General features: G+C 41.2%; 41 protein-coding genes, 1 rRNA gene and 1 pseudogene. 37 read left to right on the top strand and 6 right to left on the bottom strand.

All coding sequences use genetic code 11. The features are described from left to right. Together C6Y39_RS05540 and C6Y39_RS05535 are read left to right on the top strand one after the other, a co-directional pair. The coding region (locus C6Y39_RS05540) for an FG-GAP-like repeat-containing protein (protein ID WP_105930313.1) at positions 1-2,768 on the top strand (2,768 nt) is incomplete at its 5' end. A 57-nt stretch (positions 2,769-2,825) separates the two neighbouring features. Continuing rightward, a complete protein-coding gene (locus C6Y39_RS05535) occupies positions 2,826-3,302 on the top strand; it encodes a hypothetical protein (RefSeq protein ID WP_105930312.1) in 477 nt (158 codons plus the stop codon). A gap of 31 nt (positions 3,303-3,333) precedes the next feature. Here the strand turns inward: C6Y39_RS05535 and C6Y39_RS05530 are convergent, their stop codons facing one another. Together C6Y39_RS05530 and C6Y39_RS05525 are read right to left on the bottom strand one after the other, a co-directional pair. Beyond that, positions 3,334-4,149, bottom strand: coding sequence for a CatB-related O-acetyltransferase (locus C6Y39_RS05530; RefSeq protein ID WP_105930311.1), 816 nt, complete (start codon positions 4,147-4,149; stop codon positions 3,334-3,336). A 26-nt stretch (positions 4,150-4,175) separates the two neighbouring features. Next, on the bottom strand, positions 4,176-4,889 hold the full coding sequence (locus C6Y39_RS05525; RefSeq protein ID WP_105930310.1) for a hypothetical protein: 714 nt from the start codon (positions 4,887-4,889) through the stop codon (positions 4,176-4,178). A gap of 220 nt (positions 4,890-5,109) precedes the next feature. Between C6Y39_RS05525 and C6Y39_RS05520 the strand changes: the two genes are divergently transcribed. From C6Y39_RS05520 to gmd, 8 genes are read left to right on the top strand one after another with little or no spacing between them, the layout of a single operon-like run. Beyond that, positions 5,110-8,151 carry a coiled-coil domain-containing protein gene (locus C6Y39_RS05520; RefSeq protein WP_105930309.1) on the top strand — a complete coding sequence of 1,014 codons (3,042 nt, stop codon included), beginning with the start codon at positions 5,110-5,112 and terminating at the stop codon, positions 8,149-8,151. Positions 8,152-8,157: 6 nt separating this feature from the next. Then, the gene (locus tag C6Y39_RS05515; RefSeq protein ID WP_105930308.1) at positions 8,158-9,339 is read left to right on the top strand and encodes a hypothetical protein; all 1,182 of its coding nucleotides are present in this window, start codon (positions 8,158-8,160) and stop codon (positions 9,337-9,339) included. 15 nt (positions 9,340-9,354) lie between these two features. Beyond that, positions 9,355-10,647 carry a coiled-coil domain-containing protein gene (locus C6Y39_RS05510; protein WP_105930307.1) on the top strand — a complete coding sequence of 431 codons (1,293 nt, stop codon included), beginning with the start codon at positions 9,355-9,357 and terminating at the stop codon, positions 10,645-10,647. Position 10,648: 1 nt separating this feature from the next. Continuing rightward, positions 10,649-11,578, top strand: coding sequence for a sulfotransferase family protein (locus C6Y39_RS05505; protein ID WP_105930306.1), 930 nt, complete (start codon positions 10,649-10,651; stop codon positions 11,576-11,578). Positions 11,579-11,592: 14 nt separating this feature from the next. Then, positions 11,593-13,623 carry an exostosin domain-containing protein gene (locus C6Y39_RS05500; protein ID WP_105930305.1) on the top strand — a complete coding sequence of 677 codons (2,031 nt, stop codon included), beginning with the start codon at positions 11,593-11,595 and terminating at the stop codon, positions 13,621-13,623. Beyond that, positions 13,610-14,548, top strand: a complete 939-nt coding sequence (locus C6Y39_RS05495; protein ID WP_105930304.1) for an SGNH/GDSL hydrolase family protein — start codon at positions 13,610-13,612, stop codon at positions 14,546-14,548. The genes C6Y39_RS05500 and C6Y39_RS05495 overlap by 14 nt, the downstream gene beginning before the upstream one ends. 59 nt (positions 14,549-14,607) lie before the next feature. After that, on the top strand, positions 14,608-15,570 hold the full coding sequence (locus C6Y39_RS05490; RefSeq protein WP_105930303.1) for a glycosyltransferase: 963 nt from the start codon (positions 14,608-14,610) through the stop codon (positions 15,568-15,570). 14 nt (positions 15,571-15,584) lie between these two features. Next, on the top strand, positions 15,585-16,700 hold the full coding sequence (gene gmd / locus C6Y39_RS05485) for a GDP-mannose 4,6-dehydratase (protein WP_105930302.1): 1,116 nt from the start codon (positions 15,585-15,587) through the stop codon (positions 16,698-16,700). Between the two features lie 72 nt (positions 16,701-16,772). Here the strand turns inward: gmd and C6Y39_RS05480 are convergent, their stop codons facing one another. Both C6Y39_RS05480 and C6Y39_RS05475 read right to left on the bottom strand, forming a co-directional pair. Continuing rightward, positions 16,773-17,501: a glycosyltransferase family protein gene (locus C6Y39_RS05480; protein WP_146128594.1), complete on the bottom strand. Its 729-nt coding sequence runs from the start codon at positions 17,499-17,501 to the stop codon at positions 16,773-16,775. Between the two features lie 11 nt (positions 17,502-17,512). Then, positions 17,513-19,120 carry an aminoglycoside phosphotransferase family protein gene (locus tag C6Y39_RS05475; protein WP_105930300.1) on the bottom strand — a complete coding sequence of 536 codons (1,608 nt, stop codon included), beginning with the start codon at positions 19,118-19,120 and terminating at the stop codon, positions 17,513-17,515. Positions 19,121-19,317: 197 nt separating this feature from the next. Between C6Y39_RS05475 and C6Y39_RS05470 the strand changes: the two genes are divergently transcribed. From C6Y39_RS05470 to C6Y39_RS05365, 23 genes and pseudogenes are all read left to right on the top strand, one after another. Then, positions 19,318-20,358 carry a hypothetical protein gene (locus tag C6Y39_RS05470; protein WP_105930299.1) on the top strand — a complete coding sequence of 347 codons (1,041 nt, stop codon included), beginning with the start codon at positions 19,318-19,320 and terminating at the stop codon, positions 20,356-20,358. Positions 20,359-20,427: 69 nt separating this feature from the next. Further along, positions 20,428-23,238, top strand: coding sequence for an AMP-binding protein (locus C6Y39_RS05465; protein ID WP_105930298.1), 2,811 nt, complete (start codon positions 20,428-20,430; stop codon positions 23,236-23,238). Positions 23,239-23,308: 70 nt separating this feature from the next. Further along, entirely contained in the window at positions 23,309-24,361 is a 1,053-nt protein-coding gene (locus C6Y39_RS05460) for a GSCFA domain-containing protein (RefSeq protein WP_105930297.1), read from the top strand. 212 nt (positions 24,362-24,573) lie between these two features. Continuing rightward, positions 24,574-25,545, top strand: a complete 972-nt coding sequence (gene fcl, locus C6Y39_RS05455; protein ID WP_476692344.1) for a GDP-L-fucose synthase — start codon at positions 24,574-24,576, stop codon at positions 25,543-25,545. 60 nt (positions 25,546-25,605) lie between these two features. Then, positions 25,606-26,058 carry a GDP-mannose mannosyl hydrolase gene (locus C6Y39_RS05450; protein ID WP_105930295.1) on the top strand — a complete coding sequence of 151 codons (453 nt, stop codon included), beginning with the start codon at positions 25,606-25,608 and terminating at the stop codon, positions 26,056-26,058. Between the two features lie 67 nt (positions 26,059-26,125). Next, on the top strand, positions 26,126-26,596 hold the full coding sequence (locus C6Y39_RS05445) for a hypothetical protein (protein WP_105930294.1): 471 nt from the start codon (positions 26,126-26,128) through the stop codon (positions 26,594-26,596). Beyond that, on the top strand, positions 26,596-28,482 hold the full coding sequence (locus tag C6Y39_RS05440) for a glycosyltransferase family 4 protein (RefSeq protein ID WP_105930293.1): 1,887 nt from the start codon (positions 26,596-26,598) through the stop codon (positions 28,480-28,482). The genes C6Y39_RS05445 and C6Y39_RS05440 overlap by 1 nt, the downstream gene beginning before the upstream one ends. After that, the gene (locus C6Y39_RS05435) at positions 28,475-29,641 is read left to right on the top strand and encodes a hypothetical protein (RefSeq protein ID WP_105930292.1); all 1,167 of its coding nucleotides are present in this window, start codon (positions 28,475-28,477) and stop codon (positions 29,639-29,641) included. Before C6Y39_RS05440 ends, C6Y39_RS05435 begins: the two co-directional genes overlap by 8 nt. Further along, entirely contained in the window at positions 29,638-30,768 is a 1,131-nt protein-coding gene (locus C6Y39_RS05430; protein WP_105930291.1) for a glycosyltransferase, read from the top strand. The genes C6Y39_RS05435 and C6Y39_RS05430 overlap by 4 nt, the downstream gene beginning before the upstream one ends. Further along, positions 30,747-31,694, top strand: coding sequence for a sulfotransferase family protein (locus C6Y39_RS05425; RefSeq protein WP_105930290.1), 948 nt, complete (start codon positions 30,747-30,749; stop codon positions 31,692-31,694). Before C6Y39_RS05430 ends, C6Y39_RS05425 begins: the two co-directional genes overlap by 22 nt. 16 nt (positions 31,695-31,710) lie before the next feature. Then, a complete protein-coding gene (locus C6Y39_RS05420) occupies positions 31,711-32,724 on the top strand; it encodes a WcbI family polysaccharide biosynthesis putative acetyltransferase (protein WP_105930289.1) in 1,014 nt (337 codons plus the stop codon). 77 nt (positions 32,725-32,801) lie between these two features. Further along, positions 32,802-33,101 (top strand): annotated as a pseudogene (locus C6Y39_RS18945) (LicD family protein); the annotation flags it as partial. 444 nt (positions 33,102-33,545) lie between these two features. Next, a complete protein-coding gene (gene tagD, locus C6Y39_RS18900; protein ID WP_240618818.1) occupies positions 33,546-34,061 on the top strand; it encodes a glycerol-3-phosphate cytidylyltransferase in 516 nt (171 codons plus the stop codon). Between the two features lie 129 nt (positions 34,062-34,190). After that, positions 34,191-35,258 carry a hypothetical protein gene (locus tag C6Y39_RS05410; RefSeq protein WP_105930287.1) on the top strand — a complete coding sequence of 356 codons (1,068 nt, stop codon included), beginning with the start codon at positions 34,191-34,193 and terminating at the stop codon, positions 35,256-35,258. 15 nt (positions 35,259-35,273) lie between these two features. After that, on the top strand, positions 35,274-36,641 hold the full coding sequence (locus C6Y39_RS05405; RefSeq protein ID WP_105930286.1) for a glycosyltransferase: 1,368 nt from the start codon (positions 35,274-35,276) through the stop codon (positions 36,639-36,641). Beyond that, positions 36,638-37,519, top strand: a complete 882-nt coding sequence (gene rfbA, locus C6Y39_RS05400) for a glucose-1-phosphate thymidylyltransferase RfbA (protein ID WP_105930285.1) — start codon at positions 36,638-36,640, stop codon at positions 37,517-37,519. The genes C6Y39_RS05405 and rfbA overlap by 4 nt, the downstream gene beginning before the upstream one ends. 69 nt (positions 37,520-37,588) lie before the next feature. Further along, a complete protein-coding gene (gene rfbC, locus C6Y39_RS05395) occupies positions 37,589-38,134 on the top strand; it encodes a dTDP-4-dehydrorhamnose 3,5-epimerase (protein ID WP_105930284.1) in 546 nt (181 codons plus the stop codon). Positions 38,135-38,157: 23 nt separating this feature from the next. Continuing rightward, positions 38,158-39,027: a dTDP-4-dehydrorhamnose reductase gene (gene rfbD, locus C6Y39_RS05390; protein ID WP_105930283.1), complete on the top strand. Its 870-nt coding sequence runs from the start codon at positions 38,158-38,160 to the stop codon at positions 39,025-39,027. Positions 39,028-39,064: 37 nt separating this feature from the next. Then, positions 39,065-40,147 (top strand): dTDP-glucose 4,6-dehydratase, encoded by a 1,083-nt coding sequence (gene rfbB / locus C6Y39_RS05385; RefSeq protein WP_105930282.1) that lies wholly within the window; start codon positions 39,065-39,067, stop codon positions 40,145-40,147. Positions 40,148-40,245: 98 nt separating this feature from the next. Then, positions 40,246-41,964, top strand: a complete 1,719-nt coding sequence (locus C6Y39_RS05380; protein WP_105930281.1) for a glycosyltransferase family 2 protein — start codon at positions 40,246-40,248, stop codon at positions 41,962-41,964. Positions 41,965-42,006: 42 nt separating this feature from the next. Beyond that, positions 42,007-43,194, top strand: coding sequence for a nucleotide sugar dehydrogenase (locus C6Y39_RS05375; protein WP_105930280.1), 1,188 nt, complete (start codon positions 42,007-42,009; stop codon positions 43,192-43,194). Between the two features lie 308 nt (positions 43,195-43,502). After that, a complete protein-coding gene (locus C6Y39_RS05370; protein WP_105930279.1) occupies positions 43,503-44,177 on the top strand; it encodes a YkgJ family cysteine cluster protein in 675 nt (224 codons plus the stop codon). Between the two features lie 171 nt (positions 44,178-44,348). After that, positions 44,349-44,528, top strand: a complete 180-nt coding sequence (locus tag C6Y39_RS05365) for a hypothetical protein (protein ID WP_105930278.1) — start codon at positions 44,349-44,351, stop codon at positions 44,526-44,528. Position 44,529: 1 nt separating this feature from the next. On the opposite strand, the gene C6Y39_RS05360 is transcribed toward C6Y39_RS05365, so the two are convergent. Next, on the bottom strand, positions 44,530-45,423 hold the full coding sequence (locus C6Y39_RS05360) for a LysR family transcriptional regulator (protein ID WP_105930277.1): 894 nt from the start codon (positions 45,421-45,423) through the stop codon (positions 44,530-44,532). Positions 45,424-45,637: 214 nt separating this feature from the next. Here C6Y39_RS05360 and C6Y39_RS05355 point away from each other — a divergent pair, with 214 nt between their 5' ends. Genes C6Y39_RS05355 through C6Y39_RS05345 form a run of 3 tightly spaced genes read left to right on the top strand, consistent with a single transcriptional unit; the run spans position 45,638 to position 49,842 of the window. After that, positions 45,638-47,365 (top strand): ABC transporter transmembrane domain-containing protein, encoded by a 1,728-nt coding sequence (locus C6Y39_RS05355; protein WP_105930276.1) that lies wholly within the window; start codon positions 45,638-45,640, stop codon positions 47,363-47,365. Beyond that, entirely contained in the window at positions 47,366-48,418 is a 1,053-nt protein-coding gene (locus C6Y39_RS05350; protein ID WP_105930275.1) for an HlyD family secretion protein, read from the top strand. Then, entirely contained in the window at positions 48,412-49,842 is a 1,431-nt protein-coding gene (locus C6Y39_RS05345; RefSeq protein ID WP_240618817.1) for a TolC family protein, read from the top strand. The genes C6Y39_RS05350 and C6Y39_RS05345 overlap by 7 nt, the downstream gene beginning before the upstream one ends. 149 nt (positions 49,843-49,991) lie before the next feature. Here the strand turns inward: C6Y39_RS05345 and C6Y39_RS05340 are convergent, their stop codons facing one another. Continuing rightward, positions 49,992-50,804 carry a hypothetical protein gene (locus C6Y39_RS05340; RefSeq protein ID WP_105930274.1) on the bottom strand — a complete coding sequence of 271 codons (813 nt, stop codon included), beginning with the start codon at positions 50,802-50,804 and terminating at the stop codon, positions 49,992-49,994. A gap of 648 nt (positions 50,805-51,452) precedes the next feature. On the opposite strand from C6Y39_RS05340, the gene C6Y39_RS05335 reads away from it, so the two are divergent. Beyond that, positions 51,453-52,985: ribosomal RNA gene (locus C6Y39_RS05335) — 16S ribosomal RNA — on the top strand. Positions 52,986-53,028: the final 43 nt, after the last annotated feature.

The raw sequence follows: 53,028 nt of genomic DNA, 5'->3' as shown, positions 1-53,028 counted from the left end.
TGCCAGCTGCTGGGAAGAATAACGTTGGTGATGGCACATTGCGCATTGTGGGCACAGGCTACGATACGCTAACGGAAGCGTGGACCGTCACGGCGGTCAACTCATATTCATTTATCGTCACGGGTAGTGAGTCGGGCTTACAAAGTAGGCAATATGATATCTATGCAAACGATAAAGCCTATGTGACCGACAACAGCGAAGTACGCTTTAAGATAGACGCAGGCACAATTGGGTTTAACACGGGTGATAGTTTCACGTTCTCAACTACCGCGGGTACGATTGTAGGTGAAACCGTTACGCTTACCGAAACGGATGTGGATAGCGGCGTATTTACCGGTAGCATTGCGGTCAATGAAGCGGCGACAGCGGTAGAAGGCGATGGTCTGCTTGATATCCAAACGGGCGACTTGATCACGGCGGTTTATAATGATGCAGCAGGTGATTGGGGTGATGCAGAGCAAGTGCGTACCACGGCGCTGTATGCGGCCACGGTGCTGCCAGGCGCAACGTTAATCAAAGACACGGTGTGGACAAAAGAGAATAGCCCTTACCTTATTACGGGCGATATTACCGTTTCATCAGATGTCACGTTAACCATTATGGCAGGCGTAGAAGTGTTGTTCTTAGCGAATAGTGACGACACATCTGATGGCCAAAACCCTTATGACAGTGAGTTATTGATAGACGGTAACGTGGTTGTCGCGGGCAGCGAAGATGAAAAGGTGATATTGACCAGCAGCAACCGTAACGGCGAAATGGGTGACTGGGGCGGTATTCGTATTAATAGCGGTTCGTTAAGTGCTACGCATATGCGAATGGAATATAGCGACTACGGCATAGAAACGTATAGCATCTACAACGATGACGTATTTAGCGTTACCCATAGTGAATTGGCGAACAACCGCCAAGCACTCAATATTTTTGACACGTACAATGACAGTACGGTGACGGTGTCACACAACCATATTCACGACAACGCCGGTTATGCACTAACGGCTAACTACGGCAACGCAACGTGGGCAATTAACAACAACACCATTGAGAATAATGGTTCAAGTATTTATCTTTACAGTCTTGATGACGTTACGTTGCATGGCAACACCATTACTTACAATGGCAATGGTGGTATACAGCTAGAGTATTTAGATGGTGACGTGGCGATAACGGATAACGTTATCAGTCACAACCAAGGTGAAGGTATTTATGGCTACAGTTATTCGTGGGGTAATAACGCGAATGATTATACGGCGACGGTCACGGGTAATACGGTAAGCGATAACAGTGGCAACGGTATAAGCCTCACGCTAAGTAATCATAACACTATTGATGTAAGTGATAACGTTGTCGATGCCAACAGTGGTTCAGGCATACGTCTTTATAGCGAATCCAATACGACGCGGGCGACGGTGCACAACAATACCATTACGAATAATGGCCAAGATGACTACTACAGCAGTGTTGGTTTGTATATCAGTGGTTACATTGTGCCTTCTATTGTAGGTAACCAAATAGAAGGTAATGGTGCAGGTGTGTTTATCAGCTACTACGAAAACAACGGTAGCGAGGCGTTCGAGATAAGCGGAAATAGCATCATCAATAATGATGATTACGGTATAAGTCTTCACAACTACGCAAACCCAGTCATTAACGGCAACGACATCTACGGTAACGGCGGTTACGCGCTAGAGAACCACACGAGTTACGGGATCAATGCGAAGAACAACTGGTGGGGTGAAGAAGACACGGCCGAGATGAATGAAGGGGATAACCCTAAAGCGTTAAGCTTCATTTATGATGGCAACACAGACTCATCAGTTGGTAAGGTTAATTATTCGAACTGGGCTACTAGATCTGTAAATGCCAAGCATGTTCGACATGATGTAGACGGCGACGGTAAAGCAGATATCCTGTGGCGTAATGTCGATGATGGCCGTAATTGGATGTGGAAGATGAACGGCCTTAATATTGAAGAGAGTTCGGGAATAAATGTTATTTACAATCAAGCTTGGAAAATTGTTGGCCGTGGTGACTTCAATGGAGATGGTAAGTCAGATATTTTATGGCGTAACCATGAGACAGGTCGAAACTATATTTACTTGATGGATGGCTTTACAATCAAGAAACAAGGCGAACTAAACTATGTTTACGATAGCGGTTGGAAAATTAAAGAAGTACTCGATTTAAACGGCGACGGTAAAGACGATATTATCTGGCGTCATACATCACGAGGTGATACATGGATTTACCTCATGGACGGAATAAAGGCCACTACGTCTACAGCAAGCTTGTCAGTGAGTGACCTAGGCTGGCAGATAGTTGCAAGTGGCGATGTGAATGGCGATGGTTATGATGATGTTATATGGCGCCATAAAACCAGGGGCAGTAACTATATTTGGCTAATGGAAGGTACAAACATCAAGAAGCGCTATGTACTAAATACCGTTAACACCAATTGGGATATTGCAGGTGTAGGTGACATAAATGGCGACGGTATAGATGACATTATTTGGCGCAACCAAGTAGATGGCCGTAACTGGGCATATTTGATGAAAGATGGTCAAATCCAGACAAGCGCTCTCGTTAATTCAGTCGCGAACATAGATTGGGAGATTGCTGACATTGCAGATTTAAACGGTGACGGTAAAGACGATATCTTTTGGCGACAAACACAAAGCGGTCAGTCGTATATTTATCTTATGAACGGCTTAGGTATTGGTGATAGAGGCTATGGCAATACTGTCGGTACGCAATGGAAAGTAATGCACTAAAAAGAAGGGAGGGGCATATGCCCTTCCCTTCTTTTATTTAAATAAAGAAGGAATCTCATGCAGCGGCTAATCATTTTTGTTTCAGTAGTAGTGAGTTTGACGGTTGCTTATCTTTTCACTAACAGTGCAAAGCAGACTGAAGTTGAGTTAACTGAGTTTTCAAAACAGTTAAAAGCAGGCCAAAAGGCTGAAGACTCTGTTATTAAATCTAGTGGTAACAACCATATATCACTTCATTCGGAAGGAGCACTGGGAGTAAAAGACGAACATGACACTCTTCACCAGACCTCATCACAAGAACAAACCAGTATGGTAAGCAAATCAGAAAACACCTTAGAAGAAACCTATGATGCCTTTGCTTTGTCACCAGAAGCAGAAACTGTTCAAAACACAGATGATGCGGAAATGGTAGTAAGTGTATCACTCACAGAAGCACCCGAAGGCGATTTTAATGGGTACAGTTCAACAATGGACGTGCCTATCAGCTCAGCATCAAAAGTTGAAACAGATGATATGGAAAGCAAACAACCTTAGTAGCTAGTTTCGCTAATGGGGCTAGAGCGTGTTAGCCAAAGATATCAGGCAATATCAGCGTGTTAGGGTTGAACACTTCTAAATCGTCTTTTATTTCTTTCCACTGTCTCAAGAAATGAAAAACCGATTTTGTATCGAGGTGTGCAAAGCCTTTTAAATCGTATTTCCACCATTCAGTTTTTAGCAATTCTTCGCGTTGATAATCCGAGAAGCGATATTTAATGACTTTAGCTGGATTGCCACCAACAATAGCATAATCAGGTACCGATTTAGTAACTACTGAGTTAGCCGCTACAATGGCACCGTTTCCAATAGTGATGCCAGTAGATAAAGTGACGTTCTGACCAATCCAAACATCGTTTTTAATGACAGGGAAGGGCTTTACCCCATTAACATCGAAAAAGGGTTTTTCCAGAGAAGGTAAGCCGTTATCTTTAAAGTAAGCGTCGACAAATACAGACTGTGGCTTCCACGTAAAATGGCTAGAGCTTAATTGAGTAACCGGGTGTTGACTGTCTAACACTTTCAGGCCTTCACCGATACTACAGTAACGGCCTACCACCATTTTTTCAGGTAGCGCAGAATGGGAATACGAATTAAACCCGATAGAGCAGAGCCCAGAGGTTGGCATTGTGCCTTTGCCACCAATATAAGGTGACCCGTAAATGGCGGCGTACGGTTCTATTTCTATTGAGTTATAAAAAGTAACCTGCGACCCCACACTTAACCAGCCAATACTGTTTTGATTATCTAGGTATGCGTTGAAGCTCGGTACCCACGCACAAAACAATCGGTGCTTTTTCAGCATATCGATATGTTGCTTTGTTATTTTTACTGTTAGTCCCATTTTACAAACCTAATTCCGTTTTGTTTTTATAGAAAGTCAGCAACAATTTCATATTCAGAAGCAAAATAACTCTCTAAATAGCGCAAAGTGCTAGGGAATGATGACGAACTATTCCTTACATTCTCTTTTGCTTCTATTAATGGCTTGCCAAGTAACTTTTGTAGTCGCTTCAAATCTGCACTGTTTCTTGTGGTACTACCCACAAAGTCAAAGTCGTTAAGACCGATGCTTTCAAAATAGTGCGCGTAAACGAAAATATTCTTAGCCAACGCGTTTTCTTTGATCATGCGCTCAAATATATCTTCTTTCTTAATTATGCCTTTATCTAAATAATGCTGTTTTACGAACGCATATTGCGCATTTTCATCTTTTGTAGCTAAGTAGTGGCCGAGTAACGACCACGCGCGCTCGAGAGGATCTCTCACCCATGTTACTTTTTGTGCATTTGGGAACATTGCCATTTGATTTACATGAGAAGGAAAATGGCCAAAAACCACTTTTGCACTTCGCGGAACCCAAATGGCCTTCCCTGAGCCAAGTTCCGCAGCGCCGGTATTTCTATAAACACCAAACACCTTGCCCTGCCCCAAAGCATCAACAAAACTTTGCCGCAACGAACTCCCGGCTGTTTTCGGTACGTGGTACACAACCCAATCTACGCTGCTATTAGGTGCTTGGGGACTTACTTCTTTTGGAGACAGCTTCCGTTCTATTTTTTGAGAAAACGATAATTGATACATCTTTTAAGCAATTACTTTATAGATATCGGCAAACATCCTTAGTTTGCGCAATATTGAGAAATTAGTACGTAGTATATCAGCACACAAGCAATAATCGAATAGTAAGCAAGCCAATGAAGACGTACTATTGTTGTTTTATTACAGTTTTAATCGTTACTTAAAGTAGGTACACTTGCAAAAAGTTAAGGACGCATAAGTTTAAGTCGTTTTAGGAGTTATCATGCCACGTGCAGTTGTTATTTCTGTTGGAAACCTTTCGCTTGACCCAATAGAAGAGTTGGTAAGAGAGCATGCAATAGCGAATGCGACCGTTAATGCCGTCCCCAATTCTAAAATCAATTCAATAAATACGTTATTTGAACAGATAATTGAAGACAGTCAGCGAGCAGGCTGCATTTTTGTTAATGCCCCACAATGCACAATTACCGAATGGCAAGCGCTTCAAAATGGTCAAATACTGTTGGTTTACAGTTCACCAGAATTGTATCTGCAACAAGCTCTATTGAAAGATAACAACGTTAACAAAACAGAAGCTATAGTGCGTTGGAGGCAAGAAGTCGAAAATGTAATTAAGCTTTCTGAACAAAATGCGCAGATAAACATTGTTTCCATTGATGACATTTTGGCAAACCCTTCTTCCTTTATAGCTCAGGTGTTCGATAAAAAAGTTGAAACGGATTACAACCTGCAAAACAAATCTACACAACAGCAGCTTATGCTACTAGCATCCGCATCGTTCTTAATTGACCAAGATGAACTTTATGAATTGTACGATGATGCTTTGTCAGTAAGCATCATGTTTAGTGAATTCTCAGTTCATTTAAGCCCTGATTCAGACTTTTTCAAAAAACAAAGTAATACATTTCAGCAGTGTGCCATTGAATTGATGGCTAAGGGCAATGAACTTGTTGCGTTGAATGAGACGCTTTTTACAGCAAATGAAAGATTGGCTCATAGTGAAAAAAAACTTGACGCTAGTAGTAGTGAATTGCAAGAGCAAATGTCAGCGCTCAAACTGGCCAAAGATAAATTAGAGCAAAAAGAGGCTGAGACACAGGCTCTTAATGAAAATGTTTTTCAATTAAATAAAGAGTTAGAAATTGCTAATAAAAGTATTAGTGAAAAGACTGCTGCTTATGAGGATATCGTCGTACAAAAAGCAAAAGTCGATGACAAGATTAAAGTACTAAACGATGAACTTTTAACACAAAAAGACGTGCTTTCGAAGAAACAAGAGCTTGTAGACAGTTCAAAAGCTGAAGTGAAAACATTGGGTGTTCAAGTCGCGCAGTTACAAGAAGAGCTTGAAGGTGCGGTTGCGAAAGTCATAAAACTAGAAGAAACCGAAAAAACGCTTAACCATACAAAGACTGCGCTGTCTGAAGCAAAAGAGAAATTGGGTAAAGCCGAAGACGAGGGTAAGTTGTCTTTGTTACAAGTAGCGCAACTACAAGAAGAGCTTGAAGGTGCGGTTGCGACAGCCATAAAACTAGAAGAAACCGAAAAAGCGCTTGAGCATACAAAGGCTACGCTTTCTGAAGCAAATGAGAAATTGGGTAAAGCCGACGACGAGAGTAAGTTAACTTTGTTGCAAGTAGAGATGTTGCAAGAAGAGTTAGAAGGACATTTGTCTGAATCGGATGAGTTAAAAGTTGAAAAGCAGCAGCTACAACAAGCGTTAAAAAATCTGCAAGAGGAACAGGAAGTCAACAATAAAAGCGAGCAGCTTGCAGCTAAGCGCATTAGAGAACTAGAGTTAGAACTAGAGGTAGCATCGCTACAGATATCACAAGTACAAGAAGAATTAGAGCATTATTATCTAGCGTTACAAAATAGTGACCATTTAGCTCGTACAGGATTAGTAAGTACCCCAATGGCAACGAATAAAATTCAATCTAAAATTTTCGATAAAGTTTTTGCAGAAAAGATCAGTATTACAGGGCAATATGAAGCAGGTGACTACCGCGATGTTCACATTAATCTTCATAATGTGGTTTTTCCATCAGATGCCCAGTTCGCGAACATAAAAACCAAGCTCGTAATCGTGTCAGGTCATGTGGGTATAGAGTTCCGAGCTCAAGACACCGAGTCGCCATTGTTTCGGGTGAGGGAGGATGCTACTGATGAGTATGGCCCGTATCTTCGTTATTTCCTTACGGCTCCCGATAACTTAAAAGAGCAACAACAAAAAACGATTGAACGCTTAAATGCTTCTGAAAGGTTACTAATATACGGCGTAATTAACGTAATTGCTGAGAGGCTACAAGATCCAGATATCGAAACAACTACGAATATTTCTACAGAGGCTTGGCGAACTTGGCGAAGAGTCTCCGTTGAGTTTGCAAGTTATGTTGATAATTTACCAAACTGGTTGAGCTTCGACGAAGTTAAATTGCGTGAAGAGTATGTGACAGATGGTTACGAACACTTGTGGTTAACATTTAGTAACTTGTTGCTCGGAAGTGTATGGAGAGAAACGCTAGCGTTTAAAGTAACAGCTAATACCGTGGGTGAAGCGGAAAATGGTGAATTTAGTGATAACTTAAGTCTTGAATTTAGAGAGTTAGGCGATGGAAGTGCTCCTCTTTTGACTTGGCCGCCTGAAAATATTGACGAGTATGGGCCGATATTAACAGTTTCATTAAATGATAAAGAAGCTTTAGTTGAGCTTGCACAACAAGATAGTGCTCTAATTTCACATTTGGTTTCAAACCTTCCAAGTATATTAGATAAGCTCAATGCTGAAGGTAAAGTATTGCAACGGAGTGTCAATGAATGGAAGGGGGCCATATCTGCAGTTGGCTTTAAAGCGCCAAATACACCCGCTACGCAAGCACAAGAAAATCTGCACATTTCAAGTCTTGAAGATTATGTAAAATCGCTTTCTTTCGAAGAATTGGCAAGCGAGGGAAATTACCAGCACATTGTGTTTACACAAAAAGGCAATAATACAAAAGTAAAACTCCGGGCAGAGAATATCAATCCAGAAACGTTTGATGCCGAGGTATATATAGAATTCAGAGACGGAACTGCAAATGTTATCTATCACGATACCGAATTTTACGGCGAGGACAGCTTCGGTCCGTTTGTTAAGATTCCTGCTGAGACCCTAATGGCGAGTTCTTCTCAAATAAAACAAGAGCTTGAACTTGCTGTTCTATTTTATGAAATTGCAATAGATAAGATTAATTCAAGTGAAAATGTCGATGAACTGGTGAAATCACTTTGGGCTAATATCATCACCCAAAAAAATACTAAGTAATTTTTAATGAAACAAGTTTTTGTGCTCGACCCTGGGCTGATGGAAGCCGGAGGTCATCATGCAGCTTTTCTAAGTACACTTTTGTGTTACGAGGGCAGTAATGCATTAAAGATATTCGCTCATAAGGAGCTTGATGCAACATTATTGGCTGAAGCTGAGGACAAAGGGCTTAAAATATTTCGGCACTTCGAGTCAAATTTTTATGCGCATTATACAAGTGACTACCGTCGGGATAGTGAATTAATCCAGTGTTATATCCGTGAGTTGGCTGTTGAATACTTTAGAGCAATTAACCAAGCAGTGGATAGCTCACCGAAGAATGAACTTGTTTTTTTTCTTCCATGTGTAAACTGGGAACATGCTTCTGCATTAAGCCTAGCTTTGGACTTGTTGAGCAAAGAGAAGAATGTTGGTGCCGCAAGATGTGTTTTCAAGATTTGTTGTATGTTCTTACCAAGAGAAGCGAGCCATCTTTCTAATCGAGCTCGTTATGCGTTTGCTTTTTTACGACTCGCTAAATTTACGCAGGTAAAGTTATTTGCTTCAGATTTCGAAACGCGAAACTTCTATGAATCACTAGGCATCGACATATCTGGGATACATCCATGTTATCTTTTGCCTTGGGAACAATTACACAGTCAAATTAAAATGCCAAGAGACACTCCCAGAATCTTACTTTATCTGGGGGATGCAAAAGAAAACAAAGGTTTTAATCGGCTACCTTCCCTAGTCGAAGAGCTTCTTCAAAAATTTAACTACCAAGTTACTCTTGTCATTCAATACACGCTAGCTTGGGAATATCCAGAGTTAACTAGCGCAAGAGAAAAACTTACTTACCTCTATCAAAAATATGAACAGGTTGAGCTTTCTAACGAGTACTGGAGCACGCCAACGCTTGTTAATGTACTCAGCGATTTGGATTTAATCTATTGCACCTACACGCCAAGTGCTTACGAAAACAAAAGTTCGGGGTTAGCTTGGTTAGCCGTTTTCTTCAATGTTCCAGTAATTATGCTTGATAAGTGTTGGCTAACTAGAGAATTTGAAAGGTTAGAGCATACTTATTACATCAGAGGCGAAGATGAGTTGGCTATTTCTGAAAACATAAAAGGCAAAATTTCACGGCACTCTCATAATGAATATGGTAGTAGTTTATACACCAATTTATTGACGTGGTTAGCTAACTAATTAGGAGCTTGTTGAATGAAAGATTACCTTGAAAGGTTAATGCATTTCTGCGCTAAAAAACTAGGAAAAGTAGTTTACGTCGGAGCGGGTGCAGGTACGAAAGTGGTGGGCCTATGTGACTTAAGGCCAAGGGAATTAGTTGCAATTGAAGGCAGCGATGAACTGTTCAAAGCTCTACATAGAAAGCTCAAAAAGCATGAAAATGTGACGTTAATAAACAAATGGTTGTTTCCCGGGGAGGATTCTTCTGGGGAGGTATATTTTTATAATAATCCTCGTTTCAATTCTTTAGAGAAACTACACGATCTCTTACAAGGTAATGTAAAGCTCACAGAACAGCGTCAGGTTGAGGGAATCTCAATAAAAAGTATGTTGTCTGAATTAAATGCATCAAAGGATGAACTAAATGTACTTTTTCTCGATACCAGAGCTGATTTTCTTTTCCTGGAAAGCGCTGAAGGCGTGGAGACACTCTCAATTTTTGATTTTATTATTTGTGTAAGCACCTACAAGGCTGAAGGTTGCGAGAAGGTGACTGATATTAAGAGTAAGGGTTTTTTTCAAATACCGTGCTCGGAGAATTCTGAATTTACTGTATTTCAGCGACAAGATGATATTATCGAACTCGGATTACAATATGACTTCTTAATACAAGAAAATTCGGCATTGAAGGCTAATTTAACTTCGGCTGTAGAATCAACTGCGGATAAAGAAGCCGAACTAGTGTCTCTAAGAGACCAGCTGCAAAAGTTTGAAGAAGAGTTCATGTCGTCTAGAAATAGGTTTTCAGAAACAGAGCAGAACTTGAGAGGGCAGTTAAAAGAATCTCAAGATGAAAATACTAAGTTGCTCACTGCGAACGAACAGCTTCTTAAAGAGAAAGATGAGTTAATTGAACAGCGTGATAATCATCAACGTCATCATATGGAGAATAAGCAGTGGGCAGAGTCGTTAAACAACAACAATAAAGAAACAAAAGCGGAGAATCGTGAACTTAAAACATCTCTAGAAAATGAGAAAAGTAACGTATTAAAATTAGAGAAAGATTACGCATCGCTTTTACGTGAAAAGCAAGTTGCCGAAGAGCGCTTGAGCAAAACTGAAAGAATTTCAGAGATGAACTTAAAGCTACTTACAAAATCACAAGCAGACGTGGATGAATTAAGGTCACAGTTGAGGGAAAAAAGCCAAAGGGTTGATGAATTAATACTGCTCATTGCTAATCTCCATCAAAAACTAGAAAGAGCTTCACTGTTTTATGAAGACTTAAAGAAAACCAATCCGGAACTCTTGCAGGAGTCGCTTTAATATGAGTGAACCTGAAGGGTTAAACGAATTGATGAGTGAGCTGGGTAATGTGATAAGTGAGATAGAGAGTAACTCAGAAATTAGTTCATCACTTAAAACGGAATCAAAGGTACAAGATTCCAAGAGTCTTCTGTCGCAATGTTCATCTATTTTGCAAAGAGCAGAGCAAAAACCCAAGCTTCGTATTATCCATCATTTAGCATGCAGTGGTGGTACGTTAATTTCAAAGTGTGTTGCTGCTCAACCAAATACATTTTTACTCAGTGAATTACACCCTACAACACATCTTCATATGGGGGGCGGGAAACCGAAGTTTTTACCTGCGGATGTTACGACACAAGCTCGTTACGCAAATGTACCAAATGTTGATGAGCTCGCGTGGCGTATATTTCAAAGTAATATTAAAATAACAAGTACGCACATAAATAACCTTGGTGGTTACCTCGTGATTAGAGATCACTCTCATTCCGACTTTTGTGTTGGCAAGAAGCCTGAATCCACATCCTCAATAGTCCACCATTTAAATTCACAGTTTGAAATTCTTAGCGTAGCTACGATAAGAAATCCTATAGACTCGTATCTGTCCCTAGTTTCAAATAATTGGGAACATTTTGAGCCGAAAGGTTTTGATGAATACTGTAAAAGGGTAGAATGCTTTATAAGCGGATTTCAGCGAAGTCAAATAATAAAATACGAAGATATCGTTGCAAAACCACTTATATACATAAAAAAACTAGTAAATAAACTAGAGTTACCCTACTCAGATAGTTTTATGGATACTTTTAGCGCTTTTAACGTAACCGGTGACAGTGGTCGTTCCGGTGAAGTTATATCGCCAAGAAAACGAAGAGAGCTATCAGAGACTTTTCTGCGAGAAATTCAAAGCTCGAAATCATTTAAAAAAATATCAGAAAAATTTGGATATGAGTAGTATTAGGAGTTGTTGTGATTAACGTATTTTTTCCTTATTACCAGTGTGGTGATAAAGATAGGCAAAAGGAAATTGACTTGTGTTTAGGCAAAAATGCAGAGAACAAGTTAATCAAGAAGCTCTTTGTCGTAATTGATGATGGTTGTGAATGCCCTGTTGAAAGTGACAATATTGAAATTATTCATATTAGCAAACGGTTGACATATAAATATTGGATTGAACTAACTCAACAGTACTGTCAGGCAGGCGTTACGGTATTGTGTAATTCTGATATTTATTTCAACGATACACTTTCAGTTATTGAAGACGTACTGTCTTCTGAAAAGAGTTTCATTGCGCTGTCTCGTTGGGAGTTACTTGGGAAAAGTCTATCTAAACACCCAAATCCACACTGGTCGCAAGATACTTGGGCGATGAGAGTGGGAGAAGAGTTATCACCATCCTTCATGCATCAATTGGATTTTCCAATGGGCGTACCACGGTGTGACAACAAAATTGCTTATCTATTTGCTACACAAGGTTGGAAAATATTCAATCCTGTTGATTTTCTTGTAAGCATCCATGTTCATGAAACTGAAATGCGCACGTACCACAAAAAGCTTGATGACAGAATATTAGGCGGCGCAGGGTACGTTTATCCAGGAAAGAAACTTACTGATGAAGCTACGTTAGATTTTGATATTTGGACTAAACGTACTGCTCGAATCAATAAAGTTACAATTAATAAAGCAATGGAAAAGTGGATAAAGGAAGCAGAGCAAGAAAAGTCAAGTAATGGCGCTCTGGAAACGACTGACCCAAACTTTCAGTTCAAAAAGGCATCCACTTCAGAATTATTAAATGCGTTAAATAGCGCTGAACTGCTTTTCAGTGCGGGATCAAATTTTGACGTTCGCGCCAACGGAAGCACTATAGTTTTCAAAAATGCCTATAATTTTAAACAGCCTTTGAAACTAGAAAGAGACGAATACGAAAAAAATGATAAGCTTGCGCATGTTGCAGGACTAATCCCTCCTGTACTAGAAACATATGTAGATCAAATAGGCATTAAAGCCAGCTCACCAGATGACTTAAATTTCTGGCAGTACCCTTGTGCAACTGAGAAGCAAGCGTATGAAAACCACCTTGGTATCAAACATGGTGAACATGTTGACGTTGCTAATAAAGAAGTAAATATTTATGTTCCGTTACCTTGGGCAACTTACGTGGATAAAAAAGGTTTTCCAGAGCGCTATCTAGAGAGAGTAAAAGCACTAATCTCTATGTATAAAGAACTAGCAAAAGCGGAAGGCTTCAACCTTAAAGTTCATTCAGTATGCCAACATATCCACTGGGTAAGAATGTTAGAAAAAGCTGAGTGGCTTGGAGTAACAGATTTTCACCTTTCACACAAAGATTCTACTAGCGAAAGCAAGCAAGAAGAGATCGGAACCTCTCTCGCTTTACATGGTTGGCCATTAATAGCAGTAAACTATGTAACGCCAGATAGAAGTGAGGGCATGGAGCGTAAGCCAATGAATGAACGAAAGCTACTTGCTTCGTTTATTGGTGCCCACATGCCACACTACCGAGATGACAGTCGAATTAAACTATTTGAAGCTGCCAAGGCTTGCGGCCGTGATGACGTATTCGTTGATCTGGGTAATGAGTGGCATTTTAATAAGGTGGTTTATGAGGAACAAGTGCTAAATCGAGAGGTGGAAGCACACCATATCGATGAACACCATAAAAAGACCTTCCGGTACAACAGTATTTTGTCTGACTCTAAATTTTCGCTTTGTCCAGAGGGCGCTGGTCCTAATACATTAAGGTTTTGGGAATCGATTGCGGTTGGGAGTATTCCGGTTATTTTTTCAGATGACTTGGCTGCTTTTAATGAACTCGAGCATAGTGAATTTTTAATGAAGAATGTAATAATTGTGGATGAGATAACTGAAAACGTTTTCGAGATGTTGGCAAACTACAGCAATTTACAGTCGACGAGCGACAACCTAATGAAGCTATACGAAACTATCGGAAAATCTATTTGTTATGGAAAAAGCTAAGCTTAAGATTCTGTGCTATGGAGCAAGCGTCACAGCCCAGAAGGGGGACTCTGGTTACGTGCAAAGGCTAACGGAATTGCTGCCTAAAGACGACTATGAAGTTATAAAAATTGGAAGAGGAGCCAGTCATTTTGAATATGCGGGATATGGATTCTCAAGAGAAATTGCAGACTACGCGCCAAACATATTGATAGTTGATTGGTTATCGCCCAGCATGAAAGAGTTTAGCGTGCGTAAATTAACAACTTTTAATAAGTGTTTTACAGAGCAGGGGGTTCGTGTAATTTGGGTAAATTTTCCGCGAAAAGATGACTTAAATAATCAGAGGAAATGTTTTTCTCAAGTTCGTCAAAGTTGTAAAGATTTCAACTTGGAATTTATAGACCTTAATAAATATCTTGTAAAAGAACCAGACAAATATCTCCGTGATGTAGTCCACACCACTGAAGTAGGAGCTCGGCTATATGCTGAGGTGTTGTTTGATTTGATTACTTCTAAGCAAAACCCACGTACAGACAATTCGATTGATGTGACGAACTTGCCGGTGATAGTTGAAACTCCTGCTACAGTAGATCAATCAACCCCGTTTAAGCTGGCGATGAAAGTCCAGAAGCGGAAAGTTGACATCCTTCTAGAGTGCTTTATTGGGCCAAATACTCCATTTTTGAAGTTTAGAGCTGAAAGCGGTGGCTACGAAACTATTGAAAAGGTAGTGAACCCACTTGATCCTTGGTGCTACTACACAAGGAAGATGGTACTTCCTACAGTTTCACTTGAATCTACAAAACCCATCACTCATTTGAGCATTCATGCTGAAACCGGCGAGCCTCTCGATTTGATAACTTTAAATAAAGCGTTGGCCGAAGAAGCTTTAGATCACAAGTTTATCGAGCTATCAAAAATCGTACTTGAATACGGGGATTGATGACCAAAATTGTCGCCATGTACACAAAAACTATTTATTAAAAATTTTTCGAGAGAGCTATGAGTTATAAACCGACATACGTATGGCCGAACCCCGCATTTCCTTTTCGTGTATATTTTGAACATGAAAATTTACGCATTTTTATTATCGAAAACATTCAACACAATTGGGAATGGATGAGTCAATATAGTAAATTTTTTAAGCCTACAGACTTTTTTTTCGTTTACTGCGGATGGTATCACAGCGAATTCTTTGCTAAACAGGCAGAAGAGATTTTTGACGAACTTCAACTCGATAGAAAGCGCTTTTTCTTTCTTTATAACGAGCAAGCTGAAAAGGTTAACTTCGAAAAAAAGGGCTTTTGCGGTGAAATCATAAATCAGAACTCTTGGCTTGACGAAAATAAAGTGATGAGAGTATTGCCAAATATAGAAAAGCATTTTGACGCAATTTATGTAGGTCGACTAAGTGCTTTCAAACGGCACTTTTTAGCAAAAGGCGTCGACAATATTGCCTTAGTCGCAGGTAACAACCATGGAAATGTTGCAGTAAGTGACATCCCTACTGCCTCATTCAAAAATGAGTCCCCTTTAACTCCTGATGAGGTCTGTTTAAAAATAAATGAGTCTAGTTGTGGCTTGATTTTGTCTGCTGAGGAAGGTGCCTGTTTCGCTTCTAGTGAGTATCTGCTGTGCGGAGTTCCAGTGGTTTCCACAAAATCTCTTGGAGGGAGAGCTGTTTGGTACAATTCTTATAACTCTATAGTTTGTGAGGATAGTCAAGAAGCGGTAGCAGCTGCAGTGTCCGAGTTAAAGAATAGCCCTCGAGACCCATTTGAGATAAGAAACGCGCATATTGGTTTGGCAAGGCACTTTAGAGCTAAGTTTATAGCCGTCCTAGCAAAGCTTTTTTACGAACACGGAATATACGATGTAGATGCCCACGAGTATTTTTATGATAATTTCATGCATAAGTTGAGAAAGTCTTATGCTCCAGACTTTGAAAAAATTTTTAGAACTTAATATTAAGAGATTTTATGAAAAAAGCACTTATTACCGGTGTAACCGGCCAGGACGGCTCATATTTAGCCGAGTTTTTATTAGAAAAGGGATATGAAGTTCACGGTATTAAGCGTCGTGCTTCATTGTTTAATACAGAACGTGTTGATCATATTTATGAAGATCCACATGTAGAAAATGCTAACTTTATTTTGCATTACGGTGATTTAACGGATTCTTCAAACCTTATCCGTATAATGCAAGAAGTACAGCCAGATGAAGTGTACAACCTTGGTGCCCAGTCTCACGTAGCGGTTTCTTTTGAGGCGCCTGAATATACCGCTGATGTGGATGCTATGGGCACGCTTCGCTTATTAGAAGCCATTCGCTTTTTAGGCCTTGAAAAGAAAACTAAGTTCTACCAAGCGTCTACGTCTGAGTTGTATGGAGAAGTACAAGAAATTCCGCAAAAAGAGACTACGCCGTTTCATCCGCGTTCGCCTTATGCTGTAGCTAAGATGTACGCGTATTGGATTGCGGTTAACTATCGCGAGTCTTACGGTATTTATGCATGTAACGGTATTTTGTTTAACCATGAATCTCCACGCCGTGGCGAAACGTTTGTTACTCGTAAAATTACTCGCGGTATCGCTAATATTGCTCAAGGTTTAGAGTCTAAGCTTTACCTAGGCAACATGGATGCACTTCGCGATTGGGGGCATGCAAAAGACTATGTGCGTATGCAGTGGATGATGTTGCAACAAGATAAGCCTGAAGACTTCGTTATTGCTACAGGCAAGCAAATCTCAGTTCGCGAATTCGTACGCATGTCAGCAGAGAATGCAGGTATTACGGTTGAATTTTCGGGAGAAGGCGTAAAAGAGGTAGCAACAGTAACGGCAGTAGATAATGAAACTGCACCAGGTGTGAAAGTGGGCGACGTTATTGTAGAAGTTGACCCACGTTATTTCCGCCCAGCAGAAGTTGAAACGCTACTAGGCGACCCGACAAAAGCCAAAGAAAAGCTAGGTTGGGTTCCAGAAATTACTGTTGAGGAAATGTGCGCTGAAATGGTTGCACACGACCTTGGTAAAGCGAAGCAGCATGCACTATTGAAGAAGCATGGCTACTCGGTCGCGGTTGCTAAAGAGTAATTTGCTGCTTTTTTTGAATTTAAGGGTGACTGAAAAGTCGCCCTTAATGTCACTCATTCTAGTAATAATGCTTTAGTCCCACATAGCTTCTTTCTTCAAAACCGCTTCATATTCTTGTGGCACGCCACAAAAAATAACATCATTAACATCTATGATTGTGAACGCTACATATTTATTTTTATCTATGAAATAGTTGTACATCGGCGCCACATACAGTTCTTCATTAGTCACTTCATTAAGTAGACTTTCAAAGTAATATTCAAAAGCTTCTTTGAAATATGAGTACTTATCCCAAAAATATAATCCAGTACAGCAATATTGAGACAGCTCTTTTTTTTCAGCAGTTAGCTTAACTCTATTTTGGTCTTTATCATCAGGAACTACATTACTCCAGTTTTTACCAGAGCCAATAAACGTCTCTAAATGTCCAATCCTATCATTTTGCGATAACTTCTCTAAATTAACCGAACGGCGAAAAGTATCGATATTGAAAATAGCCAGCCGCTCGCTTTCATCTATCATCGCGTGGTTGATACCTTGATAAACCGTATCCGCTTGCCCTTTAGTTTCATTTTCTAGGCAAACAATTTTTATATTCGCAATACCTAGCTCTTTGCATTTTTTTTGGATGAACTCGAAAGCATTATGCTTTTTTAACGTTATAAAGACGAATAATTCGGTTTTAAAGTATTTATTAAAGCCTAATAATGACCACTCAAAAACGGTTCTTCCATGAGCTAGTAACTCATATTTGGGTTTCGAGTAACCTTCTTTTGCAAACCGAGTAGACAGTCCGGCCATGGGGATACATATCATGAAAGTTCTTGCTCCATTTGAACAAACCAGTTGAATAGTCGATAAACGTTAAAAACAAACGCCTTTTGTTTTTCTTCACTATCATAGTGGAGTGGAAGCATCGAAATAAATAAATGGATTGTTATCGCTAATATTTCAATTTCAGAATACCCGAACTTAGCAATAACTTCTTTTACAAAAAGTTCTCGCAACTCGGAGAGCGGTAAATCGGAATAAATTTCAATTTTGGGAGCATCTTCTGCTGAGAGAGAAATACTGTAACGACCGGCAATGATAAAATCGTATCCCCCTACGAACGATTGGTAAAGCTTTGCAACATCGTAACGCTGATCACCATATACAGATGACTTACCTTTCTCATCAATGCCTCTAGGGTCAATTAGCTTTAGATTATGGCTTCGAAAGTCAAAAAATATGTTACTAAAGCACAAATCTCCATGAATAAAGCAAAACCTTTCTTCGTTCACCTTACCGATAAAATTTGCAGTATGTTTTGCTATTTCTTCTAAGCTTACTTTTTTTCCTAAAGTAGCCACGTAATAACGGTCTTTTATGACGGGGGGATGTTGTCCGCTAAAAGCGTTGAGTCTACGTAATGTCTTGTCAAGATACAAACTTTCAGCTGTCGCTTTATCATATTCAGTAAACGTCTTCTTTATCTTACTGAACTTTCTCAGCATTAAGTTCAAAGTAGAAAATATAAACTTCCATTCCGCAATCGTAAGTTTACTGAACACATAAAGGTCGTTCAAAGTTAGCAGGTATAAGTATTCGAGAGAATATCCTCTTTTATTGTCTGAAGAATAAATTTTTGGATTGATCAAGTTGGGAGTATAGCTTTTTATTGAGTATGGAATGGAGCAAAACCAGTTACTCTCCGCTTCTATTTTTTTGTGCTGGTCACTATACTTTTCAACTGAAAACTCTGAGATGTGCAGTTGATTAAAAGCCCTTTGCGTTGTCATTTGAGCTCTAGATCTAAAGTAGCTATTAAGATGACCAAAGTCATACCAAACCCCATTAGTTAGAATCTCAATCTTTTGCTTATCAGTGTATGTTTTAACAGCACTTTCAAAATTATGATTACTGTCTAAGATGTTTTTTATAAACGTAGCGGGTTGCGAAAAACTGAAGTATCCAGAAGCTACAAGGTCGTCTTTTGAAGCCCATAGACGTTCACCAACAATAAAAGTATCTAAAGATATTGTTGCTCTCGGGTAGAAACCATCGTTCTTGTGGACGGATATGCAATCTTTGATGCTAAGGTTTATATCTGTAAAAAGCGTATCGCCGTGAAGTATTTTAAGTTCTTTATAAAATTTTCCTGTTGAGTTCCAGCAATATAATATTGACTCTGCAAGTGAAATATTACTTGGAACCCATAACACCTTAACTCCTAATTTGTGCAACTCTCGTTCATCAAACGCGTTTAGCTTAAAACTCTTGGGTAGTGATAAAAACTTATCACCTTTATAATCTTTTAATAAATCGAATTGAAGTTGATATAGGCGCTTATTAGCAATGGGCAACATAGACGGTGGAAGCAAACCAACTTCAGACGCAAACTCTTGGGATATATATTCGGCTGAGGTTATTAAAAGCATTGAAGATTCATGATATTTATAGGTATTTAAATGTAGTTTAATCTTTGTTCGTCGTCCGAGAAACCCTTAACATTAACTAATGTTCGTATCTTTAGTTTTGTTTGACGTGGTTTAGCTTTTTGTTCGGATATTATTGAGAAAATAAAGATTGTTGTTATTGAGATGTTGAGAGTGAATATACCTTTGGAGAGGTTACATTGAAAGAGAACGCTATACTACTAGTAGGTGAACTAAGGTTAGCCAAAGAAAACAGTGAGCAATTAAAAAAATTGTCTGATAACTTTGATGTCTTTGTAGTTACTAACTCAAGATATTCTGACAGCGTCAAGTTCCTAGGAAATGTAAAAGACATACTTTTTGTAGAAAATGTTTTTGGCAATGACAGTCACGATATATTTTACGAGGAAGAGTTGGGGATACCCCATGCCCTACAGATGCATAAAGCGTATTTAGCGTATGAACTTCTCAAACGCTCTGAGGAGCGAATTGGATTAAGGTATAAAACTGTATTTAAGATAAGAACAGATTGGGATATAGGCTATAACCTCGACATCAACATATTTAAACAAGCAGACGAAAATAATCAGTTCCTCTTTATTCAATCAGATATGTTTTATGGTGGGGGGAGAGAGACCGCAGAAATTTGGAGCAAGTTCTATTTCCAAATATTACCTTTCTATTATGACCGTTTAGATGAATATTGGCCGTTGGACTGCCCTGATTTAAGCGACTGCGACCTTGAGTTCGCAGGTCTTAATCGATTTCCTTTTCCCTCCGAACTTGTAGGTTGTCCAACTTCTCGAGAAGACCTAGAGCACATTTTAAAGGAGCGTTGGCACGAGATTAAAAATTATAAAAAGCGTGATGTTCCCTTTTTTCGTCTACAAAATATTGAGCCTAAGTTCCCTTGCGAGGCCGCATTCCTTCATTATATTTTAAAAAATGGATTGAAATTTAAAAAGCTTGATGACCAGCGCATTCCTCTAGACGAAGCTCGTTTTTACGGCGATATAGATGCGCTGTGCATTAAAATGAATAACAGTGAATTTGAAGAGGTCGCTAGATTTATAGCTAGAATGTCTCCTGCATATAAGCTAGGAATACCACAAGCATTTATTATCAAACTTAAAAGTAGAAACCTTATAGATCAGCATCAATTCATATCACTGTGTTATCATGCTATACCTTTGTTAGTAGCGTCAGGTTTCAATGTTGATAGGCTTGAGACTATGTGCTGATAAGAAAACGCTTAAAAATAAGAAGAGAATTCGGCTTTAGAAAAGCTAGCTAGTAAAGGACTAGAAATTGTGTTGTATGAATCGCTTAATCATATTTTGACGCGTTTATCTTCAGAAAAACCTGATATACCCGCTTATATCTTCCTAAACGAGCAAGGCCTTGAACAAGAAATCGTTACTTATTACGCTCTACACTCGAGAGTAAAGCAAGCAGCTGAATATCTGACTCGTTATGGTTACGCTGGCTCTAGAGCTATCCTCGTTTACCCTCAAGGGATCGAGTTTGTAGTTACTTTTTTAGCTTGTTTGAAAGCAGGCGTTGTTGCCATACCCGTACCTGGCTTAGATGCCACTCTTAAAGCACGCCTCTTATCTAGAGTCATGAATATAGTGAAAGATGCAGATGTAAGCCTTATTCTTACCACGCCTGCTACACGGGAAGCCTGTGCGCCGAGTCTTAATAACTTCGCTGAGAAAATTAGTTGGGTGACTATTCCGCAGGGTTTTCAGACGGACTATGACAAATGTTTTTTCGAAAATAGAAGTTCATCTGTTGCTTATTTACAATATACCTCAGGGTCAACATCATTGCCAAAGGGCGTTGTGATAAGTCACGGGACCCTTATAAAGCACTTAGAAACCATTCAGGATTCATGTGCATATAACCCACAATCAATTAGCGCCACATGGATGCCGCACTTTCATGATTATGGGTTAGTTGAAGGCTTGCTGCTTCCACTATTCAACGGCACACTTTGTGTATTTATGTCTCCTAGTACATTTATAAAACGGCCTGCACTTTGGTTTCAAACAGTAAGTCGTTATAAAGCTACCCACAGTCACGCTCCCAGTTTTGCACATGAATTATGCATAAAAAAAATAAAAGAGGCCGAGCTCAGCGGCGTCGATTTGAGTTCATGGCAAGTTGCAGCGCTGGGCGCGGAACCAATTAAACCCTACGTGTTGTTAAAATTTTTTGAAACTTTCTCTCGATATGGGTTTTCCGACACAGCACTTTCGCCTGCCTATGGGTTAGCTGAAAATACACTTGTAGCGACAGTCAAGAAACCATTTACTAAACCCAAAACGCTTAGTGTGTGCTCTCAAGCGCTAAAAAATAATACTGTTAAAATAATGCAGAGCAGTGCTGATAATGGAGTAAAAGATATAGTTTCTTGCGGTTTACCGGTAAAAAACACTTCCGTTATTGTAGTTGATCCAGATAAAAAGACACGGAGGAAAAACAATGAAGTGGGTGAAGTTTGGATAACGAGTGAGGGCGTTGCTAGTGGTTACTGGAACAATGCTGGGGCTACCATTCAAACATTTATGGCTAAATTGGAGGAACATCAAAGTGATAGTCGGCATTTCCTGAGAACCGGTGACTTAGGGTTCGTGCATGAGGGCGAGCTTTATATAACTGGAAGGTTGAAAGATTTGATCATTATTGATGGTGTAAACTATTGGCCGCAAGATATCGAATGGGCAGTGGAGAACTGCCATTCCTCAATAAAGCAAGGTGGAGGGTGTGTCGCTTTTTCAATTGATGTTTTCGACAAAGAGCGTCTAGTGCTTGTTTGTGAAGTAAAATCTGATGGTGTAGATTGTAGTGAATTATATCGATGCTGTGCTGAATCGGTTTTTGAGGTCTGTGGTTTAATACTTTATGATTTCGTTGTTGTCTCAAAAGGAACTATTTTAAAAACGTCAAGCGGAAAATTGCAGCGAGGTGCCTGTAGGGATGATTATCGCGATAAAAAATTAAATTTCATGTGGAGTAAGCAAACTGTCCTTGAAGGTTGTAGCGGCAAAAAAGACATAGGCGCAAAAATAAACTCATTAAATACGGCTCAAAAAGGAATTGTCGCTTGGCTAACTAATTCGATAATGCAATGTTCGCAATTGATAACAAGTGCCCCTCATGCTGCCGATGTGTTTTCAGAGCTTCCTTTAGACTCACTAGATTATCTTACGCTTTCTTGCGATATTGAATCTCGCTATAACATTCAGTTGGCTCTATCTGAGTTTGTTGTTAACAGGCGAACAATAGAAGATTTAGCTGAACAAATTTGTGCACGGTTGCAAGGACAAGACCCAGAGAATAGTTCATTAATATTGTTACAAAAAACAGGAGAAGGCTCCCCTTTCTTTTTTGTACACCCTGCTGGGGGAAATGTAATTGGATACGTTTCGTTGGCAAACTGTTTTGCTGGAGAACGTCCTTTCTATGGAATACAGTCTCAGGGATTAGTTAAGGGGACAAGTACTCTTAGAACATTTGAAGAAATGGCTGAGTTTTATATACAAGAAATGAAGCGTGTACAGCCGAATGGACCATACTTTATTGGTGGTATGTGTCTGGGAGGAATCATAGCTTACGAAATGGCTCAGCAAATTCAGCGTTCTGGAGAATCTGTAGCTTTCTTGGGGTTAGTTGACCCGCGAAGCCCATCTTTATTGTTAAAAGAAATTGAAAACGCTAGTTATCAGGCTACTCGAAAGCCTACACCTTTTTCATCTGAACACTTGGCAAAAGTTAAAATACTAAAGCAAGAATCAGAAAAGACAGAGTCACCAAAACCTCCACGAGATATTGTTCCATCAGATCCGCAGATGAAAAAGGTATGGGATAATAACGCGAGAGCAAGAGAAGAATATAAGGCAGTAGAATATGAGGGCGATGTTTCTTTCTTTTGGGCCGATAAGACTCAAGGTACACTGGGATTTCAACATAACCCGGAAGTTTGCTGGTCGCTTCTAGTGAATGGCAATTTTAAAGTTCATCATCTAGGTTTTAATCACTTTCAAATGTTAGAAAAACCTTTCGTAGACAAGTTAGGCTTAAGTTTATTAGCTGAAATAGATAAGGCGGACACCTAGTTGTCTGAATACGCTGCTATTGACCAATTAGGACGCTTGGGTTCGATAAATTAAAGGAGTTGAGAGAAAAATGAAGAACAATAATGGTGAAATAGGAAGCTTAGCCCCAGTGAGAGACGGCAGTGGCCCTGCTTCTTGGGGGGAGTCTGTTTGGCATACGGGCGATATTAAGAAATATCCCGTTGCAAAAGGCGACTTCCTCAATGTTGAAAAGCTTATCGCTGAATATTGTTTAGACAGCCTTCCTGAAAAACCAGTTTTAAATAATAGTGGAAGTGTTGTTGCTATTGGTTCATGTTTTGCCGCTGAACTTAGGCACTTTTTAGGTGAAGCCGGTTTATCATCAGACTCCTTCTGGATCCCATCAGGTCTTAATAATACGTTTGCTCTGAGAGACTTTTTTCATTGGGCCGTTTATGGACAAGAAACTGCCAAAGGTTTTGCTTATACACGAGATGACAAAGGCTCTTTAGTAGACTGGCAGCCAGAATTAGAGCAGAAGAGTATAAAGAAGGCGATTAGTGAAGCAAGTTGTTTTGTCTTTACATTGGGCCTAGCAGAGGTGTGGGAAGACAAAGAAACTAGTCGAGTATTTTGGCGAGGAGTTCCAGAACATATATTTGAGACTGGGCGTCATCACTTTCGAATGTCTACAGTCGCTGAAAACAGCGAAAACCTCTCATCAATTGTTCAGATAATTCGTGAAGTGAATAAAAACGCTCCTATTGTATTTACATTGTCACCCGTACCGCTTAAAGCTACTTTTAGCGGAAAGTCATGCGTTACAGCAGACTGTGTTTCTAAATCCACACTTCGAGTTGCGATTAATGAGTACATGGAGACTTTAGACGGAAGTCAAAATGTTTGGTACTGGCCCTCATTTGAAATTATTAAGTGGGTTGGATGCCATCTCCCATATCCAGTCTATGGCACTGATGATGGTTGTGTGCGACATGTTTCACGCTTTATGGTGAATAACATTTTAAAGTCTTTTGTTAGCACTTTTTATGGGACTACCGTGGCAGAGCAGGTTTTTGCGAGTTTTGAAAGTACATTGGAGACAATAGACGGCGAAGCCGGAGAGCCGCCAATTATATATAAAGGCCAGATAGTGAAAGGGTAATTCACAAAAGTGCCGAGGTTTTGAATCCAGATTTTTATGGCACCTTTATAGTGCTGTCGTGAGTATCGCGACAATCGAGTTGCAGTACCTTTAATGAAATAAACGCATTATATTGTTTATCTGTACTTTTTGTTTGTATCAGAAGGAAAGTGTTTTCAAGGTTTGATTAATCGAGTTTAATTATTAATAATTGCCCGACTTTTAGGGAACTAATGAGAAGTAATATGAAGACTGTTTTTGTTGCCGGCCATCGGGGTATGGTTGGTGCGGCTATAGTAAGAAAATTAGAAAAGCGAAGTGACGTAAAGCTCATTACGCAAACACGCACCGAATTGAACTTAATTAATCAACAAGCGGTGAGTGATTTTTTCGCAGCAAACAATATTGATGAAGTATATTTAGCGGCAGCAAAAGTAGGCGGTATACATGCTAATAATACCTATCCCGCTGAGTTTATTTATGAAAACTTGATGATAGAAGCGAATATCATTCATGCCGCTCACGCGAATGATGTGCAAAAGCTGTTGTTCTTGGGTTCTAGTTGTATTTATCCCAAATTGGCAGAACAGCCTATGACTGAAAAGGCCTTACTAACGGGTACACTCGAGGAAACTAACGAGCCATATGCAATCGCAAAAATTGCAGGTATTAAGCTTTGTGAGAGCTACAACCGTCAGTATGGTCGCGATTATCGCTCCGTAATGCCTACAAATTTGTACGGCCCTAACGATAACTTCCACCCAGAAAATTCGCACGTTATACCAGCATTGTTACGCCGTTTTTACGAAGCAGCACAGCGCGGCGATAGCGAAGTAGTTGCATGGGGCAGCGGTACGCCAATGCGCGAGTTTTTGCATGTTGACGATATGGCAGCAGCGAGTGTGCACGTAATGGAGCTTGATAATGAAACATATCAAGCCAACACCCAGCCAATGCTTAGTCACATCAATGTTGGCACAGGTGAAGACTGTACTATTCGCGAGTTGGTAGAAACAGTAGCGAAAGTAACGGGTTTTGATGGTGAAATTAAATGGGATACCAGTAAGCCTGATGGTACGCCTAGAAAACTGATGGACGTGTCGCGACTTCGGGCATTAGGCTGGAAGCATACCTATAACCTTGAAAGTGGCCTAAAGCATGCGTTTGACTGGTTTTTAGCAAACCAAGATAACTTCAGAGGGTAAATTTATTACCTTAAAAAATGCACCGGGCTTGCCCGGTGTTTTTATATTTGGATCATAGATATGGCGTTTCTTGAAAAAGATACCTTCACAACAATTATTGATTGCACCCCACTGATATCTATCGACCTGTTGATAGAAGATAAACATGGCCAGATTTTACTTGGTTACAGAAATAACCGCCCTGCTCAAGGTTATTGGTTTGTACCTGGTGGTCGTATTTTGAAAAGTGAAAGCATGGATAATGCTTTCAAGCGTTTAACCTTAGCTGAGCTCGGAACAGAATTTTCTCGTGGCCAAGCTGAGTTCTTGGGCCCGTATGAGCATTTTTACGAAGACTTTGTGTTTGGCGAGGGAATATCTACACACTACGTTGTACTAGGTTACAAGATAATTTGTGACATCGATATAAATACGCTTCCTAATGCTCAGCATGGAAAATATAAATGGTTTACCAAGCAAGAAATGTTAAGCAGCGACACCGTTCACAAGCACAGTAAATGGTACATTGAATAACATATTAATGAACCGTTATTTCTTTTGATGTAACATTACGACATACATGGAATGGACGTAAAAATACATGAAAAGAAAATTAAAAAACTTAGTAAAGCGCTTACTCGGTAAGGGCGAGCTGAATTACCACATTGATACAGTATCAAGCGATGTAGTGGCCGGTTGGGCACTAAATTCTGCTAATCCGTCGGCGCCATGTGAAGTGGTGCTTAAAACCGGCGACAAAGTGCTTGCGAAAACTAAAGCTGCTACCTTGCGTGAAGACCTCGTTGCCGCTGGCATTGGTAACGGTTGTCATGGGTTTACACTGCAACTCGATATGTTGCCATTTTCAGCAGAGGCACGCGAGGCCCATGTCTACATCAACGGAAAGCGTGTCACAGCACAACCTATATCGCTTAAAAGTAGCTTTACAGACGTGTTGGGCGAGTTTTCTGTTGAGGTGGAACGAAGAATGGATGCGCTACTTGCTATTCAAAACGAGCGAATGCAAAGAGAATTCGACTATATCAAAAAGCAGTTAGAGTCAGGGAAGTAATGATAGACGTACCACCACAGGTAGTGGTGTTTTGCCCACTGCCCCCCAAGCCTAATGGCATAGCTGATTATTTTGCTGAGCAAATCCCCTATTTTTCCAAAACAACAAAAGTCACGGTTGTTGTGGAAAATACGCACCCAACGCCCAAAGGAATATCAGCCAATGTAACAGTATTGCATTTAGAAGAATATATGTGGCAGCAGCACAAGTATGCGAGTGTTCCGCACATATATCACGTAGGTAATAACCCTGATACACAGTATATGCTTCCAGTGTTACTTTCAAAGCCTGGACTTGTGGTGGTACACGATCTTAATTTACATTATCTCATCGACCTAACTAACTTATCGCAAGGCGACAAAAGCGGTTACACGTTAGCACTGCAAAATAACTACGGTGAATCGGGCGTTGTTATTGGGCAGCAGCTGTCAAAGTTTGGCTGGAAAGGCAAGTTTATGCCTCATGAGCTAATGATGAACGCTAGCATTATAAGTGCTGCCGAACGTATTTTAGTGCATTCGAAGTATTCTGCTGACAAGATAGCTGCACTAGGGCATAAACATGTAAAAATCGTGCCTCATCATTTTTCGCCTGCAGCGCGCCATTATCAACCGAAGCTAAAAATGCAGTACCGTGGCGAGCTAGGCCTAGCAGGTAATAAGCCAGTAATTACTTCAATGGGCTTTATTGCGAAGGCAAAGCAGATAAAAGCCGTATTGGCGGCGCTTTCGGATTTAAAAAAACAAGGTCTCGATTTTACCTATGTGCTTGCCGGTCAATGTAAGCCCCACGAGTACGATGTTTATCAAGATATAGCCGATAGCGGTTTGTCTGACAACGTAATTGTAACGGGCTTTTTGAATGAAGATGAATTCTTTAAATACATGCTGGCCTCTGACTTTATCGTTAATTTACGTTACCCAACAGGAGGTGAGTCGTCTGGTACATTAACACGCGCCATGGGGATGGGGTTATGTTGTGTTGTAGTTAATATTGGGCCTTTTGGTGAGTTACCAGACGATTGTGCGGTGAAGTTAGAATGGGACGAAAACTTTAACTACAACCTATCAAATGAACTACAGAAACTCATTTCTGATAGGCACTACAGAGTACAAATTGGTAAAAATGCGCAAAAGTGGGTTGAAAGAACGCATAGTATTAATGTAACAGCGCAAGCATATCTGCACGAGGCTGCAAAGCTGCAAGATAACACTTCATTTAGCACTAGTGCATTGAATAACCGATTGTTTGATTACCTGCCTGAGCAGCAGATACTAGATTGGCAGAGTAAAAACACGATAAGTAACGATGCCTGTAACCTATGGTGGCAAGCTAATTTACTGCCAACAAATGTTACCGCAGTTGCAAGCATTTCAAACAATGCAGTGCACCATAACTCAGTTCTTACGTCGCTATTAGGCTATGCCCATGAGCAAATTCACACTGCTACTCTGAACGATTTTAACGTTGAATTGAGTGAGAATTTGTATCCCGCCGCAGTAGTTGAAGGCTGTTTATCTGACTTGGCTGTTGCGCCGGTAAAGTGGCTTGCTAACCTAAACAGGGTAATGGCAATAGGTGCTAAGCTCGTACTTTCATTACACGTGCCGCATAAATTAACGACTGAGTACAGCCTAGAGCGAAAAAACATAAAGCAGCTTCTCGTTGCGGCAGGGTTCTCCGTGGATAAAAGCGTTGCAGGGCCGCTTGATATTGATATGAATCTAGATGATGCTCCCAACTCCGAGTATTGGGTTTTCTCTGCCACAAAGCGCTCTTGGATGGTGAATAAAAACCCTGAAGTTTATAATAACGGTGCGAGTGAGCTTATGTGGCTTTACGACAAAAAAGAGCGTTCTAATCAGATAGGAGAAAGCAATGCATAACAATGTTAGCAGCGTTTCTTCCCCATTAGACGTTGCGGCTACTCACCATAAAATAAATGTTGATATTCTTACCACCTCTGCGTTTCTACGCAGCTTACCTAATGTCGGCGAAGTAGTCCTAGACACCATGCCACAAAGCATTATTTCAGTGCTTGCCATGGCTGCGGGAGCGAGAATAGCGTATCTGGCCAACTACTCACTTTGTCAAAAATACGGTTTAGAATATGTCGAAGCCAGCAAAGCTGCAGGTGTTCAACCTTTGTGCTTTAGCACAACGGAAAGAGATGTATTCATTACACCTCGTGTTGAGGCGGGTTTTGAGCGCTTAGCAACAAAGGCAGAAAGGATAAAACTAAGAACACCAGATAACTATTTAAATGGCAGAGCAAACATCAGTTGGGTTTCATTAAGTGAACTAACGTTGCCTTTACTTGATGGAATGAATAAATCAGTTCAAAAGCATCGGCCACTAATTAGTGGAAAAGTGTCTAACAGCAGTGTGGAAAGCATCATCTCATGGTGCGAAAAATACGGTTATTTTCCGCTAACCAACCTACTAGAACCGTTGAACGCTAGCAGTGCTTCTGGTTATTGCTGGTTTGTACCAAATAATACGCTCTTAAAATCTGTAAGAGCTTTATTGGCTGCGGATAATGAAGTGGCAGAGTTTAGTTGTTCTTTACCTAAGTTTGCACAACAGTTTTGGCCGGAACTAACAGAAAGTAGCGATAAGCTAGCTAAGCAAACCAAAGACTATATTACCCATGCAAGACGCTGGTATTACCTAGATAAATTAGTCAACATTGGGATGTATCCAATTGAAACTGATGGAACTAATTACTGGCGCTGGGTTGGTAGTAAAGGGGTTAGACTATTTATACCGTTAAGGGCTATCGGTTTTTATACCGTGAAATTCAATGTATTTTCTGTTGCGGATGGTATGAAGCGGGTCGGGCTCAAGTGTTTTTTAAACGGTGTGCTTAAAAAAGATCTTGATGCGAGCGCGGGAAGTGAAATTGCGATTAATCACTTTACTGAAAGTGAAGGTGAATTAGTTGAGCTTTTCATTGTTCCCCAAACGTCAGTGCAAGTTTTCGATCGTGCACTAAACGTTTCTATTTCAGATCTTGCGGTTTATTGGAAAGGGGAAGTGCTGTGAGCAAAACTGTTTTAATTGTATCGCCCATACCATCGCATCCTCAGTTCCAAGGAAATAGTGCGCGTATTTATCGCCTAAATCGAATGTTTCAACTTTGTGGTTATCAAGTTCATTTTCTGTATTTCGGTATGGAAGGACTGAGCGAAACGCAACGAAGAGATATGGAAAATCAATGGGATTATTTTCACTTTGTACAACCGCAAGGTCCTGCTGCTGAGCCTTCCTTCGGCGAATACTTCGACATTGATGATTGGTACGATAATAGAGTGTCTGACTATGTAGATAAACTTTGCGAAACCTGGTCTTTTGACGTTTGCTTAGTCAACTATGTCTGGTTCTCGAAAGTGTTAGATGTTTTGCCCGAACAAACCTACAAAGTTATTGACACACACGATGTGTTTGGCGACCGGCATATCGTAGCTAAGGAAGCCGGTTTAGAGCCAGTATGGTTCTACACTACAAAAGAGCTTGAAGCTTACGCACTAGAGCGAGCCGACCTTGTTTTAGCTATTCAAGATGAAGAAAAGAATTATTTTCAAAGTATTACTGAAACACCTGTAGCTGTTATGGGGTATTGCGTACCTTTTCAGCCTTTAGTAAACCTATCGCGTGAAAAAATTGTAATTGGCTACATAGGTTCTGGGAACCCTTTCAATGTAGAAAGTTTGCGTGTTTTCCAAGACGCAGTAATGGCAAACCCAGCATTAATGCAACAATTTAGTTTCTTGTTAGGGGGAACAGTGTGTAAAGCCTTCTCTCCAATAAACGAGATATTCGACGTCGTAGGTTTAGTAGATGATTTGGACGAGTTTTATCGTTTAATTGATATTGCGATTAATCCCATGGTCGGCGGAACCGGGCTTAAAATAAAATCACTAGAGGCGCTTTCTTATGGAAAAGCGTTACTGGCTACAGAAGATGCGATGGTTGGGATAAACGGTACAGATAGTTTCCACAATTTTGCATCGGTTAATTGCATGGTTGAAGCGCTAAACGAACTTACTCCTGAGCGCACTGCAGAACTACATCGTAATTCAATTGCAACATTTCGAAAGTATAACGAAAGATTCATTAAGGAATTTAAAACGTTGTTTTCGGAGTTGCCATGCAAGACACTCTCTACTTAAAGTTATTAGAAAACTGGGCTAACGACAATGCGCCTGTATTTGTTGTTGGCCCTGAAAGAAGCGGTACAAGTTTACTGTTTCAGCAGGTAAGCAATCACAGTGCATTTTGTGATTTCTCTGAGGCAACCGTTGAAACTTTTTGCTTCAACAAACCGTGGCTTCTGCTTGAAGACTCGTGCCCTGAAAACTACGAAATGCGCTTGTATGTTGGCCAAAAAAACTGGGACGCATTTCAAAATAAAATTCAACCTATCGTTGAAGCAAACCGACTAGCCGACGCTAGAGGTCTTCCTACTGAGTACCTTTATCAAGAAGACCGCCCTAAAATCTGGGATGCCAGGCAGTATGGACCATTACTCAGAACCTTTTTTTATTTTGCATGGCAAAACTTAGGGAAAAAGTGCTTAGTGGAAAAAACGCCTGCACATATCAGAAGTTTGCCAGAGATCTACAATGTATTCCCCAATGCAAAAGTGCTTGTATGTACAAGGGAGCCATCTGAGATTATCGCTTCGCACAGAAAGCGTTTCGAAAAAGAAATTTCGCTCGGTGTTGATAGAGAGTCACCTCAAATACAGTGGTTGAATAAACCACTTGAAGATTATCTTGCATACTTCCGTGAGATTGATGATATCGTACGCCATCATATAGTTCAGGGAAGAAAAATTTTAGTAGTCCCATACTCGGAACTAACTGAGCATGCGTTGGACACAATGCAGAGCATATTTGAGTTTATTGGTGTCGAAAGCAATGTTAATCTTGATGCTCAGCCCAGCGAGGCTGAAGCAAGACCTGAACAACTGTGGGACCCTTTATTAAATAAACCCCCGCAACCCAATAAAATCGATATATCTGCATACCTCAATGAAGAGGAGGTAATGCGTGTAAAAAAGCTTAAAGAGTATCTGCATGATACTTGGTGTTGATTAAATGGAAGTGTAAATGCTGTCTTATCTAAAAAAAGTACTGGGGCTTTCCTCTACAAACGTTAAAACGGAAAGTAACGAAAACGACGTTGTTTCCCCCAAGCTTAAAGAGAACCTATCAACATCCAAAGCAGATACTCAAAGCAGTAAACCTGTAGTTAAGAAGAAGTACAGCGTTTATGGCAATTGCCAAGCGAATCCTCTAGGCAATATTTTGCAAACTAACGCTGAATTTGCAGAAAGCTGGGAATTTGTTCCCTTTCCCAAGCCTTCCTTTGAGTTGCGGCAAGGGGATTGGGAAGATATAGAAAAGTTGCTTGGCGAACTAGACCTTTTTATCACACAAAATGTCGGCGAGAGTCATGGTATTTTTGCTTCGTCTAATTTAGCAAATCACTTGAAAGCGGGTGGGAAAGTTGTACGAATCCCTAACGCTTATTTTTCCGGGTACATGCCTGAAGTCGTTTATTTTCGAGCTGGTGAACCTCATGTAACTAAATTTTGTGACTATCACGATGCAAACTTTTTAGCATTTTTCATGGAAGATCCTGTTAATGCAGTTCAAAAAGCCGTGGATGCGGCAACCGATAAGTCGCAATATACTCAAGAGTTTGTATTAGCAAATGCTATGGCAAGCATTAATGAGTTAAAAAGGCGAGAAGAAGAATGTGATGTAACTGTCAGTGACTATATTGAACAAAATTGGCGCAATGATATTCTTTTTTACTCCATGAACCACCCCAAACGCAAAGTTTTGAGTCACATAGCTTCTAATATTTTAGGGCTGTTGGGCCAAAAATCACGAGACCTTAAAGGTGATTATGAACACCTTGATAACACCAGACTACCTGTATACGAGAGTATTAGAGCAATATTAAATAATAATGTTGAATGGCAACTGTCGGTGAGCAGACAAGAATTGGAACTCGAAGATTACTATTCTGGGCATGCAAGGGTATTAAGGTCGATTCAGCCCGAATTTTTGAGGTCTGCTTACAAAAAATTCTTAATGACTAATTCCCCAAAGTAAAAGTTTCTGTGTAAGTCGCTTGCCTTACAAGTTCTAGTCGACAACAAGACAAAGTGTTACACTTCCATGACAGTAATATGAGAAATACCTGCGCGCAGGAATACTATTTTGAGGATGTGATGGAAGCAGTTAACGGTCAGTCGGTTACGCTAGATGACTTTTTCAGCCGTGTGATACTTGGCAATGGATATGTTTCAAGCTACTACCGTATGTTTAAAGTGTTCAAAGAGGTACTCGATAGACATGGCATAGAGTTTTTTATGCATTCGGGGACAATGCTTGGGGCTGTTCGTCATAGAGGTCTTATCCCTTGGGATGATGATATCGATGTTATGATTGAAGAGTTTTTCGAAGAAAAGCTTGCGCAAGTTGCACCTGAGCTAGAGAGTTTAGGTGTGTACTTGAAAGAGCGCGACATGCCTGGGCTTTTCCAGTTCTATTGTACTAACCAAACATCTTCAGAAATATGTAAGCAAGATATCTATCTGCAAATTGATGTATTTGTAGGTAAGCGCGAAACGGTTGAAGGAAAAACGGTACTTCACTATAAAACTAAATATTTTCGAGATTGCTTTCCCAAGCGTTATATTGAGTTAGACGGCCTATATCCTCTCAAAGACTATGAGTTCGGTCCATTTACTGCAAAAGGCATAAGGGACTATTCGGGGTATTTTGCCCGCAGTGGCTTTAGAACAGATGAAGCCATCGTTATGCGGCACATGAACTTCGATCACTTTCTTCCTGAAATAGAGCAGCTTAAGCAGCAAGGCGTTTATCCTATACGCGATGAAAAGTACCTGCGTTACCGTCATGAAATAAAGATGGAAGACTTGGTGACTCCAGTGCCCAAAGTGGGTAAAACAGTGCTAACCTACGGTACGTTTGATCTTTTCCATGTGGGTCATGTTAACTTGTTACGTAGATTAAGAGCATTGGGCGACAGACTTGTTGTTGGGCTCTCAACCGACGAGTTCAACGCACTTAAGGGTAAAAAGTCTTTCTATTCATACGAAGAGAGAAAAAATATTCTATTAGCGTCACAGTACGTCGATGAAGTTATTCCCGAAAATACATGGGAACAGAAAGCGGAAGACGTCAAAAAATACAATATTGATATATTTGGTATGGGCAATGATTGGGAAGGTAAATTTGACGAGCTTAAAGCGTTTTGCGAAGTAGTTTACCTTGATAGAACAAAAGATATCTCTACGACTGAGGTAAAGCAGTCTTTATCAGGTTTAAGCGTAGAGAAAATCAAGGAGCTTGAAGCGTCTTTGCATTCTACACTTGATATAGTTCTTCACTTAGCTTCCTCGGTTGGGGCACGCAAGCAGTAAACCATCGCGGCAAGAGGTTCGAGTCTTGCCGCAACTCACTTCAATTTCATAAAATATTCAAAGAATATCCAATAAAATTAAGTTAGTCTGCGACATTCCTCAATGGATTTGAATTCATAGAAGTCATGCATGAAGAAAGTTTTTATACATATCGGGCCGCCGAAGTCGGGTACATCTGCTATTCAAAAGTGGTTAAGTGACAACAGAGATTATTTAAATAGCAAGGGTGTTTTTTATCCAGAGCATGAGCTAGACGAAAATGGCGTTAGTTCAGGTAACCTTTATTCTTTATTTTCACAAAAAGACGATGATTTCGTATTAGATACTCAAAAAGTATCATCGCTTATGAAAGAGTTTTCTAGTTCAAAGAGTGATGTATTGATACTGTCTTCTGAATTCTTTTTTAAGAGAATGGAGCAGCTAGCAGAAAGCATACCTGAAGCAATTTTCATCGGTTACCTTCGCTTTCCGTTGGAAGTAGCGGAATCTTCTTATAATCAAGGAGTGAAGAGGCATGGGCAAGTGCATGCCTTTGGACTACCCGCTACGCCAAGGGCGTATCAACTAGAGATACTAGACCGGTTAATAAAAAAGATTGGACGCGAAAGGTTCATTTTACGTCCCTACAGTAAGCAGTGCTTCAAAAATGAAAATTTAGTTGAAGACTTTTTGTCTCAAGTTGGTATAGAGCCCATTAATTTAGATACTCCGCGAGTTAACACCTCATACACCCTTGAGGGATTAGAGTTCAAGCGCTGGTTTAACCAACTTAACCTTGAATCATTGCAGTATGATATGGATCTATATTTACAAAGAGTTAAAGAGGGAACCTCTAGTTACTCATTTATTCCGCCAGCAATCTTCGAAAAATTTAAGCTGGCTTTTGTTGAGCAGATCCAAACGTTTTGTGACGAACACAAAGTTGAGCAGAGAGATGTGTTTGTAGAGCGTTGCAAAGCGCTCAAACAGAAGAGTAAATACAAGCAGCATATCGATAACGCTGAGTTTGATCGAATTTTCAAAGGGTTTATTAATCAGCCGGGAGTATTAAAAAAGGTAGTGACAGCTTACGAGAGTCAATGGCGCTACCAGTCGATCCCGAAATCCCCGGAGCGAATAGAGATCGTTAAAAAAAACTTACCTTTGAAAGAGAGAGTGGCATATAAATTACGAATGTTTGTCAGTAAACTTCGCTAACGAGCTATTAAGAGTATGGACGTATTTAATCATTACCTGCCTTGGACTTATAAGCGCCTATCCCTTTTACCTGAAAGTATTTGGCAGCAGCTATTCTCCCCAAGCGAAAATGTTGAACAAGATCAAACATACCCAATAACCAACTTAATGGTTTTGCTGTACCAAAAGATTACCAACGAGTGTGATTTGTCTACTTTCAAAAAAAGAGCGAGTCTTGTTCGCTGGTATGAAATTTATGGGAAGAGTATTTTTAACATAGAAGAGTTAGAGACTAAGTTAAACTATCAAACCCAAAAGCGCCGCGAACCGTTGAAAAGTAACGGAGTTAATTTAGTCGGTTATAGTAGAGGGCGCCTTGGATTAGGAGAGGATCTGCGAGCCTATGCAGAACTACTAAAGCATAAAGGCATTGCTTTTTCGATTGTCCATATTGGGCACCCGACTGATGACCCTCTGAGTTTTTCAAGTCCTTTTGAAAACGGTGTAATTTTTGATAAGTCCATATTTTTTATCAATGCAATCGAAGCGGCAAAACTACTCGAGGTTGTTGAGGATTTGTCGGCAACTTTTGGGTATACAACGATCATCCCCCCTTGGGAGCTTGAACATGCCCCAGAAGAGTGGGCAGAAACACTTGATAGCTTTGATGAGGTGTGGGGTATTTCTCATTTCACAACTAAAGCATTGTCTAGAGTTCACGCATCGGTTAAATACAGTGCGCCTGTCGTATTACCTTGTAAGTATGAAAGTGAAAAAAGAAAGAAGAATACATCACCGTTTCGGTTTCTATTCGTTTTTGATGCGGGTTCATACATTGAACGAAAAAATCCGTTAGCAACTGTTCAGGCATTCCAGCTCGCATTTGCCAAAAATGAAAACGTAGAGCTGGTTTTAAAGGTTTCGAATAGTAGTGATACCGAGCATTGGGAAAAAGTTAAATTAAAATCCCTGTCTGACTCTAGGATAAAAATCGTAGACAAGTTGCTTACTTCTTCAGATCTCGAACAATTGTGGGATTCTGCTAATTGTTATGTATCGTTACATAGAAGTGAAGGTTTTGGTCGAACCATAGCAGAGGCGTTAGTAAGAAAACTACCTGTAATTGCGACAGCATATTCTGGAAGTAATGACCTATTTCTTGATGATTATCCTTTACTTGTAGAGTTCAATTTAGTAATGATAAACAAAGGCGAATACCCCAGTTCTACGAATGCGACGTGGGCAGCCCCTAATATTGAGTCAGCCTCTGCTTTGATGCGTTACGTCTTTGAGCATTGTGAAACTGAACAGATAAATAAATGGCGAGAAAGTGGGGCCGAGCATGTTCAGCAAAACTTTATGCTGCACAGTAAAAGTAGGCCTCTTGATGGATGGAATGTATGAGAAAAGGAATAATACTAGCTGGCGGCTCTGGCACACGTTTGCACCCGTTAACGAAGGTTGTTAGTAAGCAGTTAATGCCTGTTTATGATAAACCAATGATTTTTTATCCGTTAACGACGTTAATGATGTCGGGCATCCGTGATGTACTTATTATTACCACGCCTGAAGAGCAGCAGCGGTTTGTCGACCTTATAGGTGATGGCTCTGCGTTAGGAATGAATATTCAATACGCGGTTCAACCGTCACCAGATGGCTTGGCGCAGGCTTTCCTAATTGGTGAAGAATTTATTGGAAATAATAGCTGTTCACTTGTTCTTGGCGACAATATTTATTACGGCCACGATTTAAAACTCTCTTTACAGAATGCCTATAAGCAAGAGCACGGTGCTACTGTGTTTGGCTACCATGTAAACGACCCAGAACGTTATGGTGTAGTAGAGTTTGACGATAACTGGAATGCACTTTCCATTGAAGAAAAGCCAGCTGTTCCTAAATCAAACTATGCCGTAACTGGACTTTACTATTACGACAACCGTGTAGTGGATTTCGCTAAAGAAGTTAAGCCATCGTCCCGTGGTGAACTAGAGATTACCGACCTGAATAACTTGTATCTTAAAGATGGTAGCCTGAAAGTTGAGTTAATGGGCCGAGGATCTGCCTGGCTTGATACGGGCACGTTAGATTCCCTTCTGGATGCTGCAAACTTCGTTGCGGCTATAGAAAAACGCCAGGGCTTAAAAGTATGTTGCCCTGAAGAAGTGGCTTACAGAATGGGCTATATCAACGCTGAACAACTTGAAAAGCTAGCAGCACCACTTAAGAAGAGTGGTTATGGCGACTACCTCTTAAAAGTTCTCAAAGACAAAGTGAAAGTATAATTTCGCAGTTTATAGAAGGTGGCACTGCCACCTTTTTCATATTTATATGCAAGTTCGTACGGAAAGTTAATGCAAGTAATTAAAACAAACATCCCTGACGTCAAAATTATAGAACCAAAGGTATTTGGTGATGAGCGCGGTTTTTTTCTAGAAACCTTTCGCACTGACTGGTTCAAAAAGGAATGTGCAGATGTAGATTTTGTTCAGGATAATCACTCTAAATCTAGGCAAGGTATTCTTCGCGGTCTTCATTATCAAATGGAGCAAACTCAGGGTAAGTTAGTACGTGTAGTTAGCGGCGAAGTGTACGACGTAGCTGTAGATATGCGCAAAGACTCACCCACTTACGCGAAGTGGGTCGGGGTGACGTTATCAGCTGAGAATAAGCGCCAGTTATGGGTACCAGCCGGCTTTGCTCACGGCTTTTATGTTACCAGCGAGTCTGCTGAGTTTGTGTATAAATGCACCGACTATTATCACCCAGAGTCTGAGGTGTCGGTTAAGTATGACGACGCTACATTAAATATCGCTTGGCCGTTGGTAAATGGTGAGAAACCTTCACTGTCTGGTAAAGACGAAGCGGGTTTAGCATTTGTAGACGCACCAACGTTTTAATCGTTACCGGATAGAAGTGATTAATGAACATTGTAATTATAGGTAAGTCTGGTCAACTAGCATTTGAACTTTCTCGTGAACTAGAAAATAGCGATCACCAAGTAACGTTTTTGGGGCGTGATGATATTGATATTACGAACGCCTCTGATATTGATGAAAAATTAGTACCTTTATCAGCCGATGTTTTAATAAATGCGTCTGCCTATACAGCGGTTGATAAAGCAGAAGATGATACAGAAGCTTGTAATGCTATTAATGCTTTGGCGGTCGAGAATTTAGCGAAGTTTTGTAAAGCTAACGGCGTGTTCATTGTGCATGTGTCTACCGACTATGTCTTTAATGGTCATAAAGGTTCCCCCTATCTAATTGACGACCCTATCGAGCCACAAGGTGCATATGGCAAATCAAAAGCTGATGGCGAAATAGCCTTACTTGAGATACTGCCTGATGCAAGCTGTTTGATTAGAACTGCTTGGGTATATTCATCGCATGGCAATAACTTTGTGAAAACTATGCTGCGTTTAATGGCTGAAAAGCCTCAGTTGGGCGTAATAGACGACCAAATAGGTACACCAACGTGGGCAAAAGGGTTGGCTGAAGCTTGTGTGTCAGCTGCTGAAAACCACACAGTTGGTGTTTACCATTGGACCGACGAAGGCGTAGCAAGTTGGTACGATTTTGCTGTAGCTATACAAGAATTAGGCATTGTGAAAGGGCTGCTAGACAAATCAATCCCAGTATTGCCAATTCCATCTAGCCAGTACCCGACGCCAGCTAAGCGCCCCCATTACAGCGTGCTAGATAAACAGTCTGCTCGAGAAGCGTTTGCGTCGTGTAAGCCTACTCACTGGCGTAAGCAATTAGCCAGTATGCTAGATGAACTGAAAGCTTAAGCGACGATAACAAGATTATATTTTTGGTAAAAAGAAAATGAGTAAAACAATTTTAGTAACAGGTGGCGCGGGTTTTATTGGCTCTGCCGTGGTGCGTCACCTTATAAACGATACCGACCATACTGTGGTCAATTTAGATAAGCTAACTTATGCGGGTAACCTAGAGTCATTAACGTCAGTTTCAGACAGCGACCGCTATCGCTTCGAACAAGTTGACATTTGTGATGCTGAAGAAGTGAAGCGCGTGTTCAATACGCACAAGCCCGATATTATTATGCACTTAGCGGCAGAATCTCATGTAGACCGTTCTATCGATGGCCCTGGCGAGTTTATTCAAACCAACGTAGTTGGCACATATACTTTGCTCGAACAGGCTAGAGCATATTGGTCAGCGCTTGAAGGCGATAAAAAAGCCGGGTTTAAGTTCCACCACATTTCTACTGATGAAGTATACGGAGACCTTCCTCACCCTGATGAAGTAGAACCTGGAACTGAGCTTCCACTTTTTACGGAAGCTACGCCATATGCGCCAAGCTCGCCTTATTCAGCAAGTAAAGCAAGCTCAGATCAGCTAGTGCGTTCGTGGCTTCGTACGTATAAGCTGCCAACGCTAGTCACCAACTGCTCAAACAACTATGGCCCGTACCACTTCCCGGAGAAGCTGATTCCGTTAGTCATCTTGAATGCGTTAGCTGGAAAGCCGTTGCCTGTATATGGCAAAGGTAATCAAATTCGTGACTGGTTGTATGTTGAAGATCACGCGCGAGCGTTGGTCGTTGTAGCGCTTAACGGCGACATTGGTGAAACCTATAACATTGGTGGCCATAACGAAAAACAGAACATTGAAGTGGTGCAAACTATTTGCTCAATTTTGGATGAAGTTAAGCCGAAAGATAGCAAATACGCCGAGCAGATCACTTATGTTCAAGACCGCCCGGGGCATGATATGCGGTATGCCATTGATGCCAGCAAAATTGAGCGTGAGCTAGGTTGGAAGCCACAAGAAACCTTCGAAAGCGGTATTCGTAAAACCGTTGAGTGGTATTTAGCGAATGAAGGCTGGTGGAAAGCAGTTTTAGACGGAAGTTATCAAGGTGAACGCTTAGGCACTGGAAGCTAATACTCGTCACTGTAAAACGTGATATTATATGAAAGCCGCATACAACTGCGGCTTTTTAATTAGTGTCAGACAATGCTGTTAGGGATTAAAGTAGCTGTATGAAGAAGTTCGCGATGATGACTGTTAAAGGTGCTATTGGTTTAGTGCCTAAAGCGGTGAGAAACAAGCTTAAAGGTAATCATAAACTTACCGAGTTTTATAGCCGTTCTTTACAGCGTTCGGGGTTGTTTTATGGCTTTCCGTCTGAAAAAAAGCGTATGGCACTATACAAAGATTACCTGCAGTATCAGAGTAAAATATTAGGTAGTAAAGCTGTCGGCAATGAAGCCAATTTAGCCTTTATTTATATTATATTTGGCCATAAAGATTTAGCGATTTCTCTAAAAAGTTTGAGAGAAGTTAGCAATGGTAAAATGGATATCAGAGTTGTTACAGAGAAGACGTTAGGGATGAAAGTGTCTCGCTTTCCAAGTCTAGCAGAGGCTGTACGCGACTTGGATGATAACACGCTTCTTTTTTTCCTAAATAGTGGTGACACCATTACTCATGACACCGTTAAAGTGTTCACAAACAATAACGATGAAGCAGACTTAACTTACTGTGATACGGACAGGATTGACGTCAAAAAACGAAGAGTATCACCACATTTTCTACCAGATTGGAACCCAGATCTGCAATATTCCACGGGGTATGTTTTTACAGGTGTTAAATGTAAAGCCAAATTGCTGAAGCAAAATTCCGTAAAGTCACAAACTATAGCTGGACTGGTGGCGGAGCTATGGCTTAAGCAGCCTGAATTACTAATTAAGCACCTGCCGTTTACTCTTGTACATAGAACAACAAACAAAGCTGCAGTCGATGAACGCCTTAAAGATATAAGGGAGAGATTGTCTGATTGCACAACAGCTGTAGCGTCATTCAACACTGAACTTGGCGTAAACCATATACAGTGGCCAATAGCTTCGGAGCCTTTAGTTACACTAATTATCCCTACAAAGAACGCTAAAAAGCTTGTTCAAGCTTGTATTGATTCTATTTTGGAAAAAACCACTTATCAAAATTATGAAATATTGTTGATTGATAATGGTTCGGACGAAAAAGAAAGTATTAATTACTTTAGTGAGCTAAACAAACATCCCAAGATCAAAGTATTGAGCTACCCAGGTGAGTTTAATTATTCAGCAATCAATAATTTTGGCGTGGAACATGCTTCAGATAGATGCGCGATCATAGGGCTTATAAACAATGATATAGAAGTAATCGCCCCTAACTGGCTTTCGTCAATGGTAGGGCATGCCAGTCGTGAGGACATAGGGTGTGTAGGCGCTAAGTTGTTGTATTCAGATGGTAGAATTCAACACGCAGGAGTTGTAATGGGGTACGGTGGTGGTGCAGGTCATGCACATAAATATTTCCCTCGTTATCATCCAGGATATATAAAGCGATTAATCGCTACGCAAAATTACTCAGCCGTAACTGCAGCCTGTTTGCTCGTAAAGAAGTCTTTATTTCTTGAGGTGGGCGGGCTAAATGAAAAGGATTTGACAGTAGCGTTTAACGATGTAGATTTTTGTCTCAAAGTTAAAGAAACTGGCGCTAGAAATATTTACTGTGCGGAAGCCGAATTATACCATCATGAGTCAGTAAGCAGAGGTACAGACCACGCGCCAGAAAAAGCAGCAAGATTTAACCGAGAATTACACTATTTAAAAACAAGATGGGGCAACTATATTGACCATGACCCTGCATACAGCCCTAATCTAACACTTATGCGAGAGAACTTTTCAGTTAAAACGAAGGGGGAGCTTTCTCAATAAAATCAAACATAAGTTAGTTTCAAAATTGGAAATTATATTAAAATGGAATCGTCAATGAGCAATTATAAAATAGCAGTTGCAGGTACTGGGTATGTAGGCTTATCAAACGCCGTGCTACTTGCACAACACAATGAAGTGAAAGCGGTCGACTTAGTGGCTGAAAAAGTCGAGATGCTAAACAGTAAAAAGTCTCCAATTGAAGACAAGGAGATTTCAGAGTATCTAACGACTAAAGAGCTTAATCTTGAAGCTACATTAGATGCTCAGGTCGCTTACAAAGATGCTGATTATGTCATTATCGCTACTCCCACGGATTACGACCCGCAAACTAACTACTTCAACACAGGTAGTGTAGAAGCGGTTATCAAAACGGTGATGGAAATTAATCCTGATGCCGTGATGGTTGTTAAATCGACCGTGCCAGTAGGCTTCACTAAAGACGCAAAAGCTCGTTTTGGTACTGAAAACCTAATCTTCTCTCCAGAGTTCTTACGTGAAGGTAAAGCACTTTACGATAACCTTCACCCTAGCCGTATTATTGTGGGTGAGCGTAGTGAGCGTGCAGAAGTGTTTGCTAAGTTACTTCAGCAAGGCGCTATTAAGGAAGATATTGATGTATTGTTTACCGACAGTACTGAAGCTGAAGCGATTAAGCTATTCGCCAACACATACTTAGCAATGCGTGTGGCTTATTTTAATGAGTTGGATAGCTATGCAGAAAGAAACGGCTTAGACACCAAACAAATTATTGAAGGTGTAGGTTTAGACCCACGCATTGGTAAGCATTACAACAATCCAAGCTTTGGCTACGGAGGTTACTGCTTACCAAAAGATACTAAGCAGTTACTGGCTAACTACAGTGAAGTGCCGAACAACATGATTCAGGCCATTGTAGATGCTAACCGCACCCGTAAAGATTTTATCGCCGATTCAATTGTAAGCCGTGGCCCCAAGATTGTTGGCATATATCGCCTCATTATGAAGACCGGTTCAGACAATTTCCGCGCCAGTGCTATTCAAGGTATCATGAAGCGTATTAAGGCGAAAGGTATTGAGGTTGTGGTATACGAGCCAGTACTTAAAGAAGAAGAGTTCTTCCGCTCTCGTGTTGTAAACGACTTAGAAGAGTTTAAGAAAATCTCTGACGTTATCGTCGCCAACCGTGTAACGGGCGATATCGAAGACGTACTCGATAAAGTTTACAGCCGCGACTTGTTCAACGCCGACTAACATAAGAATTGAGATTGCGAAAAGCATCAGTCTTTTCGCAATCCAACCTCACAAAAAAACTTCCCAAAACCCCAAAATCAAAATAAACTCTCGCCAATTCAACCCCTGCCATCAAGCCTCAAGCTTACTCATTCCCGGCGGGGAAGAAGCATGCTTTAAAATATTGGGGTCAGAGTACATTTCTCTCTCCAATGCAATCTGTGTAATAGGTTACCAAAACCAGTAACAGAGTAATGCGTTCATGCTACCTATCATATAAACCTGCATGAACATGTTTTTGTTTTAGTTTGCTTTTTAGCGGAGTCATTATGAATAGGCTGCGTGAGCTGTCCAGCCAAGTGATGGATGTTTACCAATCTCTTTCTCAAGAATTTAGTGGGTTCCAATCTAATCAGTCTCTAAACTGTGTAGAAAAATGTGGTGCGTGTTGCAATAAGCCCGACATTGAGGTATCGCCACTAGAAATGTTGCCTTTTGCGTTGCACCTATTTGATACGGGGCAGGCAGAGCAAGTGTTCGATGAACTTGAAAGCTACAGCGGCTTTGCTTGTAAACAATATCAGCGCTTAAGTTTAGATGGTTCAGAAGGTTATTGCGGAATTTACGAGTATCGCCCTGGTATTTGTCGTATGTTCGGCGCGGCTGGCTATAAAACGAAGTCCGGCGAGGCCACGCTTTCGGTATGTAAAACCATTAAGCAGGCAGTACCTGAAAAGTATGCGGCTGCCCTAATTGCTATACAGCCACAGCGTTCAGACGTAATCGAACAACCGTTAATAGGCGATATCGCTGCAAATAATGCAGGTCAATCTACAGCCATTAAGCCGCCTATGATCGCAGAAGGTAGACAGAGGCTCGCACAGCTTGACTACGAGCTAGGCGATAAGCTTATGCCGATAAATGATGCGCTACGCTTTATGTTAGAAAAGATACTGACGCTTAGCTACTATTCACAAGATATAGATGATGGCGTTGCGGCTTAATAAACGCAGGGAAGAGTAATTATTCCGCGTTTGTTGTTAAAGCGTGTTTCGTATACCCCATTGTTATCCCCTACGATACAAAATGCGATAGCGAGATACCCAAGTTTAAAGGTAGATAAACAGCGAATGTCATATTATTCATAAAATACTGGGGAATAGGATGTCTTCGAAATGGATAAGAAAGTCGTTGATCGTGAGTGTTTCGAGGTAGTCGAGACACTCGCTGAAAATGCATACATTGGTCGCGGACGTTTCGACTGGTCAAAAGTTCAGCAGGAAGCGCATCGCTTGCTTGACGAGCGCTTCGGCGAATCACAAGTAGAGCTTTGCGTGGAAAAATGTAAAGGCTAAACTAGTTACTGAAAATCTCTCTTGCTGAGCCAATGATATCCTCGCTCAGCGTGTACTCTGCGCGGCTTTTGCCTGTAATTGCGTAATATCGTTCACTCAAAGCCTCTGATTTGCCAATACAATGCACATCGTATTGTTTTTCTACATGCTCGGCTATCGCCGAAGGGGCGCAAAATACACCAAAGTTCTCGCTACCAAATAGTTTTAAAAGGGCACTATCGTCGAACTCTGCCACAATTTTGGGGTACAGTTGCTCCGTTGCTAGCCAGCTGGATAGGGCGTGTCTAATACCCGAGGTGTTACCCTGCATTAAAAGTGGCATGTGGTTTAAGCAGTCAGGGAACCGTTGGTTGGCAGAAAGTGGTTGTTTGGCAAAAAAGCTTAGCGAACTTTCACCAAGGAAGTAGCTGTTTGCGTTTACTTGAGTGCCCGGTGCAATTCCTCTGTCAGCCACAATGAAATCGACAGCGTTAATGGCCAGTTCTTTTAACAGTCCATCAAAGCTATCTTCTCTTATTACAAACCTCACATTGGCAAATTTACGCATAGTGCCGTGAACAAAATCGTAAAAAAGCACTTTTGGAATACCATTTGTAATACCTATTACAAATTCTTTCGTATTCACTTCATCGCTATTGTTAAGTATTTCAGCCAGTTGATTACCCTTGTGAAATATTTCACTGGCATACTGGTATGTCACTTTGCCTTTCGCGTTTAGGTATAGTCGTTTGTTTATTCTATCGAATAAGGAGTAACCAAGCTGACTTTCAAAAGTACTCAGTTGCCCACTCACTGTCTGAGGAGTAACGTGAAGTAATTTTGCTGCTTTTGCGATACTGCCTTCGCGGGCAACAAGATAAAAATAATATAGATGATGATAGTTTAGATGATGCATACTTTAATCAGGTACTCGATTATTGAAGTATTTGAACGCAGAAATGTACTCTGACCCCATTATTTTCAAACGCAACTATTTTCGATGAAGTATGAAGAATATAACAGATTTATTCTAAGTTACTAATGCAATACACTACATATCGTTGCTTTCGATTTGTACAAGCAGCGCGTTTATCAAGTTTTTAAACTAGCGGTATTTTGAAGACATAACTATGGCTAAACCAATAGATTTACGTAAAACGCGAAAGACTCTATTTTCTCTACTCAGGCCCGAGGCTGGCTTTTTTTGGGTTGCTATTGCTTATGGCGTAGCAATCAGTTTAATGACGCTCGCGGTGCCCATCGCGGTTCAAACCTTAATTAACAGTATCGCAAATATAGGCTCTACCCGCGCGGTGGTTATTTTGGCCGTTGTACTATTCCTTACTTTATTTATATCTGGTGTGTTTAGTGCGCTTCGCATGCGGGTTATGGAGTTTTACGAACGAAAGGTTTACGCACGGCTGACGGCCGACCTAGGCCTTAAAACCATACTAGCACCGCACAGCTTTTTTGAAGGGCGTCAAAACGTGAGTATCACACAGCGGTATTTTGACATCATGACGTTTCAAAAGAACATGCCGTCTTTGATGATAGATGGTTTTGCGTTGGTACTTCAGATGCTGGTGGGTTTTACCCTGGTGTCGTTTTATCATCCCGCATTGTTTGCATTTAACGTGGTGCTGTTACTTACCATGTATGCCGTATGGAAACTGTGGGGCCGTGGCGCTAAACGCACGGCCATCGAACTTTCTCACGCTAAATATGATTCTGCTAAATGGCTACACGACATTGCCATTGCCCACGAGTTTTTCAAATCGGCTGATCACGTTGAATATGCGGGCCGAAGCACAGAAAGCTATATCAGTAACTATGTGCAAAAGCATAAAAATCATTTCCATTATACCTTCTCACAGGTAGTGATGTTCTTGCTAATGTACGCCGTGGCAAGCGCCGCTTTGTTGGGTATTGGTGGTGTCCTCGTCGTGCAGGGAGAGCTTTCAATCGGTCAGCTCGTTGCTGCAGAGCTGGTAATGTCTGCCGTATTTTTTGGGCTATCTCGTTTCACGCAATACTTGAAGCTTTATTACGAGCTATATGGCGCCGCTGAAAAGTTGGGCGGGGCTTTGGCTATGCCACAAGAAGAGCTGAATACTTCAGAACATATCCCCGCCTCTTCAAGGCTTGTGTTTAACGATGTTGATTTAAAACACGGTAACGATCATTGTCTTCTTAACGTTGTTTTTGAGCCAAGCACGAAATATTTCGTCACAACCGATAAGAGCTGGGTTCAAAAACAGCTGCTTGGGCTACTCAAGCAGTACGACCGCGTTAAGGCTGGCGATATATTACTTGGTGAATTAAGCCTAAACGACTACGACACCCATGAGCTTAGACAAGCGGTGACAATATTAGACCGTTCGTTAATTATTGAGGTGTCTATAGAGCGTTATCTGAAGCTGGCTAACCCGCAAGCAAGTATTGCTGATATTCGAGCCGCGCTTACAGAAGTAGAGATGACGAAGGTTATCGATAGTCTGCCAGACGGGCTTAAAACCAAAGTGTCTGTATTGGGTGCTCCGTTGCAGCCTCTAGAGTTTTTACTACTTAAACTTGCAGCAGCCATTATTGCCAAACCAAAACTGCTTATACTCAATCAGCATTTTGATGCTATTCCCATCGAGATGCGAGAACGACTCCTCAGACGCTTAGATAAATACGACTTTACCGTGATGTATTTTACTAACATACCGATACCTGATTGTTTAGATGGTGTGCTTCATTTACACGACAATGCGACTGAAATGCTTATCGAGTATATTGAAGAGACAGAGCCAACGCGCGCAAACGCACAAGGTGATACGAGCAATAGCTCAAATATCAATAAGGAGGGTGAGTAAGTGAATAACGCAGAACGTCGCTTTCTTGACAACATTACCTCATTGCCTTCTTTGAAAGTGCCAAAGCTACACAGAATAATTACGGGTATAATTATCTTCTTGGTTATCGCTGCTGGAATGATTTTGTACTTTACGCCTTGGATCCAGACTGCCTATGGTACAGGGATGGTGGACTCTCTTGATCCGAAAGACAGAACCCAGCCAATTAACGCGCTTGTGGATGGGCAGGTAAAGCAATGGCATGTCAGGGAAGGGCAGCAAGTTAAAGCCGGCGAGCCTATCGTCACGCTTATTGATATTGATGCGCAGCGTCTTGAAAAACTGCAATCACAGCTTGCCGCCGCTAATTCAAAGAATCAAGCTAACGAAACCGCAGTAAGAAACGCTGAGAATAACTTAGCGCGTCAGAAGTCTTTGGAAGAGCAGGGGCTGGTATCGCGAAAAGAAGTAGAGAAAGCTGAGATAAAAGTACAAGAACTGCGGGCTAAGGTGGCAGCGTCTGTTTCTGAAATCAATGAAGTGAGTATGACCTTGTCACGTCAATCTACGCAAACTAAGTTTGCGCCGGTGGACGGTACTGTGGTGCGTTTATTGTCGGGTGGCGTTTCTACTTTTGTTAAGTCTGGCGATATTCTTGGGCAATTTATACCAGAAGATGCAAAGCGTAGTGTTCGCGTAACGGTAAGAGGGTTAGACGCGCCACTCGTTAAACCTGGTGCAAAGGCGCGCTTGCAATTTGAAGGCTGGCCCGTTTTTCAATTTAGCGGGTGGCCGGGCAGTGCAATTGGTACTTTCGGTGGCGAAGTGGTGTATGTAGAGCCAGTCGCGAACCCTACCGGAGATTTTAATGTGTGGATAAAGCCAGACGAATCAGATATTCCATGGCCAACGGAAAGCTCGGCCCGTTTGGGTAGTCGGGTTAAGGCATGGGTGCTGTTAGAAGAAGTACGCTTGGGCTATGAGATGTGGCGTCAGCTCAATAATTTCCCTCCGTTGCCTACCCAAGATTCTACATCAGGCGGTTCGAAAAACGCTGGAGCGTCGATATGGTAGTGCGAGGGACTACAGAAATCGCTGCAGCTTTTGCGTTGCTGTCTTCATTATTTTGCTTTGCTGCAAATGCGCAGTCGGCGGAAGGAAAGCAAGCGCCATCCATTGAAGTGTTTATCGATAGCATGGTGAATTACCATCCATATGTGTTAGCGATTAATGAAGGTAATTATCAAGCCGCCGCAGAACTTGAAATAGCAAGAAGCAGCTTCGACCCTTTCATTGAGCAAAAAACGAAAAGTCGTGTTTCAGGTTATTACGACGGCACAAACTTAACCCAGCGGTTTACTAACCCTATAGAGGATTATAACGCTTCGGTGTTTGGTGAGTATCGCATTGCAGCTGGAGACTTTCCTGCTTATGAAGGTGATTACGACACGCTATCTGGCGGCGAAGCCAGTGTTGGTATTGCAATGTCTTTGTTACAAAACCGTGAGATAGATAAGCGTAGAACTGAGCTTAGAAATGCTGGTTTAGCTTCATCACAATGGCAAGCACTGGCCACTAGCCTTATCAACGACTTTGTATATAAAGGCGTAAGTGAATACATAGCATGGTACGAGAGCGCATTGCAGATACAGGCGGTTTCTGAGCTGTTAGCTACCGCGTCAGAGCGGGAAAAGGCACTGGTCACACGTGTAGAAAAAGGTGACTTGGCCAGTATTGTACTAACAGAGTTTAAAGCAAACCTTTTACAGCAGCGTTTAACGCTAGCCGAACTTAAACAAAAAAGAGATATGCATGCGCAAATGCTATCTTTTTATTGGCGCTCTTCAAACGGCGACATGATTGCGCTTGATAGTGATAAACTGCCAGCTGATATAAATTGGCCCTATTGGATAGGGAACGGCCAATTGGTTATCCTTCGCAACGCTTTGCGTAGTCATCCAGAATTAGACGTGATGAAGCTAGAGCAGCAGGTGGTACAAAATAAGGTAGCGCTGGCAGATAATGCACTACTTCCTAAGCTTGATCTCACCGCATCAATTGCCAGAGACGTTGGCGCAGGCTCTGAATCATTAGAAGGTACAGAAACAAAAGTTGGCTTGTCGTTTTCTTACCCACTTGGCAACAGAAAGGCGAAAGCCGAACGGGCTCAGCTCCAGTCTAAGCAACGAGAGCTTTCCCATAAACTCACATCTACCGAACAATCAATAGTGCAACGCTTCGAGCAAGCATTGATTTACTGGAGCCAAGCGAAAGATATCGTGGCCCTTCAAAGTGAAAATGCCGCATTAGCAAAAACCTTATCTGTAGTAGAAAAAACAAGATTTGATGCTGGCGACAGCGATATGTTTGTTTTAAATGCGCGGGCGCAAAACGAAATTAAAGCGAAGATAAAAGAGATCAAAGCTAAGGTAGACTTATTAAAAGCAGAACTCATGCTATATAAAGAAGCGGCGTTACTTTATTCTTTCACCAATTAGCTGGTAAGGCATAGCAGTTATAAACCGGTGCATTGCTGTTTAAACTGCATAACTTAGCTAAGTTAAAACACGAAGCAGAGCAAAGAAAAACGGCGTATTGATTTCTCAATACGCCGTTTATTATATTGGCATCTACTAGCTAATAAAGGTTAGTTAGCTACCGCACTATCAAAGTCTTCTTCAGATAAACCAGCAGACATAGCATATTCTTTCAACTTGTCGTGGGTTACCCCCGCGTGTTGAGCCGTACTTAAAATACGAATAACTTGCTCGCGCTGTTGAGATGACTCTCTTACCGCTGTTTCCACAACCGTTTGCGCTTCATTAGGAAAGACAGCTAATAGAGCATCAACCACATATTCTCCAACAAAAGGCACAGCATTAAGTGCACTTGTCATTATTTCAACGATGCGATTAGGGTGTTCCTGAGATAGCGTTTGAACAATACTGTCTGCAGCATCAGGTTGAGTTAACACGGCTACGCGAACTATTTCATCTAACTCTTCAGGCGTTGATACCGCCGCAGCGTGAACAACAAAATCTACATAGGTAGGTTCAGCCTTAATGGCTAACTGAACGATGTTAGGGCAACTGCTTACTTCCTTTTCTATGGCAAGCTGAACAATTTCTTCGGTAGAAGAAGGCTGAGCAGATATAGCCGCGAAAATAATTTCTCTATATTTGTCAGGGTAAGTGTCTAGTGCAATGTCGACGATAGACACTATTTCCTGAGGATAGTGACCAGCGATAGAACTAATAGCACGTCCGACCGACATGGTTTGGTCGACTTGACGTTTTAGAAAGGCTGTTTGAAAGCGATTCGACTCTTCAACGGATTTTTCTACGCTCGCTGAAGTGGATGGCTGAATAGCTTCATTAGATGAAGCGTCTTGCGCCATTGCCACATAACTAACTTGAGAAGCTAGTAGTGCTGCTGATAGCAATGTAAGAGTTCGTAACATAACCCACCTTTATAATTATTGCGTAGTCAATTTCTGACACTACCAGTATTAATACATTTATAAAGAACGCAAAGCATAGGTCATTTACGCTTATATACATTCTTATACGTATTCCCTTACGCAAGCTTAATTATTTATCTCGAACATCAAGCGCTAATATATTAACGGCAGGATCAAATACTACTTTAAGAACGACTACTTTATAGGATCTGAATCACCATCCTATTAGTAATTAGTCCATATTGTCTACTAATTATCACATTTGAATGAAAAATAGCCGGTTAGTTCAGTTTTTTCATCTTTTTTGAAATAAGTGTTGACGTGAGCGCTCATTTCCCTAAAATGCGCATCCGCTTCGGGTGAAAAGCAAAACAGCAACCCTCCTGAAGTAAGTCTCTACTACCTTTATAGGCCAGTAAAGACGGGAGTTTAGAAGAAACACTTCAGAAAATAAATTTCAAAAAGTGTTGACAACGAAAACTTCCAGCGTATAATGCGCACCTCACTCGAACAGGGTGAGTCACTAAGAAGCAACGGCTTATAGTGAATAGCAGCGAAGCTGCTACGTTCTTTAACAATTTAGACAAGACAATCTGTGTGGGCACTCGTTAAGAGTGTCACAACGACGATTCATATTTCGATATATTTTAATTGAAGAGTTTGATCATGGCTCAGATTGAACGCTGGCGGCAGGCCTAACACATGCAAGTCGAACGGTAACATTTCTAGCTTGCTAGAAGATGACGAGTGGCGGACGGGTGAGTAATGCTTGGGAACTTGCCTTTGCGAGGGGGATAACAGTTGGAAACGACTGCTAATACCGCATAATGTCTTCGGACCAAACGGGGCTTCGGCTCCGGCGCAAAGAGAGGCCCAAGTGAGATTAGCTAGTTGGTAAGGTAACGGCTTACCAAGGCGACGATCTCTAGCTGTTCTGAGAGGAAGATCAGCCACACTGGGACTGAGACACGGCCCAGACTCCTACGGGAGGCAGCAGTGGGGAATATTGCACAATGGGGGAAACCCTGATGCAGCCATGCCGCGTGTGTGAAGAAGGCCTTCGGGTTGTAAAGCACTTTCAGTTGTGAGGAAAAGTTAGTAGTTAATACCTGCTAGCCGTGACGTTAACAACAGAAGAAGCACCGGCTAACTCCGTGCCAGCAGCCGCGGTAATACGGAGGGTGCGAGCGTTAATCGGAATTACTGGGCGTAAAGCGCACGCAGGCGGTTTGTTAAGCTAGATGTGAAAGCCCCGGGCTCAACCTGGGATGGTCATTTAGAACTGGCAGACTAGAGTCTTGGAGAGGGGAGTGGAATTCCAGGTGTAGCGGTGAAATGCGTAGATATCTGGAGGAACATCAGTGGCGAAGGCGACTCCCTGGCCAAAGACTGACGCTCATGTGCGAAAGTGTGGGTAGCGAACAGGATTAGATACCCTGGTAGTCCACACCGTAAACGCTGTCTACTAGCTGTGTGTGCCTTTAAGGCGTGCGTAGCGAAGCTAACGCGATAAGTAGACCGCCTGGGGAGTACGGCCGCAAGGTTAAAACTCAAATGAATTGACGGGGGCCCGCACAAGCGGTGGAGCATGTGGTTTAATTCGATGCAACGCGAAGAACCTTACCTACACTTGACATGCTGAGAACTTTCTAGAGATAGATTGGTGCCTTCGGGAACTCAGACACAGGTGCTGCATGGCTGTCGTCAGCTCGTGTCGTGAGATGTTGGGTTAAGTCCCGCAACGAGCGCAACCCTTGTCCTTAGTTGCCAGCATTCAGTTGGGCACTCTAAGGAGACTGCCGGTGACAAACCGGAGGAAGGTGGGGACGACGTCAAGTCATCATGGCCCTTACGTGTAGGGCTACACACGTGCTACAATGGCATTTACAGAGGGAAGCGAGACAGTGATGTGGAGCGGACCCCTTAAAGAATGTCGTAGTCCGGATTGGAGTCTGCAACTCGACTCCATGAAGTCGGAATCGCTAGTAATCGCAGGTCAGAATACTGCGGTGAATACGTTCCCGGGCCTTGTACACACCGCCCGTCACACCATGGGAGTGGGATGCAAAAGAAGTAGTTAGTCTAACCTTCGGGAGGACGATTACCACTTTGTGTTTCATGACTGGGGTGAAGTCGTAACAAGGTAACCCTAGGGGAACCTGGGGTTGGATCACCTCCTTACCATTACGTCGATAGACGCACTTGATGCAGTGCCTACACAGAT

It is taken from the genome of Alteromonas gracilis (genome assembly GCF_002993325.1).
Classification (GTDB): domain Bacteria; phylum Pseudomonadota; class Gammaproteobacteria; order Enterobacterales; family Alteromonadaceae; genus Alteromonas; species Alteromonas gracilis.
Note: the sequence above shows the minus strand (reverse complement) of the source record. Positions and strands in the feature narration are given on the sequence as shown.

Coding starts and splice junctions, on each gene's coding strand:
- C6Y39_RS05445 (WP_105930294.1), top strand. CDS start 26,126: ATGAAAAGAAAATTAAAAAACTTAGTAAAGCGCTTACTCGGTAAGGGC.
- C6Y39_RS05520 (WP_105930309.1), top strand. CDS start 5,110: ATGCCACGTGCAGTTGTTATTTCTGTTGGAAACCTTTCGCTTGACCCA.
- C6Y39_RS05425 (WP_105930290.1), top strand. CDS start 30,747: ATGCAAGACACTCTCTACTTAAAGTTATTAGAAAACTGGGCTAACGAC.
- C6Y39_RS05410 (WP_105930287.1), top strand. CDS start 34,191: ATGAAGAAAGTTTTTATACATATCGGGCCGCCGAAGTCGGGTACATCT.
- C6Y39_RS05495 (WP_105930304.1), top strand. CDS start 13,610: ATGGAAAAAGCTAAGCTTAAGATTCTGTGCTATGGAGCAAGCGTCACA.
- C6Y39_RS05480 (WP_146128594.1), bottom strand. CDS start 17,501: ATGGCCGGACTGTCTACTCGGTTTGCAAAAGAAGGTTACTCGAAACCC.
- C6Y39_RS05420 (WP_105930289.1), top strand. CDS start 31,711: ATGCTGTCTTATCTAAAAAAAGTACTGGGGCTTTCCTCTACAAACGTT.
- C6Y39_RS05355 (WP_105930276.1), top strand. CDS start 45,638: ATGGCTAAACCAATAGATTTACGTAAAACGCGAAAGACTCTATTTTCT.
- C6Y39_RS05525 (WP_105930310.1), bottom strand. CDS start 4,889: ATGTATCAATTATCGTTTTCTCAAAAAATAGAACGGAAGCTGTCTCCA.
- C6Y39_RS05345 (WP_240618817.1), top strand. CDS start 48,412: ATGGTAGTGCGAGGGACTACAGAAATCGCTGCAGCTTTTGCGTTGCTG.
- C6Y39_RS05475 (WP_105930300.1), bottom strand. CDS start 19,120: ATGCTTTTAATAACCTCAGCCGAATATATATCCCAAGAGTTTGCGTCT.
- C6Y39_RS05460 (WP_105930297.1), top strand. CDS start 23,309: ATGAAGAACAATAATGGTGAAATAGGAAGCTTAGCCCCAGTGAGAGAC.
- C6Y39_RS05515 (WP_105930308.1), top strand. CDS start 8,158: ATGAAACAAGTTTTTGTGCTCGACCCTGGGCTGATGGAAGCCGGAGGT.
- rfbD (WP_105930283.1), top strand. CDS start 38,158: ATGAACATTGTAATTATAGGTAAGTCTGGTCAACTAGCATTTGAACTT.
- C6Y39_RS05365 (WP_105930278.1), top strand. CDS start 44,349: ATGGATAAGAAAGTCGTTGATCGTGAGTGTTTCGAGGTAGTCGAGACA.
- tagD (WP_240618818.1), top strand. CDS start 33,546: ATGGAAGACTTGGTGACTCCAGTGCCCAAAGTGGGTAAAACAGTGCTA.
- C6Y39_RS05505 (WP_105930306.1), top strand. CDS start 10,649: ATGAGTGAACCTGAAGGGTTAAACGAATTGATGAGTGAGCTGGGTAAT.
- C6Y39_RS05375 (WP_105930280.1), top strand. CDS start 42,007: ATGGAATCGTCAATGAGCAATTATAAAATAGCAGTTGCAGGTACTGGG.
- C6Y39_RS05435 (WP_105930292.1), top strand. CDS start 28,475: ATGCATAACAATGTTAGCAGCGTTTCTTCCCCATTAGACGTTGCGGCT.
- C6Y39_RS05535 (WP_105930312.1), top strand. CDS start 2,826: ATGCAGCGGCTAATCATTTTTGTTTCAGTAGTAGTGAGTTTGACGGTT.
- C6Y39_RS05440 (WP_105930293.1), top strand. CDS start 26,596: ATGATAGACGTACCACCACAGGTAGTGGTGTTTTGCCCACTGCCCCCC.
- C6Y39_RS05490 (WP_105930303.1), top strand. CDS start 14,608: ATGAGTTATAAACCGACATACGTATGGCCGAACCCCGCATTTCCTTTT.
- rfbA (WP_105930285.1), top strand. CDS start 36,638: ATGAGAAAAGGAATAATACTAGCTGGCGGCTCTGGCACACGTTTGCAC.
- C6Y39_RS05405 (WP_105930286.1), top strand. CDS start 35,274: ATGGACGTATTTAATCATTACCTGCCTTGGACTTATAAGCGCCTATCC.
- C6Y39_RS05450 (WP_105930295.1), top strand. CDS start 25,606: ATGGCGTTTCTTGAAAAAGATACCTTCACAACAATTATTGATTGCACC.
- C6Y39_RS05510 (WP_105930307.1), top strand. CDS start 9,355: ATGAAAGATTACCTTGAAAGGTTAATGCATTTCTGCGCTAAAAAACTA.
- C6Y39_RS05530 (WP_105930311.1), bottom strand. CDS start 4,149: ATGGGACTAACAGTAAAAATAACAAAGCAACATATCGATATGCTGAAA.
- C6Y39_RS05370 (WP_105930279.1), top strand. CDS start 43,503: ATGAATAGGCTGCGTGAGCTGTCCAGCCAAGTGATGGATGTTTACCAA.
- C6Y39_RS05340 (WP_105930274.1), bottom strand. CDS start 50,804: ATGTTACGAACTCTTACATTGCTATCAGCAGCACTACTAGCTTCTCAA.
- C6Y39_RS05360 (WP_105930277.1), bottom strand. CDS start 45,423: ATGCATCATCTAAACTATCATCATCTATATTATTTTTATCTTGTTGCC.
- rfbC (WP_105930284.1), top strand. CDS start 37,589: ATGCAAGTAATTAAAACAAACATCCCTGACGTCAAAATTATAGAACCA.
- C6Y39_RS05380 (WP_105930281.1), top strand. CDS start 40,246: ATGAAGAAGTTCGCGATGATGACTGTTAAAGGTGCTATTGGTTTAGTG.
- rfbB (WP_105930282.1), top strand. CDS start 39,065: ATGAGTAAAACAATTTTAGTAACAGGTGGCGCGGGTTTTATTGGCTCT.
- fcl (WP_476692344.1), top strand. CDS start 24,574: ATGAGAAGTAATATGAAGACTGTTTTTGTTGCCGGCCATCGGGGTATG.
- gmd (WP_105930302.1), top strand. CDS start 15,585: ATGAAAAAAGCACTTATTACCGGTGTAACCGGCCAGGACGGCTCATAT.